52 protein-coding genes (2 of these 52 cut by a window edge) are annotated in these 56,797 nt (G+C 65.4%); 12 read left to right on the top strand and 40 right to left on the bottom strand.

Features of this window, described 5'->3' with window-relative positions; genetic code table 11:
• From ispG to ndk, 4 genes are all read right to left on the bottom strand, one after another.
• Positions 1–747, bottom strand: partial view of a flavodoxin-dependent (E)-4-hydroxy-3-methylbut-2-enyl-diphosphate synthase gene (gene ispG / locus ACFPTO_RS02570; protein ID WP_377709404.1) — the 5' portion only. It extends 561 nt beyond the left edge of the window; only the first 747 of its 1,308 coding nucleotides appear in the window; it begins with the start codon at positions 745–747; the stop codon falls past the left edge of the window.
• A gap of 104 nt (positions 748–851) precedes the next feature.
• Entirely contained in the window at positions 852–1,994 is a 1,143-nt protein-coding gene (locus tag ACFPTO_RS02565; RefSeq protein ID WP_377709248.1) for a helix-turn-helix domain-containing protein, read from the bottom strand.
• Positions 1,995–2,192: 198 nt separating this feature from the next.
• Positions 2,193–3,347 (bottom strand): dual-specificity RNA methyltransferase RlmN, encoded by a 1,155-nt coding sequence (rlmN, locus tag ACFPTO_RS02560; RefSeq protein ID WP_377709246.1) that lies wholly within the window; start codon positions 3,345–3,347, stop codon positions 2,193–2,195.
• Positions 3,348–3,486: 139 nt separating this feature from the next.
• A complete protein-coding gene (ndk, locus tag ACFPTO_RS02555; protein ID WP_296654942.1) occupies positions 3,487–3,912 on the bottom strand; it encodes a nucleoside-diphosphate kinase in 426 nt (141 codons plus the stop codon).
• A gap of 382 nt (positions 3,913–4,294) precedes the next feature.
• On the opposite strand from ndk, the gene ACFPTO_RS02550 reads away from it, so the two are divergent.
• Positions 4,295–4,993 carry a Bax inhibitor-1/YccA family protein gene (locus tag ACFPTO_RS02550; protein WP_377709245.1) on the top strand — a complete coding sequence of 233 codons (699 nt, stop codon included), beginning with the start codon at positions 4,295–4,297 and terminating at the stop codon, positions 4,991–4,993.
• Between the two features lie 132 nt (positions 4,994–5,125).
• Here the strand turns inward: ACFPTO_RS02550 and ACFPTO_RS02545 are convergent, their stop codons facing one another.
• The 10 genes from ACFPTO_RS02545 to ACFPTO_RS02500 form a co-directional block, all read right to left on the bottom strand.
• Entirely contained in the window at positions 5,126–5,899 is a 774-nt protein-coding gene (locus ACFPTO_RS02545) for an MBL fold metallo-hydrolase (RefSeq protein ID WP_377709243.1), read from the bottom strand.
• Between the two features lie 10 nt (positions 5,900–5,909).
• Positions 5,910–7,052 carry an outer membrane protein assembly factor BamC gene (bamC, locus tag ACFPTO_RS02540; protein WP_377709242.1) on the bottom strand — a complete coding sequence of 381 codons (1,143 nt, stop codon included), beginning with the start codon at positions 7,050–7,052 and terminating at the stop codon, positions 5,910–5,912.
• Between the two features lie 107 nt (positions 7,053–7,159).
• Complete coding sequence (gene dapA, locus ACFPTO_RS02535) at positions 7,160–8,065, bottom strand: 4-hydroxy-tetrahydrodipicolinate synthase (protein ID WP_377709240.1); 906 nt, start codon at positions 8,063–8,065, stop codon at positions 7,160–7,162.
• A 43-nt stretch (positions 8,066–8,108) separates the two neighbouring features.
• The gene (locus ACFPTO_RS02530) at positions 8,109–8,744 is read right to left on the bottom strand and encodes a class I SAM-dependent methyltransferase (RefSeq protein ID WP_377709238.1); all 636 of its coding nucleotides are present in this window, start codon (positions 8,742–8,744) and stop codon (positions 8,109–8,111) included.
• A gap of 10 nt (positions 8,745–8,754) precedes the next feature.
• Complete coding sequence (locus ACFPTO_RS02525) at positions 8,755–9,957, bottom strand: tryptophan--tRNA ligase (protein ID WP_377709236.1); 1,203 nt, start codon at positions 9,955–9,957, stop codon at positions 8,755–8,757.
• 4 nt (positions 9,958–9,961) lie between these two features.
• A complete protein-coding gene (locus ACFPTO_RS02520; protein ID WP_377709234.1) occupies positions 9,962–10,627 on the bottom strand; it encodes a site-2 protease family protein in 666 nt (221 codons plus the stop codon).
• 115 nt (positions 10,628–10,742) lie between these two features.
• Positions 10,743–11,378, bottom strand: a complete 636-nt coding sequence (locus ACFPTO_RS02515) for an L-threonylcarbamoyladenylate synthase (protein ID WP_296654957.1) — start codon at positions 11,376–11,378, stop codon at positions 10,743–10,745.
• Positions 11,379–11,517: 139 nt separating this feature from the next.
• Entirely contained in the window at positions 11,518–12,348 is an 831-nt protein-coding gene (locus tag ACFPTO_RS02510) for a PHP domain-containing protein (RefSeq protein ID WP_377709403.1), read from the bottom strand.
• A gap of 136 nt (positions 12,349–12,484) precedes the next feature.
• Positions 12,485–13,369: an alpha/beta fold hydrolase gene (locus ACFPTO_RS02505; protein ID WP_377709232.1), complete on the bottom strand. Its 885-nt coding sequence runs from the start codon at positions 13,367–13,369 to the stop codon at positions 12,485–12,487.
• Between the two features lie 84 nt (positions 13,370–13,453).
• Positions 13,454–14,344: a ferritin-like domain-containing protein gene (locus ACFPTO_RS02500; protein WP_377709402.1), complete on the bottom strand. Its 891-nt coding sequence runs from the start codon at positions 14,342–14,344 to the stop codon at positions 13,454–13,456.
• A 200-nt stretch (positions 14,345–14,544) separates the two neighbouring features.
• On the opposite strand from ACFPTO_RS02500, the gene ACFPTO_RS02495 reads away from it, so the two are divergent.
• The 3 genes from ACFPTO_RS02495 to ACFPTO_RS02485 all read left to right on the top strand — a co-directional run bounded on the left by ACFPTO_RS02495 (position 14,545) and on the right by ACFPTO_RS02485 (position 16,655).
• Positions 14,545–15,069: a gamma carbonic anhydrase family protein gene (locus ACFPTO_RS02495; protein ID WP_377709231.1), complete on the top strand. Its 525-nt coding sequence runs from the start codon at positions 14,545–14,547 to the stop codon at positions 15,067–15,069.
• Positions 15,070–15,122: 53 nt separating this feature from the next.
• Positions 15,123–16,085 (top strand): Hsp33 family molecular chaperone HslO, encoded by a 963-nt coding sequence (gene hslO, locus ACFPTO_RS02490; protein WP_377709229.1) that lies wholly within the window; start codon positions 15,123–15,125, stop codon positions 16,083–16,085.
• Between the two features lie 213 nt (positions 16,086–16,298).
• Complete coding sequence (locus ACFPTO_RS02485) at positions 16,299–16,655, top strand: hypothetical protein (protein WP_377709401.1); 357 nt, start codon at positions 16,299–16,301, stop codon at positions 16,653–16,655.
• 90 nt (positions 16,656–16,745) lie between these two features.
• On the opposite strand, the gene ftsB is transcribed toward ACFPTO_RS02485, so the two are convergent.
• From ftsB to ACFPTO_RS02440, 9 genes are all read right to left on the bottom strand, one after another.
• Positions 16,746–17,204, bottom strand: a complete 459-nt coding sequence (gene ftsB, locus ACFPTO_RS02480; RefSeq protein ID WP_377709227.1) for a cell division protein FtsB — start codon at positions 17,202–17,204, stop codon at positions 16,746–16,748.
• A 113-nt stretch (positions 17,205–17,317) separates the two neighbouring features.
• Positions 17,318–18,601, bottom strand: coding sequence for a phosphopyruvate hydratase (eno, locus tag ACFPTO_RS02475; RefSeq protein WP_293045379.1), 1,284 nt, complete (start codon positions 18,599–18,601; stop codon positions 17,318–17,320).
• A gap of 441 nt (positions 18,602–19,042) precedes the next feature.
• Positions 19,043–19,897 (bottom strand): 3-deoxy-8-phosphooctulonate synthase, encoded by an 855-nt coding sequence (kdsA, locus tag ACFPTO_RS02470; RefSeq protein ID WP_296654976.1) that lies wholly within the window; start codon positions 19,895–19,897, stop codon positions 19,043–19,045.
• Positions 19,894–21,555 (bottom strand): CTP synthase, encoded by a 1,662-nt coding sequence (locus ACFPTO_RS02465; RefSeq protein ID WP_377709226.1) that lies wholly within the window; start codon positions 21,553–21,555, stop codon positions 19,894–19,896. The genes kdsA and ACFPTO_RS02465 overlap by 4 nt, the downstream gene beginning before the upstream one ends.
• A 215-nt stretch (positions 21,556–21,770) precedes the next feature.
• Positions 21,771–22,574: an alpha/beta fold hydrolase gene (locus ACFPTO_RS02460; RefSeq protein WP_377709225.1), complete on the bottom strand. Its 804-nt coding sequence runs from the start codon at positions 22,572–22,574 to the stop codon at positions 21,771–21,773.
• 33 nt (positions 22,575–22,607) lie between these two features.
• Entirely contained in the window at positions 22,608–25,286 is a 2,679-nt protein-coding gene (locus tag ACFPTO_RS02455; protein WP_377709399.1) for a DNA internalization-related competence protein ComEC/Rec2, read from the bottom strand.
• Positions 25,287–25,387: 101 nt separating this feature from the next.
• Positions 25,388–26,176 (bottom strand): TatD family hydrolase, encoded by a 789-nt coding sequence (locus tag ACFPTO_RS02450; protein WP_377709224.1) that lies wholly within the window; start codon positions 26,174–26,176, stop codon positions 25,388–25,390.
• 7 nt (positions 26,177–26,183) lie between these two features.
• On the bottom strand, positions 26,184–26,915 hold the full coding sequence (gene lolD, locus ACFPTO_RS02445; RefSeq protein WP_377709223.1) for a lipoprotein-releasing ABC transporter ATP-binding protein LolD: 732 nt from the start codon (positions 26,913–26,915) through the stop codon (positions 26,184–26,186).
• Positions 26,908–28,161 (bottom strand): lipoprotein-releasing ABC transporter permease subunit, encoded by a 1,254-nt coding sequence (locus ACFPTO_RS02440; protein WP_377709222.1) that lies wholly within the window; start codon positions 28,159–28,161, stop codon positions 26,908–26,910. The genes lolD and ACFPTO_RS02440 overlap by 8 nt, the downstream gene beginning before the upstream one ends.
• A 395-nt stretch (positions 28,162–28,556) precedes the next feature.
• On the opposite strand from ACFPTO_RS02440, the gene ACFPTO_RS02435 reads away from it, so the two are divergent.
• The 5 genes from ACFPTO_RS02435 to ACFPTO_RS02415 all read left to right on the top strand — a co-directional run bounded on the left by ACFPTO_RS02435 (position 28,557) and on the right by ACFPTO_RS02415 (position 35,378).
• Positions 28,557–29,657, top strand: coding sequence for a regulator (locus tag ACFPTO_RS02435; RefSeq protein ID WP_377709221.1), 1,101 nt, complete (start codon positions 28,557–28,559; stop codon positions 29,655–29,657).
• A gap of 22 nt (positions 29,658–29,679) precedes the next feature.
• Positions 29,680–31,410 carry a single-stranded-DNA-specific exonuclease RecJ gene (gene recJ / locus ACFPTO_RS02430; protein WP_377709220.1) on the top strand — a complete coding sequence of 577 codons (1,731 nt, stop codon included), beginning with the start codon at positions 29,680–29,682 and terminating at the stop codon, positions 31,408–31,410.
• A 141-nt stretch (positions 31,411–31,551) separates the two neighbouring features.
• Positions 31,552–32,656 (top strand): peptide chain release factor 2 gene (gene prfB, locus ACFPTO_RS02425; protein ID WP_377709219.1). Its coding sequence is split into 2 segments (ribosomal slippage): positions 31,552–31,632 and positions 31,634–32,656, totalling 1,104 coding nucleotides; the frame shifts between segments, so codons are not numbered across the junction.
• 125 nt (positions 32,657–32,781) lie between these two features.
• The gene (lysS, locus tag ACFPTO_RS02420) at positions 32,782–34,317 is read left to right on the top strand and encodes a lysine--tRNA ligase (RefSeq protein ID WP_377709218.1); all 1,536 of its coding nucleotides are present in this window, start codon (positions 32,782–32,784) and stop codon (positions 34,315–34,317) included.
• A 308-nt stretch (positions 34,318–34,625) separates the two neighbouring features.
• Positions 34,626–35,378, top strand: coding sequence for a glycine zipper 2TM domain-containing protein (locus ACFPTO_RS02415; RefSeq protein WP_377709216.1), 753 nt, complete (start codon positions 34,626–34,628; stop codon positions 35,376–35,378).
• Between the two features lie 101 nt (positions 35,379–35,479).
• Here the strand turns inward: ACFPTO_RS02415 and iscX are convergent, their stop codons facing one another.
• From iscX to ACFPTO_RS02355, 12 genes are all read right to left on the bottom strand, one after another.
• Positions 35,480–35,677 (bottom strand): Fe-S cluster assembly protein IscX, encoded by a 198-nt coding sequence (iscX, locus tag ACFPTO_RS02410; protein WP_293042362.1) that lies wholly within the window; start codon positions 35,675–35,677, stop codon positions 35,480–35,482.
• Between the two features lie 22 nt (positions 35,678–35,699).
• Positions 35,700–36,041, bottom strand: coding sequence for an ISC system 2Fe-2S type ferredoxin (gene fdx, locus ACFPTO_RS02405; RefSeq protein ID WP_377709214.1), 342 nt, complete (start codon positions 36,039–36,041; stop codon positions 35,700–35,702).
• Between the two features lie 207 nt (positions 36,042–36,248).
• Entirely contained in the window at positions 36,249–38,120 is a 1,872-nt protein-coding gene (hscA, locus tag ACFPTO_RS02400; protein WP_377709212.1) for a Fe-S protein assembly chaperone HscA, read from the bottom strand.
• A gap of 91 nt (positions 38,121–38,211) precedes the next feature.
• Positions 38,212–38,748 carry a Fe-S protein assembly co-chaperone HscB gene (gene hscB, locus ACFPTO_RS02395; RefSeq protein WP_377709210.1) on the bottom strand — a complete coding sequence of 179 codons (537 nt, stop codon included), beginning with the start codon at positions 38,746–38,748 and terminating at the stop codon, positions 38,212–38,214.
• Positions 38,749–38,860: 112 nt separating this feature from the next.
• Positions 38,861–39,184 carry an iron-sulfur cluster assembly protein IscA gene (iscA, locus tag ACFPTO_RS02390; RefSeq protein ID WP_296651840.1) on the bottom strand — a complete coding sequence of 108 codons (324 nt, stop codon included), beginning with the start codon at positions 39,182–39,184 and terminating at the stop codon, positions 38,861–38,863.
• Between the two features lie 153 nt (positions 39,185–39,337).
• Positions 39,338–39,742, bottom strand: coding sequence for a Fe-S cluster assembly scaffold IscU (iscU, locus tag ACFPTO_RS02385; protein WP_293042347.1), 405 nt, complete (start codon positions 39,740–39,742; stop codon positions 39,338–39,340).
• A gap of 84 nt (positions 39,743–39,826) precedes the next feature.
• Positions 39,827–41,050, bottom strand: a complete 1,224-nt coding sequence (locus ACFPTO_RS02380; protein WP_377709207.1) for an IscS subfamily cysteine desulfurase — start codon at positions 41,048–41,050, stop codon at positions 39,827–39,829.
• A gap of 59 nt (positions 41,051–41,109) precedes the next feature.
• A complete protein-coding gene (gene iscR / locus ACFPTO_RS02375; protein ID WP_293042341.1) occupies positions 41,110–41,643 on the bottom strand; it encodes a Fe-S cluster assembly transcriptional regulator IscR in 534 nt (177 codons plus the stop codon).
• 163 nt (positions 41,644–41,806) lie between these two features.
• Positions 41,807–42,289 carry a low molecular weight protein-tyrosine-phosphatase gene (locus tag ACFPTO_RS02370; protein WP_377709398.1) on the bottom strand — a complete coding sequence of 161 codons (483 nt, stop codon included), beginning with the start codon at positions 42,287–42,289 and terminating at the stop codon, positions 41,807–41,809.
• Between the two features lie 92 nt (positions 42,290–42,381).
• Positions 42,382–42,600, bottom strand: a complete 219-nt coding sequence (locus ACFPTO_RS02365; protein WP_377709205.1) for a hypothetical protein — start codon at positions 42,598–42,600, stop codon at positions 42,382–42,384.
• 162 nt (positions 42,601–42,762) lie between these two features.
• Positions 42,763–44,202, bottom strand: coding sequence for a lactate utilization protein B (locus ACFPTO_RS02360; protein WP_377709204.1), 1,440 nt, complete (start codon positions 44,200–44,202; stop codon positions 42,763–42,765).
• A gap of 99 nt (positions 44,203–44,301) precedes the next feature.
• A complete protein-coding gene (locus ACFPTO_RS02355; RefSeq protein ID WP_377709203.1) occupies positions 44,302–45,024 on the bottom strand; it encodes a (Fe-S)-binding protein in 723 nt (240 codons plus the stop codon).
• Positions 45,025–45,201: 177 nt separating this feature from the next.
• Here ACFPTO_RS02355 and ACFPTO_RS02350 point away from each other — a divergent pair, with 177 nt between their 5' ends.
• On the top strand, positions 45,202–46,008 hold the full coding sequence (locus ACFPTO_RS02350) for an IclR family transcriptional regulator (RefSeq protein ID WP_377709201.1): 807 nt from the start codon (positions 45,202–45,204) through the stop codon (positions 46,006–46,008).
• A gap of 110 nt (positions 46,009–46,118) precedes the next feature.
• Here the strand turns inward: ACFPTO_RS02350 and pbpG are convergent, their stop codons facing one another.
• Entirely contained in the window at positions 46,119–47,327 is a 1,209-nt protein-coding gene (gene pbpG / locus ACFPTO_RS02345; RefSeq protein ID WP_377709199.1) for a D-alanyl-D-alanine endopeptidase, read from the bottom strand.
• A gap of 673 nt (positions 47,328–48,000) precedes the next feature.
• On the opposite strand from pbpG, the gene ACFPTO_RS02340 reads away from it, so the two are divergent.
• On the top strand, positions 48,001–48,573 hold the full coding sequence (locus tag ACFPTO_RS02340; protein WP_377709198.1) for a phasin family protein: 573 nt from the start codon (positions 48,001–48,003) through the stop codon (positions 48,571–48,573).
• 253 nt (positions 48,574–48,826) lie between these two features.
• On the opposite strand, the gene lpdA is transcribed toward ACFPTO_RS02340, so the two are convergent.
• From lpdA to ACFPTO_RS02320, 4 genes are all read right to left on the bottom strand, one after another.
• Positions 48,827–50,602, bottom strand: a complete 1,776-nt coding sequence (gene lpdA / locus ACFPTO_RS02335) for a dihydrolipoyl dehydrogenase (RefSeq protein ID WP_377709196.1) — start codon at positions 50,600–50,602, stop codon at positions 48,827–48,829.
• Positions 50,603–50,708: 106 nt separating this feature from the next.
• Positions 50,709–52,382 carry a dihydrolipoyllysine-residue acetyltransferase gene (gene aceF / locus ACFPTO_RS02330; protein WP_377709194.1) on the bottom strand — a complete coding sequence of 558 codons (1,674 nt, stop codon included), beginning with the start codon at positions 52,380–52,382 and terminating at the stop codon, positions 50,709–50,711.
• A gap of 81 nt (positions 52,383–52,463) precedes the next feature.
• Positions 52,464–55,160 carry a pyruvate dehydrogenase (acetyl-transferring), homodimeric type gene (gene aceE / locus ACFPTO_RS02325; RefSeq protein WP_377709193.1) on the bottom strand — a complete coding sequence of 899 codons (2,697 nt, stop codon included), beginning with the start codon at positions 55,158–55,160 and terminating at the stop codon, positions 52,464–52,466.
• 189 nt (positions 55,161–55,349) lie between these two features.
• On the bottom strand, positions 55,350–55,550 hold the full coding sequence (locus ACFPTO_RS02320; RefSeq protein ID WP_377709417.1) for a hypothetical protein: 201 nt from the start codon (positions 55,548–55,550) through the stop codon (positions 55,350–55,352).
• Here ACFPTO_RS02320 and fixL point away from each other — a divergent pair.
• Positions 55,453–56,797 carry the 5' portion of an oxygen sensor histidine kinase FixL gene (gene fixL, locus ACFPTO_RS02315; protein ID WP_377709191.1) on the top strand. Its footprint extends 1,175 nt past the window's final position, so the window shows 1,345 of its 2,520 coding nt (coding positions 1–1,345); its start codon is at positions 55,453–55,455; the stop codon falls past the right edge of the window. The genes ACFPTO_RS02320 and fixL overlap by 98 nt on opposite strands.

The raw sequence follows: 56,797 nt of genomic DNA, 5'->3' as shown, positions 1-56,797 counted from the left end.
CTCGCAACGCTTCGAGAGTTGCTGGTACACGGCGATCAGATCCTGCACGCCGCTGACCTTGCACGACAGGATGATCTTGTCGCGGCCGAGGCCCAGTTCGACCGCGCGCTCCGCGGAGCCGATCGCCGACTGGATCAGCGCTTCGTACATCACGCTTTGCGCTTCCCACGGCTCGCTGCGCGCGCCGTTCTCGTCCATCATCCTCGCGAGCAGATCCTGGTCGAGACTGCCCCAGTTCACGCCGATGCGCACCGGCTTGTCGTACTTGATGGCCGCTTCGATCATCTGCGCGAACTGCGTATCGCGCTTGGCGCCCTGGCCGACATTGCCCGGATTGATCCGGTACTTCGAGAGCGACTCGGCGCAGCCCGGATAGTCGCGCAGCAGCAGATGGCCGTTGTAGTGGAAGTCGCCGATGAGCGGCACCGACACGCCCATGCGGTCGAGCTGCTCGCGGATCGCCGGGACGGCGGCGGCCGCTTCCGGCGTGTTCACGGTGATGCGCACCAGCTCGGAACCAGCCTGGGCGAGTTCCTTGATCTGGATGGCGGTGCCGATCGCGTCGGCGGTATCGGTGTTCGTCATCGACTGCACGCGCACGGGCGCGTCGCCGCCGATCGTCACGAGATTGCCACCCCAGCGCACGTGAACACCATGCGACTTGCGGCGCGGCGCGTGGCCGCCGAGGATCGGCTCGTTCGAACAGATCTGGCTGATGCTGGACGGGGATTGCTGTTCGGTTTGCATCGGGAAACCCATTTACACCTCACGCGCGCCGCGGATGCAGCCACGCGCGAATTGAAAAAGCGCCGCCGCCGGTATCTCCGGCCGCGACGCATGCCATATCTCTATCAGGGCAGCACGAAACGCGCGACATTCCCGCGCGCCGACGCGTACTTCGACGCGTCGATCGGCTGGCCGTCGATCGTCATCGACTCGATGCCGGCCTTGTTGCCCACCGTAATCTTCAACGGTCCGGTGCCCGTGATCTCACGTGCATCGCTGCCGTGGATCAGGCCGGAGAATACCTCCTTGCCGTCCTTCTGGCGCACGCTGACCCAGGTGTCCTGCGTCACGCGGATCGCGAACGTCGAGGTGTCCGCGCCCGAGGCTTGCGTCGTTGCTGCGGACGTCGATGCAGCAGCCGGTGCGCTCGCTGACGGTGCGTGCGCCGCAGGCGCCGCGCTCGCCGAAGCTGCATTCGTCGGAGCCGCCTTGGCCGGTGCTGCGTTCGCAGGTGCCACACTCGCCGGAGCCACATTCGCCGAAGCGGCCGAAGCTGCAGGAACCGCCTGCGGCGCGCTGCCCGCCGCAGCAGGCGCGGCGCTGGCCGGAGCGGCGTCGCTCGCCTGGGCATCCGCCGGAGCCTGCGCCTGATCGCCCTGCACCGCCGATGCGCCAGTCGTCTGGCCTTCGGTCACCGTCGCGGCGTTGGGTTGCACGTGCGCGTCGTTCGCCATCGACTTCAGGCGCGCAAACCACGCCGACGATTCACCGCTGTTCGTATGCCACATGGCGATTGCGATCACCGCAACGATCACCGCCGCCACGCCCCACAGCCACGAGCCGCGGCGCGATGCGCCGCTGCCGCCGAGCGGGACCGAGACGCGCCCGCGCGGCAGTCCGCCGCCCGCCGAAGCCGGCATCGACAGATCCTGCTGCGGCACGCCGCGCTCGCGGCGCAGGGCCTGCGTGAACGAGGTGGGATCCGCGTCGAGCATCTTCGCATAGCTGCGCACGACGCCGAGCGCGAACGTCGTATCCGGCAACTGGCTCAAATCGCCTGCTTCGAGCGCGCGCAGCTTGCTGATCGACACCTTCAGCCGCGCCGACACATCCTCGACCGCCCATCCCTTTGCCTCGCGCAGCTGCGCAAAACGCGCACCCGCTGCGGCTATCGTGTCGGGCACGGCCTGCACCGGCGATGGCGCACTGCCAGGCGCCGGACGGTCTGCATTGGACTCTGTCCCGAAAGGGTGCTGCGGCTCGCTCATCCCTAAATCCTTGCGTCGATTCTTTTCATTCCTGGAATCTGCCGGGTGCTTCGTGCCCCACCCCGATTCGCAGACCGTTTATAACAAAATGCACGGCTTCTGTGCCGCTTCCGATCGCTTCTGCAACTGTCTTTCACTACTACCGATGCTGGCCTGTGCCCCCGGGCAACTGCGCAGGCCTCATCACAGCCGGCGCGCTCAATGCGGCACCGGCCTCACTTCAATGACCTTGCGCGCGCTGCGCTCGGCAAGGCGCGTGCGGTCCTTCACTTCGCCTGCAAGCTGCCCGCAGGCCGCATCGATGTCGTCGCCGCGCGTCTTGCGCACGGTCGTGACGACACCCGCATCCATCAGGATCTGCGCGAAGCGCTTGATCTGCTCCGATTTCGAGCGCAGCAGGCCCGATTCGGGAAACGGATTGAACGGGATCAGATTGAGTTTGCACGGCACGTCACGCGTCAGCGCGAGCAATTCGCGCGCGTGCTGTTCCGTGTCGTTGACGCCGTCGAGCATGCAGTACTCGAACGTGATGAAGTCGCGCGGCGCGACTTTCAGATACCGCTGGCACGCGGCCATCAGGTCGCGCAGCGGATGCTTGCGGTTGAGCGGCACGAGTTCGTCGCGCAGCGCGTCGTTGGGCGCGTGCAGCGAAACGGCGAGCGCTACCGGCAACTCCGCGCCGAGGCGGTCCATCATCGGCACGACGCCCGAAGTCGACAGCGTGACGCGGCGGCGCGACAAGCCGTAGGCGTTGTCGTCGAGCATCAGCCGCATCGCGGGCACGACGGCTTCGTAGTTCAGGAGCGGCTCGCCCATGCCCATCATCACGACGTTCGTGATGACGCGCTCGCCCTTGCCTTCACCGCCGGTCGCCTTGCCGCCCGCCTCGCCAAGAAGCGAGGCGCGCAGCGCGAACTCCGCCATGCGAAGCTGGCCGATGATTTCGGCGGTGGTGAGATTGCGTGAGAAACCTTGCTTGCCGGTTGAGCAGAACCGGCAGTTGACCGCGCATCCCGCCTGCGAGGACACGCACAGCGTGCCGCGCGTTTCTTCGGGGATGAACACGGTTTCGACGGCGTTGCCGTTGCCCATGTCGACGAGCCACTTGCGCGTGCCGTCGGCGGAGACGTGATCGCTGATGATTTCGGGCATGCCGATGACGGCACGGCCTTTGAGCTTTTCGCGCAGCGATTTCGCCAGATCCGTCATGCCGTCGAAGTCGGCGGCGTTGTACTGATGGATCCAGCGTTGCAGCTGTTTGGCGCGAAACGGCTTCTCGCCGAGGCTCTCGCAGTACGCGACGAGGCCTTGGGCGTCGAGATCGAGAAGGTTGACGGTGGAACTGCTCGTCATGGTCAATCCTGCCATTTCAGTGCGAACCGAGTGAACCCGCGGGCTCACCGGCCGGCCATGCGGCTCGCCTTGCGAGCCTTCTGACGGACGGTGAACACCATTGCCGTTCGCGCAACCTGATGCTGCTTCGTCGGCTCGCTTAGCGCGAGTAGACGTTGACCTGCGGGAAGAAGAACGCGACTTCGACAGCAGCCGTTTCAGCGGCGTCCGAGCCGTGCACGGCGTTGGCGTCGATGCTGTCGGCGAAGTCGGCGCGGATCGTGCCCTTTTCCGCCTTCTTCGGGTCCGTAGCGCCCATCAGTTCGCGGTTCTTCAGGATGGCGTTCTCGCCTTCCAGCGCCTGCACCATCACCGGACCCGAGATCATGAATTCGACGAGGTCCTTGAAGAACGGACGCTCTGCGTGAACAGCATAGAACTTCTCAGCGTCGGCGCGCGAGAGGTGGACCATGCGGGCGGCAATGATCTTCAGGCCAGCGTTTTCGAAGCGGCTGTAGATCTGGCCGATCACGTTCTTTGCCACTGCGTCCGGCTTGATAATCGACAGGGTGCGTTCGATCGCCATAAAAACTCCAGAAAATTAATAAGTTACAGGTCCAAACGAATCGGCAATTGTAGCATGTTCCCATGTATGATTGCGATTGGACCCCGTTAGCGGGCTGCGAAGTCCGGTCACAGGGGCGAGCAAGTTGCCGGAAAAAGGGCAAGAATGGGCGAAAACCGGTGACAAGCCAGTGAAAAGCCGGTGAAAAGCGCCCTGACAGGCCCCCAAACAGGCGCCCACGCCCGCCGCCCGTGACGCAGCGGCCCGTGTACGCGGGCCCGCAAAGAAGTGCGCCGACCCGTTGAAACTCCTGGGCTGCGCGCATATCTTACGAGGGAGCGGATCGCAGGATCCGCCCCTGGCGCCTCCCTCAAAACCGGCGCCTCTCACGCAAGGAGAAAGCATGAACCAGTATCCCTATAACTTCGGCCGCGGCGGTTCCGTCATCTCGGCCGAGGCCCGCAACCGCGTACTGCGCAACACCTACTGGCTGCTCGCGCTGTCGATGGTGCCAACGGTGCTCGGCGCGTGGGTGGGCGTCGTCACCGGTTTCACGCTGTTTTCGGCCACGAGCCCGGCCATGAGCCTGCTTGCGTTCTTCGCGATCGCTTTCGGCTTCATGTTCGCGATCGAGCGCACCAAGGACAGCGCCCTCGGCGTATTCGTGCTGCTCGGCTTCACGTTCTTCATGGGCCTGATGCTCTCGCGGCTTCTGACGGTCATCCTGCACTTTTCGAACGGGCCGTCGCTCATCATGCTCGCCTTCGGCGGCACCGGCATCATTTTCGCCGCCATGGCCACCGTCGCCACGGTCAGCAAGCGCGACTTCGCGGGCCTCGGCCGTTGGCTGTTCATGGGCGTGATCGTGCTGCTGCTCGCCGGCTTCGCGAATATCTTCCTGCAATTGCCCGCGCTGATGCTCACCTTCTCGGTGATGGCCATCGTCATTTTCTCGGCCTACATGCTGGTCGACGTGCAACGCGTGGTGAACGGCGGCGAGACCAACTACATCACGGCCACGCTCGCGATCTATCTGGATCTCTATAACGTCTTCACGAACCTGCTCGCGCTGCTCGGCATCTTCGGCGGCAATCGTAACTGAGCGCAACCAGGCGCAACCCCGCTCGCGGGCCTCTCGGCCCCCAGCAGTTCGCGAAAAAAAAACCATGACACGGTGTCATGGGTTTTTTTGTGCCTGATCGTTCCGCGAAGTTCGGCGGCGAAGTTCGGCGACTCACAGCGCCACCCAGTCGAACCCCTCGTCCTGCGACGCCACGCCTATTTCTGTCACCGAGTTGCCCAGTACACCGTCCATCGCCGCACGCGCCAGTTCGGGCGTGTTGTTTTGCTGACTCAGGTGCGCGGCAACAAGATAGCGCAACTTCGAGCGGTCGAGTCCAGCCAGAATCCCGGCCGCCGCCTCGTTGTTCAGGTGCCCGTGCGAGCCGCCAATGCGCGCCTTCAGCGACGGCGGATAGCGGCTCGCCGCGAGCAGCGCGACATCGTGGTTGCATTCGAGGACGAGCGCGTCGCAGCCTCCGAGCACCGCGCCGATATGCGGCGTCGATTCGCCGACGTCGGTCAGCACGCCGAGCCGGCTCGCCCCGTCGTTGAAGACAAACTGCAGCGGCTCGCGCGCATCGTGCGGAACCGTATAAGGCAGGACGCCCATGGCACCGATTTCGACCGCTTCGTCGCTCCACAGGACGTGCAGTTCGACGCCCGCGGTATCCGCGCCAACGGCCTGCGCCGTGCCCCAGCTCGTGTAGAGCGGAATCGACCAGCGGCGCGCGAACGTGAGCGCGCTGCCGATATGGTCGCTGTGTTCGTGGGTGATGAGGATGGCGTGGAGCGTGTCGGCGGCGAGACCCGCTCGCACGAGCCGCCGCTCGACTTCCTTCGCCGAGAAACCGCAGTCGAGCAGCACGCGCGTGGGGCGCGCGCCGCCGCCTGCTTCCACGACCAGCGCGTTGCCCTCGCTCCCGCTGCCGAGGCTTGCAAAGCGCACGGCGGCTGCGTCAGTTGAGCTGGGCGTGCAGCGCCGTCACGATGCGCTGCGCTTGCGTCGACGTGTCCACCTGACCGTGCTGGTCGAGCACGGCGATCTGCGTTTGCACATCGCTCTTGGCGCGAACGGCGATGAGGAACTCGGGCTCCTGATTCTTCGCCGCCGACTTCGGGCTGTAGAACAGCTTGCCGAGCAGGCCGTCACCCTTCAGTTCCTGCATCGAATCGGCGTAGCGGACGTAGTAGATGCCCTTCGCGCGGTCGCGGTTGTCGACCGTGAAATTGGTGCGGTCGAGCGCGAGGCCGACGCGCAGCCACGCGCGGTCGAACGACTCGGGCAGATCGAGCGTGGCGCCGCCTGCGGCGTTGTCGATCTTCGCGACGACCGTCGACGTACGTGCGTCCGTCAGCAATTGCTTCGATTGTGCGTCGGTCAGGCCGAACTTCTGCATCAGCTTCGAGAGGAACAGCGCTTCGAGAGCGGGATCGCGCGGACGCTCGACCCACTTCGACCCCGTCTTCTCCTGACCCGTCAGCATTTCTTCCATCGCGGAATGCGTGATGGAGATGTCGGTCTGGCCGTCGGCGCCGCGCGTCACGAGCGTACGGAAGCGGTCGCGCGTGCCCGACGAATACGCGAAGTCGATCACGCGGCCGATCGTGCGGCGGAACCAGTCGTCCGGAATGTTCGCGCGGTTTTCCGCCCAGCCGGTCGTCATGATGCCGGTGGCCGACGAGTCGGTCGCCAGCGCGAAGCCGTTTTCCTGCCAGAAGGTCTGCAGGATCGGCCAGACGTCGTCCGGCGTGCGGCCGTCGATCACAAGCCAGCGGCGGTCGCCGTCGCGCTCGATGTGCATGCCGAGCGGATCCTGCGCGGTCGGCGTGCCGAGCGTGGCGTTGCCCGCGCTCGTCACCGTGCCCTTCGGCGCATTGCCGAGCGCCATCTGCGGCGGCGGTGCGATGTACTTCTGGTCGGTCGGCGCCGACGACAGATCCTGCGGCACGGTGAGCGGCGGCGCGCTCGGCGTGTCCTTGTAGTTGACGCGATCCGTTGCGAGCACGTCGTTCAGCGACTCGCAGCCTGCGAGCGAACCAATGGCCAGCGCCAGCACCGCCATCCGGGTGGCGTGAAGGGAGAGAGCGGAACGTTTCATGGAGACCTTCGTGATACTGGTGCGCAAAGCCGGGATCTGTCGTGGATACGGGCGGTGGCGGCGTCGGTTGATAATCGTGCTCTTGATCGGGCTTGCTTACCGGCGAATCAGCCGATCAGGCCCGCTTCGCGCAACGCCGTACGCACCACGTCGTGGTAGCGGGCGTCGAGCGGCGTAAGCGGCAGGCGAATGCCGCCTTCGATGCGGCCGAGCTCCTGCAGCGCCCACTTCACCGGAATCGGGTTCGATTCGATGAACAGGTTCTTGTGCAGCGACAAAAGCTTCATGTGGATCGCACGCGCGGTCTTCACGTCGCCTTCGAGCGCCGCCTTGCACAGATCGCTCATCTGGCGCGGCGCGACGTTCGCGGTCACCGAAATATTGCCGTGGCCGCCGAGCAGCATCAGCGCGATCGCCGTGGGATCGTCGCCGCTGAAAATGCTGAAACCCTCGGGCGCGTGCTTGATGAGGTGCGCGGCGCGGTCGATGTTGCCCGTCGCTTCCTTCACGCCCACGATGCCCGGCACCTGTGCGAGGCGCAGGATCGTCTCGTTCGCCATGTCGGCGACGGTGCGGCCCGGCACGTTGTACAGCACGACCGGCAGATCGACCGTTTCGGCGATCTTCGAGAAGTGGCGGTACATGCCTTCCTGGGTCGGCTTGTTGTAATACGGCACGACCTGGAGCGAAGCCTGCGCGCCAACGGCCTTGGCCTGGCTCGTCAACTCGATCGCTTCGGCGGTGGAATTGCCGCCCGAGCCCGCGATGATCGGCATGCGGCCAGCGGCGTACTCAACGGCCGTCTTGACCATCAGGATGTGCTCTTCGACGTCGAGCGTGGCGGACTCGCCGCTCGTGCCGACGACGACGAGGGCATCCGTCCCCTCTTCGACATGCCAGTCGATCAGTTTGCGGAACGCCGGCAGGTCGAGACTGCCGTCCTCGTGCATGGGGGTGACGATCGCGGGGATACTGCCGCGCAACGTGATGCCGTCCTGGGTGCCGTTAGCCATGAAACATCGAAAAATGAGTACGTTAAATTGCGATTGTAGCGGATTAGCCGGTCAGATCGTACCGTAGTGCGGGAAGTACCTGAGCCCCGCCTCTACTACCGGCTGTTACAGCCGGGTTCGTCACATGCGCCTCGCGCACCGCGCAGATCCGCTGGATGAACGCCTCGCGCGGCTCGGCGAGAAAACCGTCCTCGTACGCGATCACCCGCAGCGCGGGCGTGCACAGCGCCAGCAGTTCGCCCGGCGCGAGCAGAAAATCGGGATTCGACGGCTTGCCGACAGTCTCGTTGCCTTGCGCGAAAGTCTCGTAGATCAGCACGCCGCCCGGCGCCAGTGCGTCGATTAAACGCGGCATGAGCGGCCGGTGCAGATAGTGGGTCACGACCACCGCCGCAAATTGCCGCCCCGGCGCGAGCGGCCAGGGCGCGCCTTCGAGGTCGCATTCGAGCGTCTCGATTCCCGCCACGCCGGTCATCGTCGCCAATGCGGCTACGTTGCGATCGAGCGCCAATACCGGGTGGCCGCGTTGCGCGAAGAACCGGGCGTTGCGCCCCATTCCCGACGCCACCTCGAGCACCGCCTGCCCCGGCGCGACGAGATGCGCCCACTGGCGCACCCAGCGCGACGGTTCGGCAAGCGCGCCGTGCGGCGCGCTAGCGGCGGATGCGGGCGTCGTCACGCGAGCGCCATCAGTTGTACGAGAGGCCCATCGCCTCGCGCACGTCGCGCATGGCCTCGTTCGCGAACTTGCGCGCCTTGTCGCAGCCATCGGCGACGATTGCACGCAGGAGCGACGGGTCATCCATGTACTTCTGCGCGCGCTCCAGCATCGGCTGCTGCTCGCGCAGGATGCCGTCGATCACGGGCTGCTTGCATTCGAGGCAGCCAATCCCCGCCGAACGGCAACCCTTTTGCACCCAGTCGTGCGTCGCGTCGTCCGTGTAGACCTGGTGCAGCTGCCACACCGGGCACTTGTCCGGATCGCCCGGATCGGTGCGGCGCACGCGCGCCGGGTCGGTCGGCATGGTGCGGACTTTCTTCGCGATCGACTCGGCGTCTTCGCGCAGGCCGATCGTGTTGCCGTACGACTTCGACATCTTCTGGCCGTCGAGGCCCGGCATGCGCGACGCTTCCGTGAGCAGCACCTGCGGCTCCGGCAGAATGATCTTGCGCGAGCCTTCGAGGTAGCCGAACAGGCGTTCGCGGTCGCTCATCGACAGGCTCTGCGACTCCGACAACATCGCGCGCGCCTGTTCGAGCGCCTCTTCATCGCCCTCCTGCTGATACGCGTTGCGCAGCTCGTGATAGAGCTTCGAGCGCTTGCCGCCGAGCTTCTTCGCGGCTTCGTTCGCCTTGTCCTCGAAGCCGGGCTCGCGGCCGTACATGTAATTGAAGCGGCGCGCCATTTCGCGTGCCATTTCGACGTGCGGCACCTGGTCCTCGCCCACCGGCACGAGCGACGCGCGGTACAGCAGGATGTCGGCGGCCATGAGCACCGGATAGCCGAGGAAGCCGTAGGTGCCGAGATCCTTGTCGCGCAGCTTCTCGATCTGCTCCTTGTAGGTCGGCACGCGTTCGAGCCAGGACAGCGGCGTGCTCATGCCGAGCAGCAGCGCCAGTTCGGCGTGCTCGGGCACGCGGCTCTGGATGAACAGCGTCGCCTGGTTCGGATCGATACCGGACGCCAGCCAGTCGATCAGCACGTCCCAGACGTTTTTCTCGATGACCTCGGGCGTTTCGTAGTGCGTCGTGAGCGCATGCCAGTCGACCACGCAGAAAAAGCACGGGTACTCGGACTGCAGCCGCACCCAGTTTTTCAGCACGCCGTGATAGTGGCCGAGGTGCAGCGACCCGGTGGGCCGCATGCCGGAGAAGATACGGTCAGGGAACATGATGTTATGAAAAGAGCGACATAAGTGGAGTAAGGATGACCGTGACCACGTCGTAGCCGAAGCTCACGAGCGGACGCAGCCAGAATCGTGTAAATACGCCGGTCACGAGCAGCGCCATCACGATGATGAAACCATAGGGCTCGAGCCGCGAGAGCGCAATGCTCGCGCGCGTCGGCAACAGTGCCGCGAGAACCCGGCCGCCGTCGAGCGGCGGCAGCGGAAAGAGGTTGAGCACGCCGAGCACGAGATTCACGCCGACGCCGGCCTGCGCCATGCGCGTGAAGAACGGCTCGTCGATGCCGAGCGCCAGCAGCGCGACACTAACGACGCCCCACACGAGCGCCTGGACGAAATTGCAGCCCGGTCCGGCCGCCGCGACCCAGAGCGTGCCCCAGCGCGGATTGCGCAGATTGCCGAACGAAATCGGCACGGGCTTGGCGTAGCCGAACACGAACGCGCCGCTCGTGAGGAAATAGAGGATCAGCGGCATCGCGATCGTTCCGATCGGATCGATATGGCGCATCGGATTGATCGAGACGCGGCCGAGGACATACGCCGTGTTGTCGCCGAGCGCGCGCGCGACATAGCCGTGCGCGGCCTCGTGCAGCGTGATGGCGAAGATGACTGGAAGGGCGTAGACGGCGATCGTCTGTATCAGTGAAGCATCCATGGCGCGGTATTGTATCAATGCCCCGGGGCGCGGCCCGGGCGGTCAAGCGATGGCGTAGCGATCGCGAAAGCGGCGATGGGTGGCGAGTGGTGACGCATGGTGACGAACCCGCGCCTCAGGCCTCCTGTTCGAGGCCGAACGGCGCGAGGCTGCCGCGCCCCGCGCGCACGAGCACCGGCTCGCGGCCCGTGAGATCGATGACCGTCGAAGGCTCGCACGGGCATGCGCCGCCGTCGATCACCAGATCGAGCTGTTTTTCGAGCCGCTCGCGGATCTCCTCGGGTTCGTTGAGCGGCTCGGTGTCGGGCGGCAGGATCAGCGTCGTCGCGAGCAGCGGCTCGCCAAGCTCTTCGAGAATCCCGAGCGGAATCGCATGGCCCGGCACGCGCAGCCCGATCGTCTTGCGTGACGGATGCGAAAGCCGCCGCGGCACTTCTTTCGTGGCCTGCAGCACGAACACATACGGTCCCGGCGTCACCGACTTGATGAGCCGGTACTGCTGGTTATCCACCATCGCGAAATTCGCCAGCTCGGACAGATCCCGCACCATCAGCGAGAGCAGCGCCCGCTCGTCCAGCCCGCGAATCCGGCGCAGACGCTCGGCGGCGTGCTTGTCGTCGATGCGGGCCGCCAGCGCGTAGCTCGAATCGGTGGGCAGCGCGATCAGGCCGCCCTCGCGGACGATCTGCGCGGCCTGTTTGAGCAGGCGCGGCTGCGGATTATCGGGGTGAAGCCGAAAGTACTGGGACATGGGCTCGATCAGCTATCAGGGGACTAAACGCGGAAGCAGCGCCGACATATCGTACGACACTGCGGTACGACAGCGGTACGACACCGCGACACGTTCCGGTGCGACGGCGGGCCAAGGTTGCGGGCCGCGCAAGCGCGGCCTACAGCCATCGTTCCCAGACTGGCCTGAGATCGGAGGGAAGCGGCGGCAGGCTGCCGGGCGCGATCGAATCGGGTCCGGGCGCATGGAAGTCCGATCCGCGCGACGCCTCGAAGCCGAAACGGCGCGCGACGGCGGCGTACTCGGCGTATTGATCCGGCGTGTGGCTGCCGGTGACGACCTCGATGGCCTTGCCGCCCCGGTCGATGAACTCGCCGAAGAACGTATCGAATTCCAGCGGCGTGTAGAGGTAGCGGCCCGGATGCGCGACGACGGCCTCGCCGCCCGCCGCCTTGATCCACGAAACGGCGTCGCCGAGCTTCGCCCAGCGGTGCCCGATATAGCCGGGCTTGCCCTCGCCGAGCCAGCGCGAAAACGCGTCCTGGGTGTTCTTCGCGCGACCCGACTCGACGAGAAAACGTGCGAAGTGGGTGCGCGAGATCAGATCGGGATTGGAGACGTAGCGCAGCGCGCCCTCATAGGCGTCGGCGATACCGAGTTCGCCGAGCCGCTCGCCGATCGCAACCGCGCGCGCGGCGCGGCCGTTGCGCGTTTGCACGAGTCCTTCCACGAGTGCGGGACAGTCGGGATCGACGTTCAAGCCGACGATGTGCACGGTGCGCGACGCCCACGTCACCGAGATCTCGACGCCGCACAGATAGCGCATGCCGAGCGCCTCGGCCGCGGCACGCGCCTCGCGCTGGCCGCCGACCTCGTCGTGGTCGGTGAGCGCCCACAGCGTCACGCCGCCCGATTGCGCCAGCCGGGCGACGGCGGCGGGGGCCATCTGGCCGTCCGAGACGGTGGAGTGACAGTGCAGATCGGCGTTCATTGCTAGCATGAAAAAGTCAGACGTCGATTCTACTGCAATGCAGTGACGCCGTCCGGGCGCGGCCGACGCGGTGCGCGCCACCGGTCGCCGACGTCATGAGGAACGCATCGGCAGCAAGCGATTCCCGGTCTCGCCGCTACGCGCAGAACGCTTCGATCAGCCGGGCGATCTGCTCGGGCTGGTCGTGGTGGATCATGTGCCCGGCATCGTCGACGATGCGCTCGCGCCAGTCGGGGAACGCCTCGAATCGCGCCTTGAATTCGCCGATCGGCACGGCGCCCGCCAGCCGCGCGAGCGTTTCGGAGTGGGCCGCTTCGACGTGCAGCACCTTGGCGCTCACGTGCGACCAGATCGCCATCACCTCGTCGATGCGGTAAAGAAGCGGGCTGCGCATCTTGTGCGCCGCATCGGCGAGCAACAGGTAGCCGCCTTCGCCATCCGGCCTCGACCAGTGCTGCGCGAGAAAGCGCGCGCGCGGCGCGGCGAGCCGGGGATTCGTCTTCACGAGGCGCGCGGCCACTTCGCCGAGCGACGCATAGCGGCGCATCGTGGGCGGCTCGCGCAATTCGTCGAGCCACGCGCGCACGCGCCTCGGTGCCTCAGCGGCGGCCGGCGAAGGCATGCCGAATCCTTCCAGATCGACCACGCGGCGCACGCGCTGCGGCCGCACGCCCGCATAGAGGCACGCGATGTTCGCGCCCATGCTGTGGCCGACGAGGTTGACCGCGCCCGTCGGCGCGTAGCGATCGAGCAGCACGTCCAGATCGGCGAGGTAGTCGTAAAACCAGTAGCCGCCGCCGCCCTGCTCCGCGACCGGCCAGTCCGAGAGGCCGAAGCCGCGCATGTCGGGCGCGATGACCTGCCAGTCGCCGCCCAGCGCATCGACGACGAACTGGAACGACGCCGCGACGTCCATCCAGCCGTGCAGCATGAAGAGGACCGGCGCGTCGGCAGCGCCCCAGCACCGCGCATGCAGCCGGATGCCATTGACTTCAACGAATTCGGATCGGGAAACGTTCATGCGCGCAGGTGGAAGATGCCGGTTAAAAAGAATGGTCGTTCGATTATATCGACAGATGCTGACCCGCATCTGACTGCACCCTTATTATTCGCCGCCGCCTTCGCGCAGCCGCGCATCCGCTGTGGCCGGTTCCGGCGCAGCCTGGGCCGCGAGCGTGTCGAGTTCCGCGTCGTCGAAACCCGCCGAGCGGCGCGCCTCGAAATTGAACGGCCCGCGCATCTTCGGCGCGCGGTACTGCTGCGCGAGCGTGAGCCACGCCGCATGTGGATCGAGTCCGCGCGCGGCGCACAGGTAGCGGAACCAGCGATTGCCGATGCGCACGTGCCCCACCTCGTCGCGCAGGATCACATCGAGCACCGCCGCCGACTGATCGTCGCCAGCCTGCTTCAGGCGTGCGCGGATCGGCGGCGCAGCATCGAGCCCGCGCGCCTCCAGCACGCGCGGCACGAGCGCCATGCGCGCGAGGACATCGTCGCGGGTGCGCTCGCACATCTCCCACAGGCCGTTATGGGCCGGAAAATCGCCATAGGCGTGACCGTAGTCCGCAAGGCGCGCGCCGAGCAGCGAGAAGTGAAAGGCTTCCTCGGCAGCGACCGTCAGCCAGTCGGCGTAGAACGCGTCGGGCAGGCCGGGGAAACGCCAGACGGCGTCGAGTGCGAGATTGATCGCGTTGAATTCGATGTGCGCGAGCGCGTGCAGCAGGACCACGCGGCCTTGCGGCGTGCTCATGCTGCGCCGCTCCAGCTGGCGCGGCTCGACCAGCACAGGGCGAGCGGGACGCCCCGGCAGGTCCGTGGGCACGTCGATTTCGTGCTGGGCATCCCAGTGCAATATGCCATTCGACACACCGTCCCGCACGAGCGCATGGAGCGCCTGCACGGCTTCGGCTTTCGCGCCGGGATCGCGCTCGCGCAGCGCATCGAGCGCGGCAAGACGCCAGTTATCGCGCACGCCGGTACGTTCGGCGGACGGCATGGAATCGACTGAAGCAATGGAAGTCATCGGGAACGAACGAGAAAGCGCAGAAGTAGTCCGGATCGCGGCGCCGCCCGGCATGTCAGGCGGTCTGCGCGCGACCGTTTACAATACGCGATTCACCTGCCGTGCGCCCTGCCCCTGACACAACAGCGCCGCAACCGCACCGCAGCCCCCCCGGACTCAGGAGACGCAACACCGTGGCCATCTACAAGCTTGGCGAAGCCGCACCCACTATTCACGAAAGCGTGTTCGTCGCGGACAACGCGACCGTCATCGGCAAGGTCACCCTGGCCGGGAACGCGAGCGTCTGGTTCGGCGCGACGCTGCGCGGCGACAACGAGCCGATCACGGTCGGCGAGCGCACCAATATCCAGGAAGGCGCAGTGCTGCACACGGATCCCGGCTACCCGCTCACGCTCGAAGCGAACGTGACGGTGGGCCACCAGGCCATGCTGCACGGCTGCACGGTGAAGGAAGGCGCGCTCATCGGGATTCAGGCCGTGGTCTTGAATGGCGCGGTGATCGGCCGCAACTGTCTGGTTGGCGCGGGCGCGGTGGTCACCGAGGGCAAGGTGTTCCCCGACAACTCGCTGATTCTCGGCGCACCGGCGAAAGTGGTGCGCGAACTCACCGAGGCCGACATCGCGGGCCTCAAGCGCAACGCGGACGTGTACGACAAGCGTCGCGAATATTTCAAGGCGCAGCTCGTGCGCATCGGCTAGGCCCGTCTGTCCATGCGCGCCGCGCCGTATGAATCGAAACGAAGGAAAAGATTGTGAACGACCAGTTGCAGAAATTCTTGTTCAGCGCCGCCCCGGTGCGCGGTGAGATCGTCTCCCTGCGCAGTACGTGGCAAGAGGTGCTCACGCGCCGTCAATATCCCGCGCCGGTGCAGACCGTGCTCGGCGAGATGATGGCTGCATGCGCGCTGCTGTCGGCCAATCTGAAGTTCGACGGCACGCTGATCATGCAGATTTTCGGCGACGGTCCCGTACGCATGCTGGTCGTGCAGTGCGCCTCGGATCTCTCGATGCGCGCGACCGCGCGGCTCGCCGACGGCCTCACGGCAGACAACGCCGCTGCGCTGCCCGGCGACATGACGATCGCCGACCTCATCAACGTGAGCGGCAATGCCCGCTGCGTGATCACGCTCGACCCGGCCAGCAAGCAGCCGGGCCAGCAGCCGTATCAGGGCATCGTGCCGCTGAACGGCACGGACGGCCCGCTCCATTCGATTTCCGAGGTCCTCGAACACTACATGCATCACTCGGAGCAACTCGACACGCGCATGTGGCTCGCGGCCAATGGCGAGCGCGCGGTCGGCGTGATGCTGCAGAAGCTGCCCGGCGACGGCGGTATCGTGCCGCACGCAGGCGAACTCGACACCGATACGTGGGACCGCGTCTGCACGCTCGGCGGCACGCTGTCACGCGCCGAACTGCTCGAACAGGAGCCCGAGGTGCTGTTCCGCCGCCTCTTCTGGCAGGAGAACGTGCACCACTTCGAACCCGCTCAGACGCGCTTCCAGTGCACCTGCTCGCGCGAGAAGGTCGGCGCGATGCTGAAGATGCTCGGGCGCGGCGAGGTGGACGGCGTGATCGAGGAACGCGGCCACGTCGAGATTCACTGCGACTACTGCAACCAGCGCTACGAGTTCGATCCCGTGGACGTGGCGCAACTTTTCGCGGCGCATGGCCTCTCGGAAGGCATTGCGCCCGCAGCGGAGCGGCGCCACTAAGCGCTGCGCCGATCATCGGGGAACGTGCTGCCGTACCGGCGGCAGCGCGTGCGATGGCAGCGGGATCAGGCTGAAATTCGAGCTGAAATCCGGATGCCCGGCATGCGTATGATTTGCTTAAGCATCCGACGGATGGAGAAGAGCATGAGCGGGAAAAACAGCCGCGACAATCTGTGGCGCAACATGCAGCCACGCGTCTTGGCAATCGCGACGATGATGGTACTCGGCACGGGCGTTGCATTGACAAGCGGCTGCGTGATGGCCCCGCCAGGGCCGTCGCCGATCCTGAGCCGGCTCAGCCCCGCGCAGTCGGGTGTGTCCGCGACCGCGCATCCGCTCACGCCCGCGGAACGTGCGCGCTACGACGCCATCGACCGCCAGGCGCTCGCCGACCAGGAGCGCGCGATAGCCGCCGAAGCAGCCGCGCAGGCCTGGGTGCGCACCGTTGCGCCGCCCGTCACGATGTATGGCGGCTACTATAGCGGCGGCTGGAGTTATGGCTACCCAGGCTGGGGCTATGGCTACCCAGGCTGGGGCTATGGCTACCCGGGCTGGGGATGGGGCAGGTGAACCGAGAGCAGAAAGCAAAAAAGCGCGGCTGACGAACTGACTGCCGCGCTTTTTCGTTGAATCCACAGGTGCCGGACAATCCGGCGACACTCAGGTCCGCCCGGCTTTTTTCTTCGCGTCAGCCTTCCTGGTTTCCGCCTTCTTCGCTTCCTTCCCGCGCCCACGCTTCTTTTCGGGCACGCGCGACACGGGGTTCGGCACGACCTTCACGGGCGCATCCGACATCACGCCGCGCGTCGACGTATTCGACGACGCGCTGGGCGCGGGCGGCGGCTGGTTCGGCGAGACGAACTGCACGAACACCTCGCCGTCCTTCACCATACCCATTTCGTAGCGCGCGCGCTCTTCGACAGCGGCAGTCCCGTTCTGAAGATCCTGCACTTCGCCCGCAATGCGGTCGTTGCGCGTTTTCGCGTCGTCGTTCTGCTTGAGCTGCTGGGCGAGTTGCCCCTGAATTTCGTGCACGCGCAGCCACCCGCCCCGTCCCCACCAGAGCGGGTACTGGACCAGCGCCAGCAGAATGATCAGGACGACAGTGACAAGCCGCATGAAGGAAGCCGGATAAATACACGCCGCCCCGCGCAGAACGCGGGGCGGCGAAGACACGAGCCGAAGGATGACAGCAAGGCTGTTACCAGCGTGCTCTGCGTATCAATACACCATCAGCGCAGATTGTAGAACGCCGACTTGCCCGGATAGGTTGCGATATCGCCGAGATCTTCCTCGATACGCAGCAGCTGGTTGTATTTCGAGATGCGGTCGCTGCGCGACAGCGAGCCGGTCTTGATCTGTCCGGCGTTCAGGCCGACGGCGATGTCCGCGATCGTCGAGTCTTCGGTTTCGCCCGAGCGGTGCGAGATCACGGCCGTGTAGCCCGCGCGCTTGGCCATTTCGATTGCCGCGAAGGTTTCCGTCAGCGTGCCGATCTGGTTGATCTTGATGAGGATCGAGTTCGCGATGCCCTTCTCGATGCCCTCTTTCAGGATGCGCGTGTTGGTGACGAACAGGTCGTCGCCGACAAGCTGGATCTTCTTGCCGAGCTTGTCGGTCAGCAGCTTCCAGCCGGCCCAGTCGCTCTCGTGCATGCCGTCTTCGATCGAGACGATCGGGAACTTGTCGGCGAGCGTTGCGAGGTAGTCGCTGAATTCCGCCGACGACAGTTGCAGGCCTTCGCCCGCCAGCTGGTACTTGCCGTCGTGGTAGAACTCGCTGGCCGCGCAGTCGAGCGCGAGCAGCACGTCTTCGCCTGCGCGGTAGCCGGCCTTCTCGATGGCTTGCAGGATGGTCGACAGGCATTCGTCATTGCTGCCGAAGTTCGGCGCGAAGCCGCCTTCGTCGCCGACTGCCGTGCTCATGCCGCGATCCGAGAGGATCTTCTTGAGAGCGTGGAACACTTCCGCGCCGCAACGCAGCGCTTCGCGGAAGGTCGGCTGGCTCACCGGCACGATCATGAATTCCTGGATGTCGAGGCTGTTGTTCGCGTGCGCGCCGCCGTTGACGATGTTCATCATCGGCACCGGCAGTTGCATCGCGCCCGAGCCGCCGAAGTAGCGGTACAGCGGCAGGCCGGCTTCTTCAGCGGCAGCCTTCGCGACGGCCATCGAAACGGCCAGCATCGCGTTCGCGCCGAGGCGCGACTTGTTGTCGGTGCCGTCGAGTTCGAGCAGGGTCTTGTCGAGGAAAGCCTGTTCCGAAGCGTCGAGGCCCATGATCGCCTCGGAGATTTCCGTGTTGATGTGCTCGACCGCCTTCAGCACGCCCTTACCGTTGTAGCGGCCGGCTTCGCCGTCGCGCAGCTCGATCGCTTCGCGCGAGCCCGTCGACGCACCCGACGGCACTGCCGCGCGGCCCATCGTGCCCGATTCGAGCAGCACGTCGCATTCGACGGTGGGGTTGCCGCGAGAATCGAGAATCTCTCGACCGATGATATCTACGATTGCACTCATGGTTTCCTCAGGAAATGACAGTAATTCTTGCGCGACCGGCGCCGCCGGCATGGATCCGCAAGGCGCAGCTTCTGCGCGTACGGAATGCCCTGTCGCGTGGGACAGGCGGCGCGGGGTCTGGTTCAACTTGTGCAGCGCGCCGGTCGCGTTTTCTCTGCGACCGCCCTGCTGCCACGCTGCCTTGCTGCCTTGCTCTTCAAACGCGGCATGCCGACGAACGTTGCGCACAGCGTGGCGCACTCTTTGGCGCCGCTGCGCGGCCGTTCGTGCGCCGCGTTTCTCCTCCATCGCGCCGCCTATGCATCCAAAGCGGCGCGCACTACGTCACTGCACGTATTGACACCAATGCGGACACAAATGCTGTCGCAAATGATGACGCAAAACCACGCGCAACCGGGCGCAATTACAAGTAACCACAAGTAACTGCGCCCGGTTGCGTAATCAGTTGAAATCGCTTTCGAGGAACGGCGCGCGCTTGACCGCCTGGTCGAGCGTCACGAGCGTTTCGAGCAAGTCTGCCATGCGGTTGAGCGGCACGGCGTTCGGACCGTCCGATTTCGCCTCCGAAGGCTTCGGATGCGTCTCCATGAAGAGACCCGCCACGCCCGTCGCCACCGCCGCGCGCGCGAGCACCGGCACGAATTCGCGCTGGCCGCCCGAGCTCGTGCCCTGCCCGCCCGGCAGTTGCACCGAGTGAGTCGCATCGAACACGACCGGCGCGCCGGTCTCGCGCATGATCGCAAGCGAGCGCATGTCCGAGACGAGGTTGTTGTAGCCGAACGAAACGCCGCGTTCGCACGCCATGAAGCGGTCTTCGGAGAGACCCGCTTCACGTGCGGCGTCGCGCGCCTTGTCGATGACATTCTTCATGTCATGCGGCGCGAGGAACTGGCCTTTCTTGATGTTGACCGGCTTGCCCGAGCGCGCGCACGCGTGGATGAAGTCGGTCTGGCGGCACAGGAACGCGGGCGTTTGCAGCACGTCCACGACCGAGGCCACGGGCCCGATCTCTTCTTCGGTGTGCACGTCGGTCAGCACGGGCAGACCGAGCTGGCGCTTCACTTCGGACAGGATGCGCAGGCCCTCGTCCATCCCGAGGCCGCGAAACGACTTGCCGCTCGAGCGATTGGCCTTGTCGTACGACGACTTGTAGATGAACGGAATGCCGAGCTTCTCCGTGATTTCCTTCAGGCGGCCGGCGGTGTCGATCGTCATCTGTTCGGATTCGACGACACACGTGCCCGCGATCAGGAAAAACGGGCTGGACAGGCCAACCTCGAAACCGCACAGATTCATGCTTTCTCCTCGACGCGCGCGAGCTGGTGCGCGAGCGCCGCTTCCACATACGCCTTGAAGAGCGGATGGCCGTCGCGCGGCGTGGACGTGAATTCGGGGTGGAACTGGACGCCGACGAACCACGGGTGCATCTCGCGCGACAGCTCCATCATCTCCGGCAGATCTTCGGTCGGCGTGCGGGCGCTGATGACGAGGCCGCCTGCTTCGAGCTTGGGCACGTAACCGTTGTTGACTTCATAACGGTGACGGTGACGCTCGTTCACGTCCTTGCCGTAGATCTGCGACGCGAGCGTGCCGGGCTTGATCGGGCAGCGCTGCGAACCGAGGCGCATCGTGCCGCCGAGATCCGAGTTTTCGCTGCGCTTCTCGACCTTGCCTTCGCGATCGGCCCATTCCGTGATGAGAGCGACCACGCGGTCGGGCGTATCCGGGTTGAACTCCGTGCTGTTCGCGTGGGCGAGGCCCACCACGTCGCGCGCGAACTCGATCACCGCGAGCTGCATGCCGAGGCAGATGCCGAGATACGGCACCTTCGCCTCGCGGGCGTAGCGGATCGCCTTGATCTTGCCTTCGGTGCCGCGACGGCCGAAGCCGCCCGGCACGAGGATCGCGTCGAGGTGCTTGAGGCTGTCCACGCCCTCTTCGTCGATCTGTTCGGAATCGATGTACTCGATGTTCACCTTCGTCGACGTCTTGATCGACGCGTGACGCAGCGCTTCGATGAGCGACTTGTACGACTCGGTCAGATCGACGTACTTGCCGACCATGCCGATCGTGACTTCGTGCTTCGGATGTCCGAGCTTCTCGACCATCTCCGCCCACATCGACAGATCGGCGGGCTTCGGGGAGAGCTTGAGTTCTTCGCAGACGATCGAGTCGAGCCCCTGGTCGTACAGCATCTGCGGAATCTTGTAGATGCTGTCCGCGTCCCAGACCGAGATCACGGCGTCCTGCGGCACGTTCGAGAAGAGCGAGATCTTCTGGCGCTCGTCGTCCGGAATCGGACGGTCGGCGCGGCACAGCAGCACGTTCGGATAGATACCGATTTCGCGCAGCTTCTGCACGCTGTGCTGCGTGGGCTTGGTCTTCAGTTCGCCCGCCGTCGCGATGAACGGCACGAGCGTGAGGTGCACGAAGCACGCGCTGTTGCGGCCGAGGCGCAGGCTCATCTGGCGCACGGCTTCGAGGAACGGCAGCGATTCGATGTCGCCCACCGTGCCGCCGATCTCGACGATCGCGACATCGGGCTCGCCGCACGTCGCGGATGCCGCGCCGCGCTCGACGAATGCCTGGATCTCGTTCGTGATGTGCGGGATGACCTGCACGGTCTTGCCCAGATAATCGCCGCGGCGCTCCTTGCGGATCACCGATTCGTAGATCTGGCCCGTGGTGAAGTTGTTGGCCTTGCGCATCTTCGTGCTGATGAAGCGCTCATAGTGGCCGAGGTCGAGGTCGGTTTCCGCTCCGTCTTCCGTCACGAACACTTCGCCGTGCTGAAACGGGCTCATCGTGCCGGGGTCGACGTTGATGTAGGGATCGAGCTTGAGGAGGGTGACTTTGAGACCGCGCGATTCGAGAATCGCGGCGAGGGAGGCGGCGGCAATACCCTTGCCAAGGGACGAAACTACGCCGCCGGTGACGAAAACATATTTGGTCATCGCTGAATGCTCGCGGGAAAAACGGATTATACCGTAAAGGCAGGGCTAACCCTGCTTTTCGCGCGAGCCGCGCGAACCGCGATCAAGGCGGGATATCGCACGCCCGTTCGGGAGCGCGGCGCGGCCTCGGCGGCCTGCTGCCGCGTTGCTCGCGCACGCCCGCATGAACCCCACGCGCACCATGAACGCGCGGCCTCGAGCCGCATCAGGTCGCCTCAGGCGCCGTCGCCCATCGCGAAAAGGAGGCGCTGCACGGCGCGGGCCGTTTCGATAGGACGCTCCATCGGGTAAAGGTGGCTGCCCTCGATCCATTCGAAGCGCTCGCCCGCGACGCGCCGCGTCGCATCGAGCCCGACCTGCCGTATCTCCCGCGACTTCGTACCGGCGATGAAGCCGACCGGCACGGGCGAGCCGTGGACGAGGCGCGTGCCGAGCGTGTGCGGCAGCGTGCGATAGATCAAATACTCGGTGCGGCGATCGAACGCGAGCGTGCGCGTGCCGTCCGCCGCAGTCTGCGGAATGCCGAAGTCGACATAGTCTGACAGCACGCGTTCGTCCCAGCGCGCGAACGCGGGCTTCGCGTGGAAGTGCTGCCAGGCCTCGTCGCGGCTCCCCCAGCTCGTGCGCCGATTGCGCGTGGCCGCGGCGGGCGAAAGGTGTTCGTCGAGCCCCGCCCACTGCGACATCCTGAGCATGCTGCTGCGCCATCCCGCGATCACCGGCGAATCGAGCATCACCACCCCGCGCACCCACTGCGGCCGCCTGAGCGCCGCCATCAGCGAAAGATAGCCGCCGAGCGAATGGCCGACGAGCCACACCGGATGCTCATAGTTGCGCTCGATGTCCTCCAGCAGCTGCTCGACGAGATGCGGCCAGTCGCGCGTGACCGGAAAGCGGGTGTCGTGCCCGATGCGCTCGATATAGCGCAACGCGTGGCCGTCGCCGAGTTCGGCGAACAGCGTGCGATAAGTCGAGGCCGGAAAACCGTTCGCGTGGGAAAAGTGAATGACGTTCTTCAAAGGCTCGTTGTCTCCGTGCTGTTATGTCTGCGGTTATATCGGCTCTATGTCCGGTACATCCATCCAGTAGCGGCGTTGCGTGTCGATAAAGCGCTCGACTGCGAGATCGCCCAGCCGGGCCTCGATGCGCACCGCGCCGTCGATGTCGCTGCGCGCGAGGACGATGTCGCGCATGGCGTAGCGCGCGTACACGCCGGGATGCGGATGGTGAAAGCGGTTCAGGTAGCCTACCTGAAAAATGGCGACGAGCGGCCAGACAGAGTCGAGGAACGGCTCGGTCGACGACGTGCGGCTGCCGTGATGCGGCACGACGAGCACTTGCGCGCGCAGGCGATCGGGCGCGCGGGCGACGAGCGTGCGTTCGGTGGCCGCTTCGATATCGGCGGCAAGCAGCGCGGCCGTCGCCTCTCCGGGTTCCGTGGTCGAAACCCGCAGCACGCAACTGTGCGCATTCGGCTTGCGCACGAGCGGCCCGGCGTCCGGCCAGAGCATTTCGAAGTCGACGCCATCCCAGCGCCAGCGCTGGCCCGCCGCGCATTGCACGACTTGCGCGCCGGTTCGCCGTGCGCTCGCCAGTAACGGATGTTCCGGCCTGATGCCGGCGACGAACTGGCTCACCGCGATCGCGTCGAGCACGGCCTGCGCGCCGCCCGAATGATCGGAGTCGTCGTGGCTGACGATCAGCATGTCGAGGCGCTCGACGCCGTGCGCATGCAGATACGGCACCACGATGCGCTCACCGGCGTGAGTCGACTCCGGCCCCGGTCCAGCGTCGAAGAGCAGCGCGTGGCGGGCGGTTTGCACGAGCACCGATGTGCCCTGTCCGATATCGAGCGCCGTGAGGCGAAACGTACCGACTGGCGGCCCCGCAGGCGCCGGAACCAGCAGCGGCAGCCACATGAACGGCGCGATCCAGCGCAGCGGCCAGCCGCGCGGCGCGAGGCACCACGCGACGCCCAATGCCGCGCAGGTGAGCGCCCATGCGTGCGGTTGCGGCAGGCGCAACACGGCCCACGGCACGCTTTCGAACCGGCCCAGCACGACGGCAAGCACTTTGAGCAACGCGTGCGCCGCGCGCAACGCGAATGCATCGAGCGGCGGCGCAATCGCGACGCTCACGAGCACGGCGGGCGTCACGAGCGCGCTGACGATGGGAATGGCGAGCGCGTTCGCGAACGGGCCAACCAGCGGGATCTGCGCGAACCAGTATGCGGTGAGCGGCGCGAGCGCGATCGTCACGGCCCATTGCACGCGTGCGCCTCCCGTCAGTCGGCTCATCAACCGGTTCACCACTCCGCGCGCGGCACCGGCGAGACGCGCGAGGAAGCGGCGCTTGCGTGTCGCATCCGGCGGCACGGACGCCACATCATTTGCCGGATAGACGAGTTCCGGCACATCATCCGGACGGTTGTCCCGACGAGCGCCAGGCACTCCTGTCACGACGAAGAGGATCGCCGCCACGGCGCAGAACGAGAGCCAGAATCCCGCCGCCGTCACAGCCCACGGATCGCGGAGCAGCACGAGCCCGAGCGCCCACGCGAGCACCTGCGAACGCGCCACGTTGCGCCCGGCAAGCAGCGCGGCAGCGGCCACCGCCAGCATCCACAACGCGCGTTGGACCGGCACATTGAAGCCCGCGAGCGCAGCATGAACCGCCGCGGCGCATACCGCACCCACCACGGCGACTTTCTGGGCGGGGACGATCAGCGGCACCTCAATTCCACGCCAGCGCGCACGCCGCCAGAGCGCACCCGCCGCCCAGCCAGCAAGCCCCGCGACGAATGCAAGATGCAGTCCCGAAATGGCCACGAGGTGGCTCGTGCCGGTGTTGCGCAGCAGACGCCAGTCGGCAGCGCTCACGGCGTCCTGCGCGCCGGTCGCGAGCGCCACGACGATGCCGCGATGCGACTTGCCCGCCAGCACGCCGTCGATCCGTGCGCGCACCGCCGCGCGCCAGCGCTCGATCGCCGTGCCGATGCCACCCGCGTCACCGGGCAGTCGCAGCGCGCGCAGCGGTTCGCTCACATAGCCGGTCGCGCGGACACCGCGTGCGAGCAGCGCAGCTTCGGCATCGCGCAGGCCGAAGTTGCGCTCGCCGTGCGGACGCTTCAGGCGCACCGGCAAGCGCCAGCGCGCGCCGGGCACGAGCGGCGGCAGCGGCGCATCGCGCGCGACCCACGTGAGCTGGATCGTACGGGGAAGCGCGGCGTCCGCATCCGGTGCGCCCCACGACTGCACCGTGAAGAGAAAACGTGCCCTGCCTTCGGCGTGAGACGGCAGCGCCGCGACATAGCCCGTGACGTCGATATCGCGCTTCTCCCAGGCCGCGGGCAATGCGACGGCGAGGCGAAGTTGCGCACGGTACGCCGCGTAGCCAAAGCCGATGCAGGCCGCCGCGAACCATACGGCCAGCCAGCCGCTCCAGCGCCGCCAGCGCCGCCTGCAACCGTAGTGCTGGCCCGCCAGCGAGCGCGCGCAGCACGCGTCCGCATCATCCGGACGAACACGCTCAGGCAAAACATCATGCAGATCGTTGAGCCGACCGCGCCCGCAGTCCTCCGCGTCGGCCAGCGCCCGTGCCGTCAGTGCCGCCCAGGCGACGGCCGCCAGCGTCGCAACGACGAGCAAGGCCCAGCCGTCGCGCCCAGGCAGCGCTGCCTGCTGCTGAAGAAAGAGCACGCCGAGTGCAAATCCGCCCCACACCGCCCGCATCGGAACCCCTCGCATCGAGGCGGCGCGAACCATATAAACGGTGCGAACGACAAGAACGCACCCTGCGCGGCCCCGTGGCGCCGCATGCCGCCGTCGAACGATTATGCAGACGAAAGCGCGAGCCGCGGCAGCGCAGCCGCAACGTTAGCCGTTGTGCCGAGGGCGAGTTCTTCGGGCGTCAAGCCGCGCAAACCTGCGAGTACCGCGCCGATGCGCGGCACCTGGTCGGGCGTATTGCGCTCGCGATAAAGCCAGGCGGGCGCAATATCCGGCGCGTCGGTTTCCATCACGATCGCTTCGAGCGGCAATTGCTGTGCGAGCCGCCGGATCTGCAGCGCACGCTCGAACGTGACGTTGCCGCCGAAACCGAGATGGATTCCGTGATCGATGAAGGCATTCGCCTGCTGGAAACTGCCATTGAACGCGTGCGCGATGCCGCGATGCACGCCGTTGCGGCGCAGGCCTTTGAGCACCTGGTCCTGCGACTTGCGCACATGGCAGATCGCGGGCAGGTCGAATTCGCGCGCGAGCTTGAGCTGCGCGTCGTAGAAATGCTGCTGCCGGGCGTCGTCGAGTTCCGGCACGAAATAGTCGAGGCCGATCTCGCCGATCCCGACAAAGCGCGGATCGTCGAGACTCGCTTCGATCTCGCGGCGCAGCGCGTCGAGATCCTCGTCGCGTGCGCCTGGCGTATAGAGCGGATGAATGCCGAGCGCGTAGACCGCGCCCGGCACGCGATGCGCGAGCGCGCGCACCGTTGCGAAGTTCTCGCGCGCAACCGCCGGAATCACGATGCGCGACACCCCCGCCGCGCGCGCCGCCGACACGACCGCATCGCGGTCCGCGTCGAATTCGGCGGCGTCGAGATGGCAGTGCGTGTCGATCCACATGGCGCGCTCACACCGGCACGACCGGCTCCTCGTGCAGCACGCCTTCGCGCAGCCGCACGGTGCGGTCGCAGCGGGCTGCGAGATCCGGGTCGTGCGTGACGATCACAAAGCTCGTGTCGAACATATCGGACAGTTCGAGCATCAGGTTGAACACGGTGTCGGCGGTGCTGCCGTCGAGGTTGCCGGTCGGCTCGTCGGCCAGCACGCACGCGGGCTTGGTCACGAGCGCGCGGGCAATCGCCACGCGCTGCCGCTCGCCGCCCGAAAGCTGTCCGGGCCGGTGCTTCGCGCGATGCGCGAGCCCCACGCGGTCGAGCGTCGCAAGCGCCTCGCGGCGCGCGTCGTCCTGGGTCATGCGGCGAATCCGCAGCGGCATCGCGACGTTGTCGAGCGCCGTAAATTCCGGCAGCAGATGGTGGAACTGATAGACGAAGCCGAGCGCGCGGTTGCGCAGATCGTTGCGCTCGCGCTCGGAGAGTTCGGTAAACGGCTTGCCGAGCACCGAAACCTTGCCCGTGCCCGGTTCGTCGAGACCGCCCAGCACGTGCAGCAGCGTGCTCTTGCCGGAGCCCGACGCGCCCACGATCGCGAGCTTCTCGCCGCGCCGCACCTTCAGTTCGGTATGCCGGAGCACCTGCACTTCCAGACCGCCCTGGCTGAACGTCTTCGAGATGCCATGCGCTTCGAGCACGTAGGGGTAGTCGCCCGCAGCGGCGAGCAGCGATTGACGGTCATTCATAGCGCAGTGCCTCCGCGGGACGAACCTTGGCCGCGCGCCAGCTCGGATAGAGCGTCGCAAGCGCGGACAGCACGAACGCAATCAAGCCGATGCGGATCACGTCGGAGGCGACGAGTTCCGAAGGCAGCTCGCTGATGAAGTAGACGGAAGGCGGCAGGAACTGCACGCCGAGCAGATGCTCGATCATCGGTACGAGCCACGGAATGCTCCACGCGATCAGGCAGCCGAGCGCGATGCCGATGCCGGTCCCGACGAAGCCGATCGTCACGCCCTGCACGACGAAGATCTTCATGATCGACCCGGGCTGCGCGCCGAGCGTGCGCAAGATGGCGATGTCGGCCTGCTTGTTGGTCACGGTCATCACGAGCGACGACACGAGATTGAACGCGGCCACGGCGATGATGAGCGTGAGGATGATGAACATCATGCGCTTTTCGATCTGCACGGCCGAGAACCACGTCTTGTTCTGCTGGGTCCAGTCGCGGATATACAGGTCGCCCGTGAGCGTGTGCACGAGCTGGCGCGCGACGGTGGGCGCGCGCTGCATGTCCTTCAGGCGCAAGCGCACGCCGGTCGGCGCGGGCAGGCGGTAGAGAATCTGCGCGTCGCGGATATTCACGAGCGCGAGCGTGCTGTCGTACTCGTAGTGCCCCGATTCGAACACGCCGGCCACCGTGAACTGCTTCAGGCGCGGCAGCATGCCCGCAGGCGTGATCGACCCCTCGGGCGCGACGAGCGTGACCTTGTCGCCGGTCTGCACGCCGAGGCTCGACGCGAGATCGCCGCCCAGCACGATGTTGAAGCTGCCCGGCGTCAGGTCGTTCAGGCTGCCCGCCTTCATTTCCTTGCCGATGTCGGAGACTTGCGGCTCCTCCGATGGCTCGATCCCGCGCAGCGCGACACCGCTTACGCTGTCACCGCGCGTGAGCAGCGCCTGCGCATCCACGTAGGGCGCGGCGCCGATCACCTCGGGATTGGCTTTTGCCTCTTTCGCGGTCAGTTGCCAGTCGGGCATCGAACCGGTCGGGGAGAAAATCTCGATGTGCGCAAGCACGGAGAGCATGCGGTCGCGCACGTCGCGCTGGAACCCGTTCATCACCGAGAGCACGACGATCAGCGCCGCAACGCCGAGCGCGATCCCCGACATCGAAACCAGCGCGATGAACGAGATGAACCCGTTGCCGGACGTGCGCTTGCCGGCGCGGGTGTAGCGCCAGCCTATCTGCCATTCGTAGGGAAGTTTCAAGCGAATCCTTATCTGCGTCTTCATGATGCGGCCGATGCGGCGCGTGCGTGCGTACCGCCGCTGCGCCCATCCAGGCACCCGCCAGGGACCAACCAGGCACCATCCAGGCACCAGCGATGCTCCGGCCAGGCACAGGCCGCTGACTGCCGCCCCGCTTGCGCGGCGCGGCGGCCAAACGCGAAGTTTGCCACATCGGCACACCAATACGCCCTTTGAACCAGCGGCGCGCGAACCGCACGCACCTCTTTCGAGCAAGAATTCGCACACAAGTGCCGGATTCATACGACGGGACGCGTTCTGAACACGCGCTGAACACGCACGGCGGCGCGCGATCGGGCTACACGATGCCGCGGCATGCCCGGCGGCCGGGGCGCCGAAGTACAATTCCGCCCATCATGCCCGTTGATCGACTTCACCTTCTCATTCCGTTCGCGCTGCCGTCCGCGGCAGTGGCCTCGACCGCCCTCTCCGGCCTAAACACGCCTGCGCTCGACAAACTCATCGCTCGCGCCAGCGCGGGCGAAACTGTCATCGGCGAGGATTTTCAGCGCACCCTGCCGCACGAGCGCTGGGTGGCGCAGCAATTCGGCGTGACCGGCGCGGCAAACACGTCCGCTGCCGCCGACGAAGCGCCGCTCGCCCCCTACATGCTGCTCGCCGACGGCGGCACGCCCGGCGACACCGCCTGGGCGTGCGTGCAGCCCGTGCACGTGCGCATCGCCCACGACCATCTGGTCCTGATCGACCCGGCCGCGCTCGATCTCGCCGATGCCGACGCCGCCACGCTCTACGCCGCAGCGAAGCCGCTGATCGAAGAACTCGGCGTGCGGGTCGTCGCGCCGACGCCGTATCGCTGGTATCTCGCGAGCGACACGTTCGGCATGCTCACCGGCGCGTCGCCGCTGCGCGCGAGCGGGCGCAACATCGAAATCTGGCTGCCGCACGAGGCGGGCTCGGGCAAGCGTTCGCGCGCCTGGATGAAGGTGCAGAACGAAGTGCAGATGGCATGGCACGAGCACCCCGTCAACGAGGCGCGCGAAGCGCACGGCCTGCCGGCCGTCAATTCGATCTGGCTGCACGCCCAGGGCACGATGCGCCCGGTGCAAAGCCCGTTCGCACGCGTGCGCTCCGATGCCGCCGCCACGCGCGGGCTCGCGCTCGCGGCAGGCGTCGATGCGGGCACCGCGCCCTCGACCTTCGCCGCGTTCACCGCGTCCGCATCCGGCTCGACAGGCACCAGCGGCACGACGCTCGTCGAACTCGATCCGTTTTCCGCGCCGTTCATCGAGCAGGACTGGGGCCGCTGGAACGCGGCCTTCGCCGACCTGGAGCGCGACTGGTTCGCGCCCGCGCTCGCGGCGTTGCAGGCGGGCGAGCTTCGCACGCTCGGCCTCACGCTGTGCGGCGACACCGGCTCGGTCGATCTCACGATCACGCGCGGCGATCTGCGCAAGCTCTGGCGGCGGCGCGTCCTTGCCTCGCTCTTCATCGAATAACCTACCGACCGAGCCGTCCCGCATGACCCGAATCGTCACCCGCGCCTCCTCCCCCGCGGACACCGAAGCGCTCGTTCGCCACGGCCTGCATCCGGTCCTCGCACGGCTCTATGCGTCGCGCGGCGTCTGCCAGCCCGACGAAATCGAAACCGGCCTCGCGCGCCTCATGCCGCCCGCCGCGATGAAGGGCGTCGACGAGGCCGCCGTGCTGCTCGCCGACGCGCTCGCCGCGAACCGCCGCATGCTGGTCGTCGCCGACTACGACTGCGACGGCGCGACCGCCTGCGCCGTGGCCGTGCGCGGACTGCGCATGCTCGGCGCGCGGATCGACTATCTCGTGCCGAACCGCTTCGAGTACGGCTACGGCCTCACGCCGGAGATCGTCGCGCTCGCCACGCAGCGCCCCGATGGCACACCCGGCACACCCGGCGCACAGCGGCCCGACCTGCTGATTACCGTCGACAACGGCATCGCGAGCGTCGAGGGTGTAGCCGCGGCCAACGCGCTCGGCATCGACGTGCTCGTCACCGATCACCACCTTCCCGGCGACACACTGCCCGCCGCGCGGGCGATCGTGAATCCGAACCAGCCGGGGTGCACGTTCGACAGCAAGTGCATCGCGGGCGTCGGCGTGATGTTCTACGTGCTGCTCGCGCTGCGCGCGGAGCTGCGCCGCCGCGGCGCGTTCACCGAAGCGCGCCCCGAACCGCGCCTCGACGGCCTGCTCGATCTCGTGGCGCTCGGCACCATCGCCGACGTCGTGAAGCTCGATGCCAACAACCGCGTACTGGTTGCGCAAGGGCTCCAGCGCATCCGCAACGGCCGCATGCAGCCCGGCATCGCCGCCCTCTTTCGCGCCGCGGGCCGCGAAGCGCGCACCGCGTCGGGATTCGACCTCGGCTTCGCGCTCGGGCCGCGCCTGAACGCGGCGGGCCGACTCTCCGACATGTCGCTCGGCATCGAGTGCCTGACCACCGACGATGTCGGCCGCGCGTGGGCGCTCGCGCAACAGCTCGACGCCATGAACCGCGAACGCCGCGAAATCGAGGCCGGCATGCAGCAGCAGGCGCTCGCCGATCTCGCCGACATCGATCCCGAAGGCACCGCCACGCTCACCCTCTTCAATCCGGCGTGGCATCAGGGCGTGATCGGGATCGTCGCGGGCCGGCTTAAGGAGAAATTCCATCGCCCGTCCTTCACGTTCGCGCTCGCCGACGACGGCGGCGAGTGCGTGAAGGGCTCGGGCCGCTCGATCCCCGGGTTCCATCTGCGCGACGCGGTCGATCTGATCAGCAAGCGCGAGCCGGGCCTCATCCACAAGTTCGGCGGCCACGCGATGGCGGCCGGTCTCACGATCGCCACCGCCGACGTGCCGCGCTTCGCCGCCGCGTTCGAACGCGTGGGCCGCGAGTGGCTCTCCGCCGAGGCGCTCGCACGCACCGTCGAGACCGACGGCGACCTCGAAGACGCCTATTTCACGCCGGATTTCGTCGAGATGCTCGACGCAGCGGTTTGGGGCCAGGGCTTCCCGGCGCCCATGTTCGCGGGCGAATTCGAAGTGGCGTCGCAGGCGCTCGTGAAGGACAAGCATCTGAAGCTGCAACTGTTGCGCGGACGCCAGCGCTTCAACGCGATCTGGTTCAATCACACGGAATCGCTGCCGCGGCGCACGACGCTCGCCTACCGGCTCGTGCGCGACTCATGGAACGGCGTTTCGCGCGTGCAGCTCGTCGTGGAGCACGCTGCAGACTGAGCGGGGCGCAAGGTCGGGCGCACAGCGCGGCGCACCGTCGGGCGCGGGGCCAGATGCATAGCCGGGCTGGCGGCGGCAGCGCCCTTGGCGAAGGGCCAATCAGCTATAATTGTATGTTTTACGCCCCGGATTACGACACAAATGGAAGCGGAACGTCTTAACGCGATCGAAGCCTCTTTGGCGGACCTGCGCACGCGCGCGGGCGAGCTACGGGGGTATCTTTGACTACGATGCCAAGTCCACGCGTCTAGTCGAAGTCAACCGCGAACTCGAAGACCCCAACGTCTGGAACGACGCGAAGCACGCACAGTCGCTCGGCAAGGAAAAGAAGCTGCTCGAGAACGTGGTGCTGGTGCTCACGGGCATCGAGAACGACGTGCGCGACACCCAGGATCTCTTCGACATGGCGCGCGAGGAAGGCGACGAAGCCACGCTCGTCGCCTGCGAAGCCGACGCGGCAGCGATCGAGACGCGCGTCGCCGACGTCGAGTTCCGCCGCATGTTCGCGAACCCGGCCGACCCCAATAACGCCTTCATCGACATCCAGGCCGGCGCGGGCGGCACCGAAGCCTGCGACTGGGCGTCGATGCTGCTGCGCCAGTACCTGCGCTACTGCGAGCGCAAGGGCTTCAAGACCGAAGTGCTCGAAGAGTCCGAAGGCGACGTCGCGGGCATCAAGAGCGCAACGATCAAGGTCGAAGGCGAATACGCCTACGGCTTCCTGCGCACCGAAACCGGCATTCACCGCCTCGTGCGCAAGTCGCCGTTCGATTCGTCGGGCGGACGCCATACGTCGTTCTCGTCGGTGTTCGTCTACCCCGAGGTCGACGAGTCGTTCGAGATCGACGTCAATCCGGCCGATCTGCGCATCGACACGTTCCGCGCGTCCGGCGCGGGCGGCCAGCACATCAACAAGACCGACTCCGCCGTGCGTATCACGCACATGCCCTCGGGGATCGTCGTGCAGTGCCAGAACGACCGCTCGCAGCACCGCAACCGCGCGGAAGCCATGGCGATGCTCAAGTCGCGCCTCTACGAAGCCGAGATTCGCAAGCGCCAGGCGGAGCAGGACAAGCTCGAAGCGGGCAAATCGGACGTGGGCTGGGGCCACCAGATCCGCTCCTACGTGCTAGACAACAGCCGCATCAAAGACCTGCGCACCAACGTCGAAATCAGCAACACCAAGGCCGTGCTCGACGGCGATCTCGACGATTTCATCAGCGCGAGCCTGAAACAGGGCGTCTAAGAGAGCGCGCTTTTGACAGAACGTTAAGCCGCCGTCGCGGCTTGCATGGCCGCGACAGCGCAATCCGCGCAGCACGGCACGCCTTGCGCGGACCCCAGAATCCGAATCACCGAACCGAAGCCATCATGACCGAACCGACCCAGCCGACCGTAGCCAGCACCGCGCCCGAACTGGACGACAACCAGATCATCGCCGAGCGCCGCGAAAAGCTGCGTGCGCTGCGCGAGGCCGGTGTCGCCTACCCCAACGACTTCCGTCCGGAACACCGCGCCGCCGACCTGCAGCGCGAGCACACCGATACCGACAAGGACGCACTCGAAGCGCAGGCGCTGGAAGTCTCGATCGCGGGCCGCATGATGCTCAAGCGCGTGATGGGCAAGGCGAGCTTCGCCACGGTGCGCGACGGCTCGGGCCAGATCCAGTTCTTCGTCACGCCCGCCGATGTCGGCGAAGCGACTTACGAAGCGTTCAAGAAGTGGGACCTGGGCGACATCATCGCCGCGCGCGGCGTGCTGTTCCGCACGAACAAGGGCGAGCTGTCGGTGCGCTGCACCGAACTGCGTCTGCTCTCGAAGGCGCTGCGTCCGCTTCCGGACAAGTTCCACGGCCTCGCCGATCAGGAAATGCGCTATCGCCAGCGCTACGTCGACCTGATCGTCACGCCCGAATCGCGCAAGACGTTCGTTGCGCGCACGAAGGCCATTTCGTCGGTGCGCCGCTTCATGGCCGACGCCGACTTCATGGAAGTCGAAACGCCGATGCTGCACCCGATCCCGGGCGGCGCGGCGGCCAAGCCGTTCGTCACGCACCACAATGCGCTCGACATGCAGATGTTCATGCGCATCGCGCCCGAGCTTTATCTGAAGCGTCTCGTTGTCGGCGGCTTCGAGCGCGTCTTCGAGATCAACCGGAATTTCCGTAACGAGGGCGTGTCGCCGCGTCACAATCCGGAATTCACGATGATGGAGTTCTACGCCGCGTACACGGACTACACGTGGCTCATGGACTTCACCGAAGCGCTGATCCGCCAGGCCGCGATCGACGCGCTCGGCAGCGCCGTCGTGACGTATCAGGGCCGCGAACTCGATCTGTCGAAGCCGTTCCACCGCCTGACGATCACGCAGGCGATCCAGAAGTACGCGCCGCAGTACACCGACGCGCAACTCGCCGACGCCGCGTTCCTGCGCACCGAACTCAAGAAGTTCGGCGTCGATGCAAACCAGCCCGCATTCCTGAACGCCGGTGTCGGCTCGCTGCAGCTCGCGCTGTTCGAAGAGACGGCCGAGTCGCAACTGTGGGAGCCGACCTACATCATCGACTACCCGGTGGAAGTATCGCCGCTCGCGCGCGCATCGGACACGCAGCCGGGCATCACCGAGCGCTTCGAGCTCTTCATCACGGGCCGCGAGATCGCAAACGGCTTCTCGGAGCTCAACGATCCGGAAGATCAGGCCGCACGCTTCAAGAAGCAGGTCGAGCAGAAGGACGCGGGGGACGAGGAAGCCATGTACTACGACGCCGACTACATCCGTGCGCTCGAATACGGCATGCCCCCGACGGGCGGCTGCGGCATCGGCATCGACCGCCTCGTGATGCTGCTCACGGATAGCCCAAGCATCCGCGACGTCATTCTCTTCCCGCACCTGCGCCGCGAAGACTAAGCCGACTGAGTCGACTGAGCCGACTGACCTACACGGCGCGGCTCGCCAGAACGCCATCGGGGCGCATGCGGTTCACGCCGCATGCGCCCCGATCGTTTGTAACCATCGGTAAAAGCTACCCGGGTCCGTCCCCTGCCCGGTACGGCGCATGAATCCGTAGAGCAAGCAGGCACGCGCTGTGGCAGCTTTCGGTGCGTCGGTGAGCGATGCCTTCCGAGGGCATGCGTTACAAATTGAAACTCGCGCCGATTCGATCTGGCTCACACTCGCTTTTGTACGCAGCAACTCTGCGATAGACGGAGCCTGTTATGAACCAGACCGATCCGAACCTCATCCCCAAGCGCCGACTGAACCCGCTGATCGCAACGGCAGCCGCCGCTGTCATCGTGGCGAGCCTCGCGGCCACCGCAGCCATTACCGGCGTCTTCCCGAAGGCCTCCAGCAACACCGGACAGACCGAGCAGACGCAAACCGGCCAGACTGCCATGGTGGCGTCGCCGCAGGTGATCGACTCGACGCAGCCTGCGCCGAAGGTCCAAAGCGTGCAGCTCGCGCAAAACGGCGGGCCTGCTACCGGCCAGACCACCGCCACGCCGGGTGCACCGCCTGCTCAATATGCGCAGCAGCCGCAGCAAATGCAACCGCAGCAGGTGCAGCAACAGCAGATGCAGCAGCCGCGGCAAATGCAGCAGCAGTATGGGCAGCAAGGGCCGCAAGCCCAGGCGCCGTGCGAGTCGTGCGGCACGGTCGAAGCCATTTCCGCGATCAAGCATGAAGGCCACGGCACCGGCATCGGCGCGGTGGGCGGCGCGGTGGCAGGCGGCGTGGTCGGCAACCAGTTCGGCTCCGGCAACGGCCGCGTGGCGATGACGCTGCTCGGCGCGCTCGGCGGCGGCGTGGGCGGCAACGCAATCGAAAAGCACCTGCGGAGCACCACGAGCTATTCGGTGCGCGTGCACATGGACAGCGGCAAGACGCGCTACTTCAGCTACCGGCAGCCACCGCCGTTCCAGCAAGGCGAGCACGTGCGCATCTCGCACGGCACGCTGGTCGCGGCCTGACGCGGGTCTGTCCTGACGCAGCGACAAAGAAAAAAGGCGATTCGCCCGCTGGGCGAATCGCCTTTCTCACATCCTGAAGCCGGGAAAACCCAGAGGAAGTCTCAGTAGTCCGCGTCTTCGATCCAGGCAGCCTGAATTGCCTCCAGGATCTTTTCGTTCGAGCGCTCCGGATCGTCATCGAAGCCTGTTAGCTCCATGATCCAGCGGTGCAGGTCGGTGAAGCGCACGTACTGCGGATCGACTTCCGGGTGCGTGTCCGTCAATGCCATCGCGATATCCTGCGTATCGGTCCATTTCATGGCTGCCCGCTCCTCTTTTATCTCAGTGGTTTTCCTTCGCATGATTGATCGAGTAACGCGGGATCTCGATCACCAGGTCGCCTTCTTCCGGCACGATGGTCTGACACGACAAACGCGAAGTCGGTTCGAGACCCCATGCCTTGTCGAGCAGGTCGTCCTCGGCGTCGTCGGACGGTTCGAGTGTGTTGAAGCCTTCGCGCACGATCACGTGACAGGTCGTGCACGCGCAAGACTGCTCGCACGCATGCTCGATCTCGACCCCGTGTTCGAGCAGCGCGTTGCACACGCTCTCGCCCGGTTTCGCCTCGATTACCGCACCCTCCGGGCACAGTTCGACATGGGGCAGCACCACGATTTGAGGCATTGTGAATTCCGTTTCCAATAGCGTTGGTACCGGGCGCTGTGCCCCGTCTCAGACGGCGGCCTGCGTCCATTCTACTGGCGCGCTGCGTTTTTCCACATCGGGAAAGCACGCACGCGCCGCTTCATTCATGTTTCGTTCATGCCCGATCCGCTCGCGCTTCAAAGGCGCGCTTCAAAGGCGCACTTCACGGGCGTACTTCACAGGCATTCAGCCGATTTCATCGAGCCGCTTGCCCGCCAGCGCCCGCTTGATGCCCTTGTTCATGCGGCGCGCGGCGAAATCGTCGGTGCCTTCTGACAGCGCCTTCGTCGCGGCCTCGATCGCGTTCGTATCCTCGCCCTGTGCGATCGTGCGCAACGCATCGATCAGGACGTCGAGCTGCTGGCGCTCGTCGGCGTCGAGCAGTTCGCCGTCGGTGGCGAGCGCCGCCACGGTCGCCTCGATGATGCGTTCGGCTTCCACCTGCGCCTCGCGCAGCGCACGCGCGCGCATGTCGACTTCGGCGGTCTGGAAGCTGTCTTCGAGCATCCTCGCGATGTCGTCGTCGGCGAGGCCGTAGGACGGCTTCACCACCACCGACGCCTCCACGCCCGAATGCTGCTCGCGCGCGAACACCGAAAGCAGGCCGTCCGCATCGACCTGATAGGTCACGCGGATACGCGCCGCGCCCGCCGCCATCGGCGGAATGCCGCGCAGCTCGAACCGTGCGAGCGAGCGGCAGTCGGCAACCAGCTCGCGCTCGCCCTGGACGACGTGGATCGCCATCGCCGTCTGGCCGTCCTTGAACGTCGTGAAGTCCTGCCCGCGCGCAACCGGAATGGTCGAGTTGCGCGGGATGATCTTCTCGACGAGGCCGCCCATCGTCTCCACGCCGAGCGACAGCGGGATCACGTCGAGCAGCAGCCAGTCTTCCTCGCGCCCGCGGTTGCCCGCGAGCAGGTCGGCCTGAATCGCCGCGCCGAGCGCGACGACCTGGTCGGGGTCGAGATTCGTGAGCGGCGGCTGGCCGAAGTACTGCTCGACCGCGCGGCGGATCACCGGCATGCGCGTCGCGCCGCCCACCAGCACCACGCCCTTCACGTCCTTCGGTGTGACCTTCGCGTCGCGCAGCGCCTTTCGCGTCGGCGTGAGCGTGCGTTGCACGAGCGTCTGCGTGAGCGCTTCGAAGCGCGGCTCGTCGATCGTCAGCGCGATCTGCTTGCCGCTCGACAGCGTGACGTCGATGTGCACCTCGGGCGCCGACGAGAGCGCTTCCTTGGCATCACGCGCGCGATCGAGCATGAAGCGCACGTCTTCGGGCGCGAGCGTGGCCGCGTCGACGCCGGCCTGCTCCAGCACGTAAGCGAACAGCGCCTGATCGAAGTCGTCGCCGCCGAGCGCCGAATCGCCGCCCGCCGCGAGCACTTCGAAGACGCCCTTCGTGAGCTTGAGGATCGACAGATCGAACGTGCCGCCGCCGAGGTCGTAGACCGCGTAGAGGCCTTCCGCGCCGTTGTCGAGGCCGTAGGCAATCGCCGCCGCCGTCGGTTCGTTCAGGAGGCGCAGGACATTGAGTCCTGCCAGACGCGCGGCGTCCTTCGTCGCCTGGCGCTGCGCCTCGTCGAAATACGCGGGCACCGTGATGACCGCGCCCACGAGGTCGTCGCCGAGCGTGTCTTCAGCGCGCTGGCGCAGCGTCGCGAGGATTTCCGCGGAGACTTCGACGGGGCTCTTCACGCCGTCGATGGTCTGGATCTGCACCATGCCCGGCGCGTCGACGAATTCATACGGGGCGTTCACGGCGCCTTCGACATCGGCCTTGCCGCGCCCCATAAAACGCTTGACCGAGACAATCGTGTTGCGCGGATCGCTCGCGGCTTCCGCCTTCGCCGTGCGGCCGATGCGGCGGCCGCCGTTCGCGAGATAGCGGACCACGGAGGGCAGCAGCACGTGGCCGGCCTCGTCGGGCAGCACGTCGGGCACGCCGCTGCGCACCGCGGCGACCAGCGAGTTCGTCGTGCCGAGGTCGATGCCGACCGCGAGTCGCCGCTGATGCGGCGCCGGCGCCATGCCGGGTTCGGAGATTTGAAGTAATGCCATCTGTGTGATCGTTTGCTGGCCTCGCGGCCCTTCTAATCCGTGTTTTACTTCCTGCCCGCCGCACTAGCCCCGTCAGCCGGCCCCTGCACATTCAACCTTCGAGTCGCTCGATCTGCACGTCGATCTCATGCAGCACGCGCTCGATGAACATCAGCTGGCGCACCGCTTCCGCCGCCGGCTGGTTCGCGCCGCTGTCGAGCAGCGCCACGAGCTTCGCGACGCGCACGCGCTCGTCGTCGCGCAGTTCCGCCGCGAGCGCATCGAGCGCATCGACGTTCTTCGCGCGGTACGCGTCCTCGATCGCTTCGCGCCACTCCATCTGCTGCATGAGGAACGCGGGTTCCATCGCCGTGTTGCTCTCGATGCCGACGTCGATGCCGCGCAGATGCAGCAGATACTTCGCGCGCCTGAGCGGGTCGCGCAGCGTCTGGTACGCCTCGTTCGTGCGCGTAGCCCATTGCATCGCGATGCGCTTTTGCGCGTCGCCGGCCGCGGCGAAGCGGTCGGGGTGCACCTGTGCCTGTACGGTGCGGTAGGCGTGGTCGAGCGTGGCCGCGTCGATCGTGAACTGCTCGGGCAGGCCGAACAGAACGAAATGGCTATCGGAGAGCGAAGAAAGCGAGGTCATCGAAAAATGCCGCCCCGGCGGGGCTTCGTCGGCTTCGTCCGCATGTGCGGCGCGCATGCCATTAAAAGTCAAAAAGGCGGCCTGTGCCGCCTTTTTCCCGCATCGGGCGGGCTCAAATACGGAAGGACTCGCCGCAGCCGCACTCGTCCTTCACGTTCGGATTATTGAATCTGAAACCTTCGTTAAGCCCGTCGCGCACGAAGTCGAGCTCCGTGCCGTCGATGTACGCGAGACTCTTCGGATCGACGATGACCTTTACGCCATGGCACTCGAACACGCTGTCTTCGGGTGCCAGATCATCCACGTACTCGAGCTTGTACGCAAGACCCGAACAACCCGTCGTGCGCACGCCAAGGCGCAGGCCCACGCCCTTGCCACGCCGCACCAGGTACCTTTCCACCTGCTGTGCTGCCTTTTCCGTCAACGTAATTGCCATAGCGTTCTTGCAGCGCCCTCGAGCCGTGCGGTTCGGACCAACCGTCCCGTCAGGCCGTAGCGCCACCCTTGCCTGCATTCAAAGTCGTTAGCGTCGCAGCGGATCGACTGCCATCCGCCGCACTCCTGGTTCCTGTTCTGCGACCGCGCGGTTTCAGGCCGCGCTCGCGTCCGCCTGCTCCGTGTGGCGCTGGCGATAGTCGGCGACCGCTGCCTTGATCGCGTCTTCCGCGAGAATCGAGCAGTGGATCTTGACCGGCGGCAACGCGAGCTCTTCCGCGATGTGCGTGTTCTTGATCGCGAGCGCCTGGTCGAGCGTCTTGCCCTTGACCCACTCGGTCACGAGCGAGCTGGACGCGATCGCCGAGCCGCAGCCGTAGGTCTTGAACTTCGCGTCTTCGATCACGCCGTCCGCGCCCACGCGAATCTGCAGCTTCATCACGTCGCCGCAGGCCGGTGCGCCCACCATGCCGGTGCCCACTGTGTCGTCGTCCTTCGCGAACGAGCCGACGTTACGCGGGTTTTCGTAGTGGTCCAGAACCTTTTCGCTATATGCCATGATCACACTCCTTCAGTTCGTCGGCCGCGCTGCACGCGCGTTATCGCAGTTGCGCTGCGGCCTGATTGGGTCACTTCCGCGCGTTCAGTGCGCGGCCCACTGGATTTTCGACAGATCGATACCGTCCTGATGCATCTCCCACAGCGGCGAGAGTTCGCGCAGCTTGGCGATCTTCGTCTTCAGCAGGTTGATCACGTAATCGACATCCTCTTCGGTCGTGAAGCGGCCCACGGTGAAACGAATCGAACTGTGAGCCAGTTCGTCGTTGCGGCCGAGCGCGCGCAGCACATACGACGGTTCCAGCGACGCCGACGTGCACGCCGAACCCGACGACACCGCCACGTCCTTCACCGCCATGATCAGCGACTCGCCTTCGACGAAATTGAAGCTGATGTTCAGGTTGTGCGGGACACGTCGTTCCATGTCGCCGTTCACGTAGGTTTCTTCGATGTCCTTCAGGCCGCGCAGCAGCTTGTCGCGCAGCATGCGCACGCGCTCGTTTTCCGTCGCCATTTCTTCGCGCGCGATACGGAACGCTTCGCCCATGCCGACGATCTGGTGCGTGGCAAGCGTGCCCGAGCGCATGCCGCGCTCGTGGCCGCCGCCGTGCATCTGCGCTTCGATGCGCACGCGCGGCTTGCGGCGCACGTACAGCGCGCCGATGCCCTTCGGGCCGTAAGTCTTGTGAGCCGAGAACGACATCAGGTCGACCTTGAGCTTTTGCAGGTCGATGGGCGCCTTGCCCGTCGATTGCGCGGCGTCGACGTGGAAAATAATGCCCTTCTCGCGGCAGATCTCGCCGATCGTCTCGATGTCCTGGATCACGCCGATCTCGTTGTTCACGTGCATGACGGAAACGAGGATCGTGTCGGGGCGCAGCGCGGCCTTGAACGCTTCGAGGTCGATCAGGCCGTTGTCGAGCACGCTCAGATACGTGAGCTCATAGCCTTCGCGTTCGAGTTCGCGGCAGGTGTCGAGCACGGCCTTGTGCTCGGTCTTCACCGTGATGATGTGCTTGCCCTTGCTCTTGTAGAAGTGCGCGGCGCCCTTGAGTGCGAGGTTATCCGACTCGGTTGCACCGGACGTCCAGATGATTTCGCGCGGATCGGCGTTGACGAGCGCGGCGACCTGTTCGCGCGCTTCTTCGACCGCACGCTCCGCGGCCCAGCCGTAAGCATGGCTGCGCGAAGCCGGATTGCCGAACTGCTCGCGCAAATACGGGATCATCTTGTCCACCACGCGCGGATCGACGGGCGTCGTCGCACTGTAGTCCATGTAAATGGGCAGGTGGGGAATGTCGTTATTCATCAATTGCTCCGGGGAATCTGTGTGCTGCTTTTATATATTGCGCCAGCCGTCGTCACGCTTCAGGAGCCGGCCATGTTGAATATCGAGTTCGGTCCGAGAGGCATGGCGCGCAACGGCTCGACCGCCGGCGCATCCGTGCGGCGGTCGCGCAGCACGGCCGGCGCGACACCTTCGCGGGAGCGTTGCTTGTCGACGAGATCCTTGAGCGACACCGAATCGAGGTACTCGACCATCTTCTGGTTCAGCGTCGACCACAGTTCGTGCGTCATGCAGTGGCCGTCGTGCGCCTTGGTGCCCTCGCACGAGCCCTTGCCGCCGCACTGGGTGGCGTCGAGCGGCTCGTCGACGGCAATGATGATGTCCGCGACCGTGACATCCTCCGCACGACGCGCGAGATTGTAGCCGCCGCCCGGCCCGCGGACCGATTCGACGATCTCGTGCCGGCGCAGTTTGCCGAAAAGCTGCTCGAGGTAGGACAGTGAAATGTGCTGCCGCTGGCTGATGCCGGCGAGCGTCACCGGGCCCTGCTCCTGGCGCAGCGCCAGGTCAATCATCGCCGTGACGGCGAAACGGCCTTTTGTGGTGAGTCTCATGATGTGGGAAAACCGCGATGCCTGACAATTTTGGTCAAGTATAAATACATGAGCAAATTAGTCAAGTATCCGCACCGCCATTTGGGTTATTCGCCATGCAGTTAATAGCCCAAAACGGCCCAAATCGTGCAACGCGGGATTTCTCTGTCATGGTGGGCCTGCGCTAGTCGCCGAGCCGGGTGCGCAGCGCGGCCAGGAGGCCCGCACAGGCTGTTTCGCACTGATCAAGCACCGTTTCGAAGCCGGCATCGCCGCCAAAATAGGGATCCGCGACCACACGCGCATCAAGCTGCGGCGCGAATTCCATCAGCAGACGGACCTTTTCGCGCGCCCCCGCAGGACACACGTCCTCCAGCGCACTCAGGTTCGCGTCGTCCATCGCGAGGACAAAATCGAAACGCTGGAAATCGTCCGCCTCTATCTGACGGGCGCGCAGCGGCGCCAGATCGTATCCGCGTCGGCCTCCGGCGCGCTGGGCGCGCGCGTCGGGCGCCTCGCCGATGTGCCAGTCTCCGGTGCCCGCCGAATCGACGTCGATGCACTCCGTGAGCCCCGCCTCCTCGACCAGGTGCCGCATCACGGCTTCAGCGGTGGGCGAGCGGCAGATATTGCCGAGGCAAACGAAGCAAACGGAAACCTTTTTCATCGTATCGAAGGGCAGCGCCAATAACGTCAACTCAAAGCCAGATCGAGGCCAGCTGGCGATTATACAAAGAAGACGGACACTCGATCCGAGGGCTACGGCCGCAACGCCGCGCCGGTGCGCACGACCGCGACCGATTCGGCCCCGTCACTGCTGACATAGCCATACGACACGGCGCGCGAAAGTTCGGCGCTCACTTGTTCCACGGCGAGCGGCGCCTGCTGTTGGGCCGCTTGCCATGCGTGAATCCATGCGATTGCCGCGAACGGCACGATGACGGCCAGTGGCCAGTACGCCGATATTTCCTTTCTCATGATGCGGATCTCTCCCGGCTGGGCGATCAGCGCAGGACGCACTATCGCCAGCCGAAATAGTATAGATTTCCGCAATCACGAAAAACCGGCTCGCGCCGAACACACTGTTTCCTCCCAATACACAGTGCGCACAGTGCGCCCGGGACGCCTGAGCACGCCGGCTCAGCTGGCGTTCGACCGGCGAACGGTCGTGTCGAGATGGGTGTGCCGCGCAGCGTACAGTTCGCGGAACGTCCGACCCACCGGCGCCGGCATATCGCGGCCATCGGTCCAGCCGTGCGCGAACGGCAGCTTGCGGATCAGCCGCGCCTGCCCGCCCATGCGCTCCAGCACGCGCACGCCAAGCTTCGTTAAGAGCGCGTACGCCCGCGGATGCAGCGCCAGCCAGCCCCAGAGCGCCAGCGCCGCGCGTTCGCGCCACGGCCGCAGGTGCCGCTCCACCTGTTTCTCGCGCAGCTTGCGCAGCAGGTCGGAGATGGGAATCCCGACCGGGCAGACGCTGTTGCACTCGCCGCAAAGCGTGGAGGCCTGAGGCAGATCGAGCGCCTGGTCGACGCCGACGTAGCTCGGCGTCAGCACCGAGCCCATCGGCCCCGGATAGACCCAGCCGTAAGCGTGCCCGCCCACCTTCTGATAGACCGGGCAGTGATTCATGCACGCGCCGCAGCGGATGCAGCGCAGCATCTCCTGGAACTCCCCGCCGATCAGCCCGGTGCGGCCGCCGTCGACAAGCACGACGTACATATGCTCCGGACCGTCCTGGTCGTCCTTGCCGCGCGGCCCGGTCAGCAAGGAAAAATAGTTCGAGATCGCCTGCCCGGTTGCCGAGCGCGGCAACAGACGCATGGCCGTCGCCAGATCCTCGAGCGTCGGCAGCACTTTTTCGATCCCGGTCACCGCGACGTGCACGCGCGGCATCACCGTGCACATGCCCTCGTTGCCCTCGTTCGTGACGAGCGCGACCGAACCCGTCTGCGCGATGAGAAAGTTGCCGCCCGTCACGCCCATATCCGCCGAGAGGAAATGCGGCCGTAACATCTCGCGCGCCTCGCGCGTCATATCGGGGATTTCGGTGAGGCGCGGCTTGTGGTGCATTTTCGCGAAGAGATCGGCGATCTCGTCCTTGTCCTTGTGGACGACCGGCGCAATGATGTGGCTCGGCGGCTCGTTGCCGTTGATCTGGAGGATGTACTCGCCGAGATCGGTCTCGACCGACTGGACGCCCATCTCTTCGAGCACGGTGTTCAGCCGCATCTCCTCGGACACCATCGACTTCGTCTTGATGACCTTGCGCACGTTGTGCTTGCGCGCGATATCGGCAACGAGCTGCGCCGCATCACGCGCCGTCTCGGCATAGAGCACCGTGACGCCGCGGCGCGTCGCTTCGGTTTCGAACCGCTCCAGCCAGACGTCGAGATTGTCGAGCGCACGGTTGCGGCGCGCCTTGAGCGCCGTGCGCGTCGCCTGAAAGTCGATGGCGGTGATCGCCTGCGCGCGCGCCGACACGAACTTCGTCGAGAGCTTGGTGAGGTTCTGCTGGAGACGCTGGTCAGCGAGCTTCTGACCGGCGCGCGCCTTGAAGTGCATCGACTGGACTTGCATGGGCTGGGATCCTGGCGGCGAACCTGGCAAATGAGACCGGCAAATAAGCCAGGCAAATAAGCCAGGCAAATGAGCGGGATGTAAACGAGAGGCTGTGCTTCAGGCGTCGCCCGCCAGCACCTGGGCGACGTGCAGCACGCGCGTCGCGCTGTCGCCGGTGCGGCGCAGGCGCCCTTCGATGTTGAGCATGCAGCCGAGGTCGCCGAGTACCACCGCGCCCGTGCCGCTCGCTTGCACGTTCGCGCACTTTTCGTCGGCGATGGCGGTCGAGATCGACCCGTACTTCACCGCGAACGTGCCGCCGAAGCCGCAGCAGTGCTCGCAACCCGTCATCTCGCGCACTTCGACGCCGCGTTGTGCGAGCAGCGCGCGCGGCTGTTCCTTCACGCCGAGCTCGCGCAGGCCGGAGCAGCAATCGTGATAAGTGACCGGCCCGGCGAATTCGCCCGCCGGCAGCGACACCTTTACGACGTTGACGAGGAAATCGGTCAGTTCGTAGACCCGCTCGCGCAGCTTGCCGTAGCGGCCCATGAGTTCGGGGTCGTCGCGAAACAGGTCGCCGTAATGCACGCGGATCATGCCGCCGCACGAACCCGACGGCACCACCACATAGTCGAACTGCTCGAATTCGCGCAGCGTTTTTTCCGCGAGATCGCGTGCGAGCGCGCGCTCGCCGGAGTTGTACGCGGGCTGTCCGCAGCAGGTCTGGGCAGGCGGCACGATCACTTCGCAGCCGGCCTGCTCCAGGAGCTTGAGCACCGAAAACCCGATCTCGGGACGCATCGTGTCGATCAGACAGGTGACCAACAAACCGACTCGCATGGAAGCTCCTCCGTTAAACCGTCCCCGATTATCCGACGTTTCGCGCACGTGACCAACGCGTCATTTCCCGAGGCCCGGGGTCATGCGTTGCCGCGCGTATGTCGGATGGACGCTGTCTTTTTTCACAATACGATATACAATGCCCTCTCCGCTTCACGCGACTACCGAATACGAACTATGAGCGAAAGTGGCAACACACCCGATCAGAAGACCTCCATTCAGGTAATCGAGCGGATGATGCGCCTGCTCGACGCGCTCGCTTCGCACAGCGACCCGGTCAGCCTCAAGGAGCTCGCGAAGCGCACGGAACTCCATCCGTCCACCGCGCACCGCATCCTCAACGACATGGTGAGCTGCCGGCTCGTCGACCGTTCCGACCCCGGCACCTATCGGCTCGGCATGCGCCTGCTCGAACTCGGCAACCTCGTAAAGGCGCGTCTATCGGTACGCGACGCCGCACTCATGCCCATGCGCGAACTGCATCGCCTCACCGGCCAGACAGTGAATTTGTCGGTGCGCCAGGGCGACGAGATCGTCTATATCGAGCGCGCCTACTCGGAGCGCTCGGGCATGCAGGTGGTGCGGGCAATCGGCGGGCGCGCGCCGCTGCATCTCACGTCGGTCGGCAAGCTCTTTCTCGCCGCCGACGAAGCGAACCGCGTGCGCGCCTACGCCACGCGCACCGGTCTATCGGGCCACACGCGCAACAGCATCACCGACCTGAGCCGCCTCGAGCGCGAACTCGCATACGTGCGCCAGCAGTCATGCGCGCGCGACAACGAGGAGCTGGAACTGGGCGTGCGCTGCATCGCAGCCGGCATCTACGACGATACCGGCAAGCTGGTCGCGGGGCTCTCGCTGTCGGCGCCCGCCGACCGCCTGCAGGACTCGTGGCTCGGTCAGCTCAGCAAGACCGCGCTCGTCATTTCCGAATCGCTCGGCTATCGCCCCGAGCCCGCCGAAGGCCGTCCGCAGCCCGCGTAAGCGCGATCTTGTGCTGCTTTATTCGGCTTTCCGAGTACCCCCGCCAGACAAATAAAAACGCCCCGCAATTGAACTGCGGGGCGTTTCGCTTTGGCAAACTTTCCCTACGATCAGGTTCCCGCGCCGTTCGCATCCGCGCTCGTGATATGCGGCTGCTGATCGGCGCCGCCATTGTCGAGCCATGCGCGCACGCGCACCGCGTCGGCAAAGCGCGAGTATTTGCCGCTCGAATCGAGCAGCACCATGATCACCGGACGGTTGTGAATCGTCGCCTGCATGACGAGGCATTCGCCCGCTTCGTTGATGAACCCGGTCTTCTGCAGGCCGATGTCCCACGACGAATTGGCGCTGCGGATCAGCGCGTTCGTGCTGTTGTAGGCGATGTTGCGCTTGCCCGTGAACACTTCATAGCTGTGGTCCGTCGAGAACTTGCGGATCAGCGGATATTGATACGCCGCGTTGACCATCTTCGCGAGATCGCGCCCGCTCGACACGTTCTGGCTGGACAGGCCCGTCGAATTCTCGAAGTGCGTATCGGTCATGCCGAGCTGCTTCGCCTTCGCGTTCATCGCCGCGACAAACGCCGGGCGACCGCCCGGGTAGTAGCGCGAAAGCGCGGCCGCAGCGCGGTTCTCCGACGCCATCAGCGCGATGTGCAGCATGTCCTCGCGCGAGAGCACCGAGCCCACCGAGAGGCGCGAACCGGTGTTCTTCTCGAAGTCGCGATCCTGGTCGGTCACTTCGATCTGCTCGGTGAGCGGTTCCTTCGAGTCGAGCACGACCATCGCGGTCATCAGCTTCGAAATCGAGGCGATCGGCACGACGGAATGCGAATTCTTGTCGAAGAGCGGCTCAAGCGTGTTCTGGTCGACCACGTAGGCGACGCCCGAGCGCAGCATCAGCGCGTCGCCCGATTCGTGCAGGCCGAACGCCTGGCTGTTGCGCGGCTCGAACGCGACGCGGTGCACCGCCGTGTGATGGCGACCGTTCATCCGGTAGCTCACGCGTCGTTTCTTCACGGCAGGGCGTGCATCGTGCTCGGCGGCCGCGGCGGTGCGCGTGGCTTTCGCCGGGGCCGGTGCGGCTTTTGCCGGGGTCTGCGAGACCTCGGCGGGCGCCGCCTTCGTGACCTTGCGCGTGGCCTTTTTCGCCTTTGTCGCCTTCGTCGTCTTGGCCGGTGCTGCATCTTGCGTTGCAGCGAAGGCGTTCACGGGCGCGGCGATCGTCGCACTGATGGCTACGGAGACAGCCACCGACAGCGCGGTGCTGAGCAACGCACCGTGCATCAGTCTGAACGACAGGGGTTTGTCGGATTTCATTAGTGTTCTGAATGGAGCGGCGGGACTTTCGCCAAGTGTAGTAAAACCACGAAAAATTCGCAAATTGAAGCACTTACCGGCGCTCATTAAACCGAAGTATGACCTCCGATTGAAGCAGTCGACAGGCTCCAGATATCCGATGTAAATCAGCAATCGAGATGCTCGGCCCTCCCCTCCGACACGGCACCGCATTCGTCTGCACGACGTTTACGGCACAAGCAGAGCCAAACTTGATGCTGGGGAAAATACCGGGGAACGAACGCGTCCACAGTGCGCATTCGACTGCGATGGCTCTTTAACGTTCCATCTCGAATTTAGTGGACGCAACTCGTGCAATCCCGTATCTGCTCGTAGTAATTCTGACATGTGTATCGGATAGAGCAAGTGCATCTTGCCAGATGCAGTGCGGCTTTGCCTTGAGCGAGCAACAGGATTACAGCCCGAATCTCACGAAGCGCAGTGATGCAGCCCTAATCACGCTGCATAAGCAGTTGTTTAATAAGAGAGTATGTGCATTGTGCGACGCACAAATAATCCTTGACTTTCTGACGGACAATCCTAAAATCATTGTTAATGTTGCGACGCACAAAGTTCGCGGCAGAGTCCCCGAAGTCTTGCCATTTACTTACACGGACCGCATCAGACGGCCCGTCATCCATCCAGGAGCGTAAACATGAGTCTGCTGACCCCTGAGCAATTCGTCGCTGCCCAGAAGGCCAATCTCGAAACCCTCTTCGGTTTGACCGGCAAGGCGTTCGAGGGCGTGGAAAAAATCGTCGAATTGAATCTTCAGGCTGTCCGCTCGAATCTCGCGGAATCGCAGGAGCACGCACAACGCGCGCTGTCGGCGAAAGACGCGCAGGAGCTGCTCGCCCTGCAAACGAGCTACGCCCAGCCGCTGACCGAAAAGCTGCTCTCGTACGGCCGTCACGTGTATGAGATCGCGTCGGCCACGCAAGCCGAATTCGCGAAGGTCGCCGAAGCGCACTATGAAGAGCAGACCCGCAAGGTGCAGTCGCTCGTCGACAACGTCGCGAAGAACGCACCGGCCGGTTCGGAAACGGCCGTCGCCGTGATCAAGTCGGCGATCAACGCCGCGAACACGACGTACGAAACGGTTCAGAAGGCCACGAAGCAAGCGGTCGAAATGGCCGAAAGCAACTTCAACGCCGCCACGGCTGCAGCGAGCAAGGCTGCTGCACAAGCTTCGCGTTCGGCTGCCGCTGCGGCCAAGAAGCCTGTCTGATACCTCGTACGTCACACCAGGCACCTCGCTGGCGCCTGGCGCGGAAGGTACACGGGAGCGCGCGCGACGTGACGCTCCCGTCGTGCCGGAACTGACGCTCCGGCATGCCCGAACGGTGTGCCGCTTGCCCGGTCTGCCCTGACCGGGAATTTTTTCTCTCCGGCCTGTACCGCTGAATCCATGAAAAACGGCGCACCCCTCGCGGGGTGCGCCGTTTTTATTTGCCTGAAGCGAAAACCGCGCTTCAGGTCGCTTACTTCTTCTTTTGCGGCGGCAAGTCCGTGCAAACGCCTTCGTACAGTTCGGCGGCCATGCCGATCGATTCGCCGAGCGTCGGGTGCGGGTGAATCGTCCTGCCGATATCGGTTGCGTCGGCACCCATCTCAACTGCGAGACAGACCTCGCTGATGAGGTCGCCCGCGTTCAGGCCCACAATGCCGCCGCCGATCACGCGATGCGTCTCTTCGTCGAAGATCAGTTTCGTAAAGCCCTCATCGCGGCCGTTGGCAATCGCGCGGCCAGAAGCAGCCCACGGGAACACCGCCTTGCCGTACTTGATGCCCTCGGCCTTGCACTGGTCTTCGGTCTTGCCCGCCCACGCCACTTCCGGATCGGTATAGGCCACCGAAGGAATCTGCAGCGCGTCGAAGTACGCCTTCTCGCCGTGCGCCGCCTCGGCCGCCACGTGGCCTTCATGCACGGCCTTGTGCGCAAGCATCGGCTGGCCGATCACGTCGCCGATCGCGAAGATGTGCGGCACGTTGGTGCGCATCTGCTTGTCGACGTCGATGAAGCCGCGGTCGGTCACCGCGACACCGGCCTTGTCCGCGCCGATCCTCTTGCCATTGGGCGAACGGCCCACGGCAACCAGCACGAGATCGTAGCGCTGCGCGCCACCCGCGGGCGCCTGCTCGCCTTCGAACGTGACGTAAATGCCGTCTTCCTTCGCTTCGGCCTTCGTCGTCTTCGTCTTGAGCATGACGTTCGCGAAGCGCTTCGCGTTGTACTTCTCCCAGACCTTCACGAGATCGCGGTCCGCACCGGCCATCAGGCCGTCGAGCATTTCCACGACATCGATCTGCGCGCCGAGCGTCGAATAGACCGTCGCCATTTCGAGGCCGATAATGCCGCCGCCGATCACCAGCATTTTCTGCGGGATCTGACGCAGTTCGAGCGCGCCGGTCGAATCGACCACACGCGGGTCTTCAGGCATGAACGGCAGCTTCACGGCCTGCGAACCGGCAGCGATGATCGCCTGGGCGAACTTCACGACCCTCTTGCCGCCCTCGCCCACCACTTCCATATGGTGCGGATCGACGAACGTGCCGACGCCGGTCACGACCTCGACCTTGCGCAGCTTCGCCATGCCGGCGAGGCCGCTCGTGAGCTTCTTGACGACACCCGACTTGAAGTCACGCAGCTTGTCGAGATCGACTTGCGGCTTGCCGAACGTGATGCCGTGCGCGGCCAGTGCTTCGGCCTCCTCGACAACCAGCGCCGTGTGCAGCAGCGCCTTCGACGGAATGCAGCCGACGTTCAGGCACACGCCGCCGAGCGTCGAATAACGCTCGACGAGCACGGTCTTCATGCCGAGATCGGCCGAGCGGAACGCAGCCGAGTAGCCGCCGGGGCCTGCGCCCAGCACGAGCATGTCGCACTCGAGATCGACGCTGCCGCTATAGCTGCCGGCCTGCGGTGCGGGCGCCGCGGCCTTCGGCGCCGGTGCAGGCGCCGCGGCCTTGGGCGCTTCGGCCTTCGGTGCCGGTGCGCTTGCCGGTGCGGCGGCAGCCGCCGACACTTCGACCAGTGCGATCACGGTGCCTTGCGCAACCTTGTCGCCCGGTTTGAGCTTCACTTCCTTGACGGTGCCCGCAACATCGCTCGGCACTTCCATCGTGGCCTTGTCCGATTCGAGCGCGAGCAGCGCCTGTTCTTTTTCGATGACGTCGCCGGCCTTGATGTTGACCTCGATGACATCGACCTCCTTGAAGTCACCGATGTCCGGCACTTTCACTTCGACGAGACTCATGGTGTCCCCTTGTCAACCGGAGCCGGCGCGAAGGCGCCGGCTCCGGTCCCATGCAATAAGGTTGCTGTGGAGCGATCGGCCGCCGCCGCGCGGCGGCGGTTGCCGATCAGAGAATGACGCGGCGGAAATCGCCGAGAATCGAAGCGAGATACGCATTGAAGCGCGCCGCTTCGGCCCCGTCGATCACGCGGTGGTCGTACGAGAGCGACAGCGGCAGCGTGAGACGCGGCACGAACATCTCGCCGTCCCACACCGGCTTCATCTGGCCGCGCGACAACCCGAGGATCGCAACTTCCGGCGCGTTGATGATCGGCGTGAAGTGCGTGCCGCCGATACCGCCGAGCGACGAGATCGAGAAGCAGCCGCCCTGCATCTGTTCGGGCTTGAGCTTGCCTTCGCGCGCGAGCTTCGACAGCTCGGCCATTTCCTTCGCGATGTCGACGAGTCCCTTCTTGTCCGCGTCGCGGATCACCGGAACGACGAGGCCGTTCGGCGTGTCGGCGGCGAAACCCACGTGGTAGTACTGCTTGAAGACGAGATTGTCGCCGTCGAGGCTGGCGTTGAAGGTCGGGAATTTCTTCAGTGCCGCGACACAGGCCTTGATGACGAACGCGAGCATCGTGAACTTCACGCCCGCCTTCTCGTTTTCCTTGTTCAGTTGCACGCGCAACGCTTCGAGGTCGGTGATGTCCGCTTCATCGTTGTTCGTGACGTGCGGAATCATGACCCAGTTGCGATGCAGGTTCGCGCCCGAGATCTTCTTGATGCGCGAGAGCGGCTTCGGATCGACCGGACCGAACTTCGTGAAATCGATCTTCGGCCACGGCAGCAGATTCAGTTCTCCACCTGTGCCGCCGGCCGGTGCAGCCGCGCCAGCGGGCGCTGCCAGCGCACCCGTCATCACGCCCTTCACAAATGCGGTGATGTCGTCCTGCGTGATGCGGCCCTTCGGGCCCGTGCCCGCGACGCGGGCAACGTCGACACCCAGTTCGCGCGCGAACTTGCGCACGGACGGCGATGCATGGCTCGAACGGCGCGTGCCGTCACCTGCCGGCATGATCGGCGCCTGCGCGAGCGCCGACGGGGCGGCGGGCGCGGGTTGTGCCGCTGCGGGCGCGGGTGCGTCCGACGGCACTTCGACCGGGTGCTTCGGCGCGGGCGCGGCAGCGCTCGCGACTGCACCTTCGGCCTCGATCACGAAGATTTCGGTGCCTTCGGAAACCGTGTCGCCGACCTTGACCAGGATGGCCTTGACGACGCCCGTCACCGGGCTCGGCACGTCCATGGTCGCCTTGTCCGACTCCAGCGTGACGAGCGACTGCTCCTTCTCGACACGCTCGCCGATCTTCACGGGGATTTCGATGACGGGCACGTCCTTGTAGTCGCCGATATCGGGGACCTTCACCGACTGCACGCCACCACCTGCGGCCGCGGGCGCAGCCTGCTGCGCGGGTGCCGCAGCAGGTGCGCTCGCAACGGTCTTCTCTGCGGCGGCGGCAGATGCCGCAGCGGGTGCAGCGGCAGATGCAGCAGCGGCGGCGGCGCCGTCCAGCAGGAGCACGAGCGTGCCTTCGGACACGTTGTCGCCCACCTTGAGCTTCACTTCCTTGACTGTGCCCGACGCGGGGCTCGGCACGTCCATCGTGGCCTTGTCCGACTCCAGCGTGACGAGCGACTGCTCTTTTTCGACGGTATCGCCCGCCTTGACCAGCACCTCGATCACAGGAATGTCCTTGTAATCGCCGATGTCCGGCACTTTCACTTCGATCGCTTGACTCATTGTTGTGTCTCCGGGGCTGCATGCGCGCCGCGCCCGCTTTGGGCGGGCGCAGCGCACATGCGACGCACAGGGGGTGATGCGTTAGACGGTCATCGGGTTGGGTTTGGACGGATCGAGGTTGTACTTCGCAAGAGCGTCGGCGACGACCTTGCGCTCGATCTTGCCTTCGTCCGCGAGCGCGTTGAGCGCCGCAACCGTCGTCCAGTAACGATCGATTTCGAAGAAATGACGCAGCTTGGCGCGCGTGTCCGAGCGGCCGAAACCGTCGGTGCCGAGCACCGTGAACTTGCGCGGAACGAGGCCGCGGATCTGGTCGACGAGCGCACGCACATAGTCCGTCGATGCGATCACCGGACCTTGCGTGTCCTTGAGCAGCTTCTCGACGTGCGATTCGCGACGCGGCTCGGCCGGGTGCAGCAGGTTCCAGCGCTCCACTTCGTGGCCTTCGCGCGCGAGTTCCGTGAAGCTCGGCACGCTCCAGAGGTCGGCTTCGACGCCCCAGTCGTTCTTCAGCAGGTCGGCGGCGGCGATCACTTCGTTGAAGATCGTGCCCGCGCCCATCAGTTGCACGCGCGGCGCCGTGGCGCTTTCGGCGCCCTTGCGGAACGAGTACATGCCCTTGATGATGTCTGCCGCCACGTGCTCGCCCTGCGGCATCGCCGGGTGCTCGTAGTTCTCGTTCATCAGCGTGACGTAATAGAACACGTCTTCCTGTTCCTGGATCATGCGGCGCAGACCGTCTTGCATGATGACCGCGACTTCGTAGCTGAACGTCGGGTCGTAGCTCACGCAGTTCGGCACCGACGCGGCCCACATGAGCGAGTGGCCGTCTTCGTGCTGCAGGCCTTCGCCGTTGAGGGTCGTGCGGCCAGCCGTGCCGCCCATCAGGAAGCCGCGCGAACGCATGTCGCCCGCGGCCCACGCCAGATCGCCGATGCGCTGGAAGCCGAACATCGAATAGAAGGCGTAGAACGGCACCATGATCTCGCCGTGCGTCGAGTACGACGTCGCCGCTGCGATCCAGTCCGCCATGCCGCCCGCTTCGTTGATGCCTTCCTGCAGGATCTGGCCGGTCTGCGATTCCTTGTAGAACATCAGCTGGTCGGAGTCTTCCGGCACGTACTTCTGGCCTTCCTGATTCCAGATGCCGATCTGGCGGAACAGACCTTCCATGCCGAACGTGCGCGACTCGTCGGGCACGATCGGCACGACGCGCTTGCCGAGGGTCTTGTCCTTCAGCAGGATGTTCAGGATCCGCACGAACGCCATCGTCGTGGAGATCTCGCGGCCTTCGCCCGTGCCCTTGAGCAGCGGCTCGAACGCTTCGAGCCCCGGCACCGGCAGCGATTGCGCCTTGCGGCGGCGCGCGGGCAGGTAGCCGCCGAGTTCGTGGCGGCGCTGGCGCATGTACTCGAGTTCCTTCGAGCCTTCTTCGAACGTGAGGTACGGCACGTCGACGATCTGCTCGTCCGTGATCGGCAGACGGAACTGGTCGCGGAACTTCTTGAGCTGATCCACCTGCATCTTCTTTTGCTGGTGGGTGATGTTCATTGCCTGGCCGGCTTCGCCCATGCCGTAGCCCTTGATCGTCTTCGCGAGGATGACGGTCGGCTGGCCCTTGGCGTTGCTCGCCTGCTGGAACGCCGCGTAGATCTTGTGCGGGTCGTGGCCGCCGCGGTTCAGGTTCCAGATGTCGTCATCGGACCAGTCCGCGACGAGCGCCTTCAGCTCGGGCGAGTTGAAGAAGTGCTCGCGCACAAAGGCGCCCGACTCCGACTTGTACGTCTGGTATTCGCCGTCGACGACTTCCATCATGCGGCGCATCAGCGCGCCCGACTTGTCGCGCGCGAAGAGCGCATCCCAGCGGCTGCCCCAGATGACCTTGATGACGTTCCAGCCGGCGCCGCGGAACTCGCTTTCGAGTTCCTGGATGATCTTGCCGTTGCCGCGCACCGGACCGTCGAGACGCTGCAGGTTGCAGTTGATGACGAACACGAGGTTGTCGAGCCGCTCGCGGCCGGCCATGCCGATTGCGCCGAGCGATTCCGGTTCGTCCGTTTCGCCGTCGCCGAGGAAGGCCCAGACCTTGCGGCCTTCGGTCTTCGCGATGCCGCGCGAATGCAGGTACTTCATGAAGCGTGCCTGATAGATCGCCATGATCGGGCCGAGGCCCATCGAGACGGTCGGGAACTGCCAGAAGTCCGGCATCAGCCACGGGTGCGGATACGACGAGATGCCCTCGCCGCCCACTTCCTGGCGGAAGTTGTCGAGCTGCTTCTCGCTCAGGCGGCCGAGCAGGAATGCGCGCGAGTAGACACCCGGCGACGAATGGCCCTGCACGAAAACGAGGTCGCCGCCGTGCTCGGGCGACGGCGCGCGCCAGAAGTGGTTGTAGCCGACGTCGTAAAGCGTCGCAGCCGAGGCGAACGAAGCGATGTGGCCGCCGACGTTCGTGTGCTTGCCCGCGCGCAGCACCATCGCCATGGCGTTCCAGCGGGTGTACGAGCGGATGCGGTGTTCGATGTCCTGGTCGCCGGGGTTCTTGGCCTGGTTGGCGACCGGAATGGTGTTGATGTACGGCGTGTTCGCCGAGAACGGCAGATGTTCGCCATGCACGCGGGCGAATTCGATCTGCTTTTCGATCAGATAGTGGGCGCGGTCGGGGCCGACTGCCGAAATGACGCCGTCCAGTGCCTCCAGCCATTCGGCGGTTTCCTGGGGATCTTCGTCCTTCTCGGCGGCTACGTACTTCAGGACTTCGTCGGGTACAGCGGACATGCTCGTCTCCTGATCTGGGGAACGCTGTTGATTGGGCCATGCGGGCGGCAGCATCGGGACGAGCCGGGGCCAGCCGCAGCAGCTTCCAGGGGATTGTAATGACCCCCATCGATCCCGCGCAACAAAATTTTCGAATTGCGAGATGTGATTTTATAATGTGGAAAATTGTTGCGATGCACGCTGAATCGTTCACGCCGCTTCGGCGATATCGGTCAGTTTGCGCCGGTTTATCTGCGATTTGCCGCTTTTGTCATGGCATTTCAGTGTCTTACGCTGCGCTACAATCCTTGCCATGTTGACCGATCGGCTTTTCGCACGTTCGGCGCGGCCGCCCGGTTCGCCCGGCGACGCCTCGCCGTCTCGCTGGCACCACGGACCCTGGTGGTCCAATTCCTATTTGCTCACGCCGCTCCTGTCGATCCTCGTGTTTCTGGTCGTCATGAGCCTGATCCTGTGGAGCCTGAACCGGCGCGAACAGCAGCAGCAGGAAGACACGCTCTACCGCAACGTCGCGTGGGCGCAGCAGCAGATCCGCCTGTCCATGACGGGAGCACAGGAGCAGCTTCAGGCGCTCGCGCGCGACATCGCCGCCGGGCACGCCGATCCCCAGTCGTTTCAGGTGTCCACCACGGACATCATGCAGGGTCATCCCGAGATCCTCTATCTGAACTGGTATACGAGCACGCAACAGCCGCGCTGGCCGAATACGGCCATGCCGGTGTTCGGCCAGCGCCTTGCCAAACCCACCGATTCGCAGATGGACGAAGCGGTCAAGGCCGCCTTCGCCGAGGCGCGTGCGACGCGCCGCCAGGTGTATTCGCCGCTTATTTACGACGATCTCGGCAACGGCTACATCACCCTTCAAACGCCTGTATACCGCGATCGGGAATTTCTCGGCTCGATCGCGGCCGTGTTCTCGGTCGAAGGGATCCTGAAACACGACATCCCGCCCGAGCTGTCGGCCAAGTACAAGATCTCGGTTCTCGACGCGAACGGCGCAAACGACCGCGAACTCGCGACGACCTCGACGCGGCCCCGCCTGCCGCGCGACGTCTACTACGACCTGCCGCTCGATCCGCCGGGCCAGGGCCTGTCCGTGCGCGTGTACTCGTATCCGCAGATGACCAACTTCACGAACAACACGCTCGTGTGGCTGGTCGCGGGCCTGTCGTGCTTCGTGCTGTGGAGCCTCTGGAGCCTGTGGAAGCACACGCGCCAGCGTTTCGAGGCGCAGCAGGCGCTCTACGCGGAAGCGTTCTTCCGGCGCGCGATGGAAAATTCGGTGCTGATCGGCATGCGCGTGCTCGACATGCACGGGCGCATCACGCACGTGAATCCGGCGTTCTGCCGCATGACCGGCTGGGACGAAAGCGACCTCGTCGGCAAGAACGCGCCGTTCCCGTACTGGCCGCGCGACACCTACCCCGAAATGCAGCGCCAGCTCGACATGACGCTGCGCGGCAAGGCGCCGTCGTCGGGGTTCGAGCTGCGCGTGCGCCGCAAGGACGGCTCGCAGTTCCATGCACGGCTTTATGTCTCGCCGCTCATCGACAGCTCGGGCCGCCAGACCGGCTGGATGTCGTCGATGACCGACATCACCGAGCCGAGACGCGCGCGCGAAGAACTCGCCGCCGCGC

This window comes from Paraburkholderia denitrificans (assembly GCF_042655705.1).
Lineage (GTDB): Bacteria > Pseudomonadota > Gammaproteobacteria > Burkholderiales > Burkholderiaceae > Paraburkholderia > Paraburkholderia denitrificans.
Note: the sequence above shows the minus strand (reverse complement) of the source record. Positions and strands in the feature narration are given on the sequence as shown.

What these genes read in the sequence shown, in the direction of transcription:
- ACFPTO_RS02370 (WP_377709398.1), bottom strand. Translation starts at nt 42,289, where the DNA reads ATGAAAAAGGTTTCCGTTTGCTTCGTTTGCCTCGGCAATATCTGCCGC.
- kdsA (WP_296654976.1), bottom strand. Translation starts at nt 19,897, where the DNA reads ATGAATCTGTGCGGTTTCGAGGTTGGCCTGTCCAGCCCGTTTTTCCTG.
- ACFPTO_RS02565 (WP_377709248.1), bottom strand. Translation starts at nt 1,994, where the DNA reads ATGAGCGAGCCGCAGCACCCTTTCGGGACAGAGTCCAATGCAGACCGT.
- ACFPTO_RS02365 (WP_377709205.1), bottom strand. Translation starts at nt 42,600, where the DNA reads ATGAGAAAGGAAATATCGGCGTACTGGCCACTGGCCGTCATCGTGCCG.
- iscA (WP_296651840.1), bottom strand. Translation starts at nt 39,184, where the DNA reads ATGGCAATTACGTTGACGGAAAAGGCAGCACAGCAGGTGGAAAGGTAC.
- ACFPTO_RS02435 (WP_377709221.1), top strand. Translation starts at nt 28,557, where the DNA reads ATGCCCGTTGATCGACTTCACCTTCTCATTCCGTTCGCGCTGCCGTCC.
- ACFPTO_RS02380 (WP_377709207.1), bottom strand. Translation starts at nt 41,050, where the DNA reads ATGAATAACGACATTCCCCACCTGCCCATTTACATGGACTACAGTGCG.
- ACFPTO_RS02510 (WP_377709403.1), bottom strand. Translation starts at nt 12,348, where the DNA reads ATGAACGCCGATCTGCACTGTCACTCCACCGTCTCGGACGGCCAGATG.
- aceF (WP_377709194.1), bottom strand. Translation starts at nt 52,382, where the DNA reads ATGAGTCAAGCGATCGAAGTGAAAGTGCCGGACATCGGCGATTACAAG.
- ACFPTO_RS02350 (WP_377709201.1), top strand. Translation starts at nt 45,202, where the DNA reads ATGAGCGAAAGTGGCAACACACCCGATCAGAAGACCTCCATTCAGGTA.
- eno (WP_293045379.1), bottom strand. Translation starts at nt 18,601, where the DNA reads ATGAGTGCAATCGTAGATATCATCGGTCGAGAGATTCTCGATTCTCGC.
- iscU (WP_293042347.1), bottom strand. Translation starts at nt 39,742, where the DNA reads ATGGCATATAGCGAAAAGGTTCTGGACCACTACGAAAACCCGCGTAAC.
- ACFPTO_RS02485 (WP_377709401.1), top strand. Translation starts at nt 16,299, where the DNA reads ATGATGGTACTCGGCACGGGCGTTGCATTGACAAGCGGCTGCGTGATG.
- ACFPTO_RS02505 (WP_377709232.1), bottom strand. Translation starts at nt 13,369, where the DNA reads ATGAACGTTTCCCGATCCGAATTCGTTGAAGTCAATGGCATCCGGCTG.
- ACFPTO_RS02340 (WP_377709198.1), top strand. Translation starts at nt 48,001, where the DNA reads ATGAGTCTGCTGACCCCTGAGCAATTCGTCGCTGCCCAGAAGGCCAAT.
- ACFPTO_RS02360 (WP_377709204.1), bottom strand. Translation starts at nt 44,202, where the DNA reads ATGCAAGTCCAGTCGATGCACTTCAAGGCGCGCGCCGGTCAGAAGCTC.
- ACFPTO_RS02500 (WP_377709402.1), bottom strand. Translation starts at nt 14,344, where the DNA reads ATGCCGTCCGCCGAACGTACCGGCGTGCGCGATAACTGGCGTCTTGCC.
- iscR (WP_293042341.1), bottom strand. Translation starts at nt 41,643, where the DNA reads ATGAGACTCACCACAAAAGGCCGTTTCGCCGTCACGGCGATGATTGAC.
- lolD (WP_377709223.1), bottom strand. Translation starts at nt 26,915, where the DNA reads ATGAATGACCGTCAATCGCTGCTCGCCGCTGCGGGCGACTACCCCTAC.
- lpdA (WP_377709196.1), bottom strand. Translation starts at nt 50,602, where the DNA reads ATGAGTCTCGTCGAAGTGAAAGTGCCGGACATCGGTGACTTCAAGGAG.
- ACFPTO_RS02415 (WP_377709216.1), top strand. Translation starts at nt 34,626, where the DNA reads ATGAACCAGACCGATCCGAACCTCATCCCCAAGCGCCGACTGAACCCG.
- ACFPTO_RS02515 (WP_296654957.1), bottom strand. Translation starts at nt 11,378, where the DNA reads ATGTCCCAGTACTTTCGGCTTCACCCCGATAATCCGCAGCCGCGCCTG.
- fdx (WP_377709214.1), bottom strand. Translation starts at nt 36,041, where the DNA reads ATGCCTCAAATCGTGGTGCTGCCCCATGTCGAACTGTGCCCGGAGGGT.
- ACFPTO_RS02550 (WP_377709245.1), top strand. Translation starts at nt 4,295, where the DNA reads ATGAACCAGTATCCCTATAACTTCGGCCGCGGCGGTTCCGTCATCTCG.
- hscB (WP_377709210.1), bottom strand. Translation starts at nt 38,748, where the DNA reads ATGACCTCGCTTTCTTCGCTCTCCGATAGCCATTTCGTTCTGTTCGGC.
- ndk (WP_296654942.1), bottom strand. Translation starts at nt 3,912, where the DNA reads ATGGCGATCGAACGCACCCTGTCGATTATCAAGCCGGACGCAGTGGCA.
- iscX (WP_293042362.1), bottom strand. Translation starts at nt 35,677, where the DNA reads ATGAAATGGACCGATACGCAGGATATCGCGATGGCATTGACGGACACG.
- rlmN (WP_377709246.1), bottom strand. Translation starts at nt 3,347, where the DNA reads ATGACGAGCAGTTCCACCGTCAACCTTCTCGATCTCGACGCCCAAGGC.
- ftsB (WP_377709227.1), bottom strand. Translation starts at nt 17,204, where the DNA reads ATGCGGCTTGTCACTGTCGTCCTGATCATTCTGCTGGCGCTGGTCCAG.
- ACFPTO_RS02450 (WP_377709224.1), bottom strand. Translation starts at nt 26,176, where the DNA reads ATGTGGATCGACACGCACTGCCATCTCGACGCCGCCGAATTCGACGCG.
- aceE (WP_377709193.1), bottom strand. Translation starts at nt 55,160, where the DNA reads ATGTCCGCTGTACCCGACGAAGTCCTGAAGTACGTAGCCGCCGAGAAG.
- ACFPTO_RS02355 (WP_377709203.1), bottom strand. Translation starts at nt 45,024, where the DNA reads ATGCGAGTCGGTTTGTTGGTCACCTGTCTGATCGACACGATGCGTCCC.
- ACFPTO_RS02455 (WP_377709399.1), bottom strand. Translation starts at nt 25,286, where the DNA reads ATGCGGGCGGTGTGGGGCGGATTTGCACTCGGCGTGCTCTTTCTTCAG.
- dapA (WP_377709240.1), bottom strand. Translation starts at nt 8,065, where the DNA reads ATGGCTAACGGCACCCAGGACGGCATCACGTTGCGCGGCAGTATCCCC.
- hscA (WP_377709212.1), bottom strand. Translation starts at nt 38,120, where the DNA reads ATGGCATTACTTCAAATCTCCGAACCCGGCATGGCGCCGGCGCCGCAT.
- bamC (WP_377709242.1), bottom strand. Translation starts at nt 7,052, where the DNA reads ATGAAACGTTCCGCTCTCTCCCTTCACGCCACCCGGATGGCGGTGCTG.
- ACFPTO_RS02525 (WP_377709236.1), bottom strand. Translation starts at nt 9,957, where the DNA reads ATGTTCCCTGACCGTATCTTCTCCGGCATGCGGCCCACCGGGTCGCTG.
- lysS (WP_377709218.1), top strand. Translation starts at nt 32,782, where the DNA reads ATGACCGAACCGACCCAGCCGACCGTAGCCAGCACCGCGCCCGAACTG.
- recJ (WP_377709220.1), top strand. Translation starts at nt 29,680, where the DNA reads ATGACCCGAATCGTCACCCGCGCCTCCTCCCCCGCGGACACCGAAGCG.
- ACFPTO_RS02465 (WP_377709226.1), bottom strand. Translation starts at nt 21,555, where the DNA reads ATGACCAAATATGTTTTCGTCACCGGCGGCGTAGTTTCGTCCCTTGGC.
- pbpG (WP_377709199.1), bottom strand. Translation starts at nt 47,327, where the DNA reads ATGAAATCCGACAAACCCCTGTCGTTCAGACTGATGCACGGTGCGTTG.
- ACFPTO_RS02520 (WP_377709234.1), bottom strand. Translation starts at nt 10,627, where the DNA reads ATGGATGCTTCACTGATACAGACGATCGCCGTCTACGCCCTTCCAGTC.